The sequence below is a fragment of the Fulvivirga sediminis genome, assembly GCF_016757215.1.
Classification (GTDB): domain Bacteria; phylum Bacteroidota; class Bacteroidia; order Cytophagales; family Cyclobacteriaceae; genus Fulvivirga; species Fulvivirga sediminis.
In genome coordinates, this window is sequence record NZ_JAESIY010000013.1 from 1 (window position 1) to 57,671 (window position 57,671).

Annotated in this window: 52 protein-coding genes (1 of these 52 running past the window's edge); 26 read left to right on the forward strand and 26 right to left on the reverse strand. The window is 38.4% G+C overall.

The window, feature by feature from the left end:
* Positions 1 to 147 precede the first annotated feature (147 nt).
* The 3 genes from JL102_RS19890 to JL102_RS19900 form a co-directional block, all read right to left on the reverse strand.
* Positions 148 to 495, reverse strand: a complete 348-nt coding sequence (locus tag JL102_RS19890; protein ID WP_202246220.1) for a hypothetical protein — start codon at positions 493 to 495, stop codon at positions 148 to 150.
* A gap of 242 nt (positions 496 to 737) precedes the next feature.
* Complete coding sequence (locus JL102_RS19895; protein ID WP_202246221.1) at positions 738 to 1,196, reverse strand: hypothetical protein; 459 nt, start codon at positions 1,194 to 1,196, stop codon at positions 738 to 740.
* A 153-nt stretch (positions 1,197 to 1,349) separates the two neighbouring features.
* Positions 1,350 to 2,345 (reverse strand): leucine-rich repeat domain-containing protein, encoded by a 996-nt coding sequence (locus JL102_RS19900; RefSeq protein ID WP_202246222.1) that lies wholly within the window; start codon positions 2,343 to 2,345, stop codon positions 1,350 to 1,352.
* A 521-nt stretch (positions 2,346 to 2,866) separates the two neighbouring features.
* On the opposite strand from JL102_RS19900, the gene JL102_RS19905 reads away from it, so the two are divergent.
* From JL102_RS19905 to JL102_RS19935, 7 genes are all read left to right on the forward strand, one after another.
* Positions 2,867 to 3,730, forward strand: a complete 864-nt coding sequence (locus JL102_RS19905; RefSeq protein ID WP_202246223.1) for a hypothetical protein — start codon at positions 2,867 to 2,869, stop codon at positions 3,728 to 3,730.
* 228 nt (positions 3,731 to 3,958) lie between these two features.
* Positions 3,959 to 6,616, forward strand: coding sequence for a glycoside hydrolase family 44 protein (locus tag JL102_RS19910; protein ID WP_202246224.1), 2,658 nt, complete (start codon positions 3,959 to 3,961; stop codon positions 6,614 to 6,616).
* Positions 6,617 to 6,702: 86 nt separating this feature from the next.
* Positions 6,703 to 8,643 (forward strand): endo-1,4-beta-xylanase, encoded by a 1,941-nt coding sequence (locus JL102_RS19915; protein ID WP_202246225.1) that lies wholly within the window; start codon positions 6,703 to 6,705, stop codon positions 8,641 to 8,643.
* Between the two features lie 183 nt (positions 8,644 to 8,826).
* The gene (locus JL102_RS19920; RefSeq protein WP_202246226.1) at positions 8,827 to 9,417 is read left to right on the forward strand and encodes a TetR/AcrR family transcriptional regulator; all 591 of its coding nucleotides are present in this window, start codon (positions 8,827 to 8,829) and stop codon (positions 9,415 to 9,417) included.
* A gap of 26 nt (positions 9,418 to 9,443) precedes the next feature.
* Entirely contained in the window at positions 9,444 to 10,502 is a 1,059-nt protein-coding gene (locus JL102_RS19925; protein ID WP_202246227.1) for an efflux RND transporter periplasmic adaptor subunit, read from the forward strand.
* A 15-nt stretch (positions 10,503 to 10,517) separates the two neighbouring features.
* A complete protein-coding gene (locus JL102_RS19930; RefSeq protein ID WP_202246228.1) occupies positions 10,518 to 13,634 on the forward strand; it encodes an efflux RND transporter permease subunit in 3,117 nt (1,038 codons plus the stop codon).
* Between the two features lie 6 nt (positions 13,635 to 13,640).
* Entirely contained in the window at positions 13,641 to 14,966 is a 1,326-nt protein-coding gene (locus JL102_RS19935) for a TolC family protein (RefSeq protein ID WP_202246229.1), read from the forward strand.
* A 31-nt stretch (positions 14,967 to 14,997) separates the two neighbouring features.
* Here JL102_RS19935 and JL102_RS19940 read toward each other — a convergent pair whose 3' ends face one another.
* Positions 14,998 to 15,636, reverse strand: coding sequence for a chemotaxis protein CheB (locus tag JL102_RS19940; RefSeq protein ID WP_202246230.1), 639 nt, complete (start codon positions 15,634 to 15,636; stop codon positions 14,998 to 15,000).
* Positions 15,637 to 15,838: 202 nt separating this feature from the next.
* On the opposite strand from JL102_RS19940, the gene JL102_RS19945 reads away from it, so the two are divergent.
* Positions 15,839 to 17,788, forward strand: coding sequence for a sialate O-acetylesterase (locus JL102_RS19945; protein ID WP_202246231.1), 1,950 nt, complete (start codon positions 15,839 to 15,841; stop codon positions 17,786 to 17,788).
* An 89-nt stretch (positions 17,789 to 17,877) separates the two neighbouring features.
* On the opposite strand, the gene JL102_RS19950 is transcribed toward JL102_RS19945, so the two are convergent.
* Together JL102_RS19950 and JL102_RS19955 are read right to left on the reverse strand one after the other, a co-directional pair.
* Positions 17,878 to 19,887 carry a DUF3857 domain-containing protein gene (locus JL102_RS19950; RefSeq protein ID WP_202246232.1) on the reverse strand — a complete coding sequence of 670 codons (2,010 nt, stop codon included), beginning with the start codon at positions 19,885 to 19,887 and terminating at the stop codon, positions 17,878 to 17,880.
* On the reverse strand, positions 19,887 to 21,725 hold the full coding sequence (locus JL102_RS19955) for a transglutaminase-like domain-containing protein (RefSeq protein WP_202246233.1): 1,839 nt from the start codon (positions 21,723 to 21,725) through the stop codon (positions 19,887 to 19,889). Before JL102_RS19955 ends, JL102_RS19950 begins: the two co-directional genes overlap by 1 nt.
* A gap of 270 nt (positions 21,726 to 21,995) precedes the next feature.
* On the opposite strand from JL102_RS19955, the gene JL102_RS19960 reads away from it, so the two are divergent.
* From JL102_RS19960 to JL102_RS19975, 4 genes are all read left to right on the forward strand, one after another.
* Positions 21,996 to 23,306: a hypothetical protein gene (locus tag JL102_RS19960; protein ID WP_202246234.1), complete on the forward strand. Its 1,311-nt coding sequence runs from the start codon at positions 21,996 to 21,998 to the stop codon at positions 23,304 to 23,306.
* 90 nt (positions 23,307 to 23,396) lie between these two features.
* Positions 23,397 to 24,647 (forward strand): metallophosphoesterase, encoded by a 1,251-nt coding sequence (locus tag JL102_RS19965; RefSeq protein ID WP_202246235.1) that lies wholly within the window; start codon positions 23,397 to 23,399, stop codon positions 24,645 to 24,647.
* Between the two features lie 73 nt (positions 24,648 to 24,720).
* The gene (locus JL102_RS19970) at positions 24,721 to 25,068 is read left to right on the forward strand and encodes a hypothetical protein (protein ID WP_202246236.1); all 348 of its coding nucleotides are present in this window, start codon (positions 24,721 to 24,723) and stop codon (positions 25,066 to 25,068) included.
* A gap of 7 nt (positions 25,069 to 25,075) precedes the next feature.
* On the forward strand, positions 25,076 to 25,543 hold the full coding sequence (locus tag JL102_RS19975; RefSeq protein ID WP_202246237.1) for a DinB family protein: 468 nt from the start codon (positions 25,076 to 25,078) through the stop codon (positions 25,541 to 25,543).
* On the opposite strand, the gene JL102_RS24165 is transcribed toward JL102_RS19975, so the two are convergent.
* The 3 genes from JL102_RS24165 to JL102_RS19990 all read right to left on the reverse strand — a co-directional run bounded on the left by JL102_RS24165 (position 25,518) and on the right by JL102_RS19990 (position 29,142).
* Complete coding sequence (locus JL102_RS24165; protein ID WP_202246238.1) at positions 25,518 to 25,694, reverse strand: cysteine peptidase family C39 domain-containing protein; 177 nt, start codon at positions 25,692 to 25,694, stop codon at positions 25,518 to 25,520. The two genes, JL102_RS19975 and JL102_RS24165, sit on opposite strands and share 26 nt — an antisense overlap.
* A gap of 50 nt (positions 25,695 to 25,744) precedes the next feature.
* Positions 25,745 to 28,120, reverse strand: coding sequence for an outer membrane beta-barrel family protein (locus tag JL102_RS19985; protein WP_202246239.1), 2,376 nt, complete (start codon positions 28,118 to 28,120; stop codon positions 25,745 to 25,747).
* A 644-nt stretch (positions 28,121 to 28,764) separates the two neighbouring features.
* On the reverse strand, positions 28,765 to 29,142 hold the full coding sequence (locus JL102_RS19990; protein ID WP_202246240.1) for a winged helix-turn-helix transcriptional regulator: 378 nt from the start codon (positions 29,140 to 29,142) through the stop codon (positions 28,765 to 28,767).
* A 106-nt stretch (positions 29,143 to 29,248) separates the two neighbouring features.
* Here JL102_RS19990 and JL102_RS19995 point away from each other — a divergent pair, with 106 nt between their 5' ends.
* The 3 genes from JL102_RS19995 to JL102_RS20005 all read left to right on the forward strand — a co-directional run bounded on the left by JL102_RS19995 (position 29,249) and on the right by JL102_RS20005 (position 30,560).
* Positions 29,249 to 29,806, forward strand: a complete 558-nt coding sequence (locus tag JL102_RS19995; protein WP_202246241.1) for an NAD(P)H-dependent oxidoreductase — start codon at positions 29,249 to 29,251, stop codon at positions 29,804 to 29,806.
* A gap of 188 nt (positions 29,807 to 29,994) precedes the next feature.
* Positions 29,995 to 30,207 (forward strand): hypothetical protein, encoded by a 213-nt coding sequence (locus JL102_RS20000; RefSeq protein ID WP_202246242.1) that lies wholly within the window; start codon positions 29,995 to 29,997, stop codon positions 30,205 to 30,207.
* A gap of 122 nt (positions 30,208 to 30,329) precedes the next feature.
* Positions 30,330 to 30,560, forward strand: a complete 231-nt coding sequence (locus JL102_RS20005) for a hypothetical protein (RefSeq protein ID WP_202246243.1) — start codon at positions 30,330 to 30,332, stop codon at positions 30,558 to 30,560.
* A 70-nt stretch (positions 30,561 to 30,630) separates the two neighbouring features.
* Here the strand turns inward: JL102_RS20005 and JL102_RS20010 are convergent, their stop codons facing one another.
* From JL102_RS20010 to JL102_RS20025, 4 genes are all read right to left on the reverse strand, one after another.
* Positions 30,631 to 32,187 (reverse strand): RNA-directed DNA polymerase, encoded by a 1,557-nt coding sequence (locus JL102_RS20010; RefSeq protein ID WP_202246244.1) that lies wholly within the window; start codon positions 32,185 to 32,187, stop codon positions 30,631 to 30,633.
* 118 nt (positions 32,188 to 32,305) lie between these two features.
* On the reverse strand, positions 32,306 to 32,869 hold the full coding sequence (locus JL102_RS20015) for a pentapeptide repeat-containing protein (protein ID WP_202246245.1): 564 nt from the start codon (positions 32,867 to 32,869) through the stop codon (positions 32,306 to 32,308).
* A 29-nt stretch (positions 32,870 to 32,898) separates the two neighbouring features.
* Positions 32,899 to 33,810, reverse strand: coding sequence for an AraC family transcriptional regulator (locus JL102_RS24050; protein ID WP_202246246.1), 912 nt, complete (start codon positions 33,808 to 33,810; stop codon positions 32,899 to 32,901).
* 68 nt (positions 33,811 to 33,878) lie between these two features.
* Positions 33,879 to 36,248 (reverse strand): ABC transporter permease, encoded by a 2,370-nt coding sequence (locus JL102_RS20025; protein WP_202246247.1) that lies wholly within the window; start codon positions 36,246 to 36,248, stop codon positions 33,879 to 33,881.
* A gap of 688 nt (positions 36,249 to 36,936) precedes the next feature.
* Between JL102_RS20025 and JL102_RS20030 the strand changes: the two genes are divergently transcribed.
* From JL102_RS20030 to JL102_RS20055, 6 genes are all read left to right on the forward strand, one after another.
* Positions 36,937 to 37,668: a DUF4198 domain-containing protein gene (locus JL102_RS20030; protein ID WP_202246248.1), complete on the forward strand. Its 732-nt coding sequence runs from the start codon at positions 36,937 to 36,939 to the stop codon at positions 37,666 to 37,668.
* A 6-nt stretch (positions 37,669 to 37,674) separates the two neighbouring features.
* Positions 37,675 to 38,004 carry a hypothetical protein gene (locus JL102_RS20035; RefSeq protein WP_202246249.1) on the forward strand — a complete coding sequence of 110 codons (330 nt, stop codon included), beginning with the start codon at positions 37,675 to 37,677 and terminating at the stop codon, positions 38,002 to 38,004.
* Positions 38,005 to 38,316 (forward strand): hypothetical protein, encoded by a 312-nt coding sequence (locus JL102_RS20040; RefSeq protein WP_202246250.1) that lies wholly within the window; start codon positions 38,005 to 38,007, stop codon positions 38,314 to 38,316.
* Positions 38,313 to 39,956, forward strand: coding sequence for a PepSY-associated TM helix domain-containing protein (locus JL102_RS20045; RefSeq protein WP_202246251.1), 1,644 nt, complete (start codon positions 38,313 to 38,315; stop codon positions 39,954 to 39,956). The genes JL102_RS20040 and JL102_RS20045 overlap by 4 nt, the downstream gene beginning before the upstream one ends.
* Positions 39,957 to 39,985: 29 nt before the next feature.
* Complete coding sequence (locus tag JL102_RS20050) at positions 39,986 to 40,543, forward strand: hypothetical protein (RefSeq protein ID WP_202246252.1); 558 nt, start codon at positions 39,986 to 39,988, stop codon at positions 40,541 to 40,543.
* Between the two features lie 333 nt (positions 40,544 to 40,876).
* Positions 40,877 to 41,626 carry a glucose 1-dehydrogenase gene (locus tag JL102_RS20055; RefSeq protein WP_202246253.1) on the forward strand — a complete coding sequence of 250 codons (750 nt, stop codon included), beginning with the start codon at positions 40,877 to 40,879 and terminating at the stop codon, positions 41,624 to 41,626.
* A gap of 74 nt (positions 41,627 to 41,700) precedes the next feature.
* Here JL102_RS20055 and JL102_RS20060 read toward each other — a convergent pair whose 3' ends face one another.
* The 10 genes from JL102_RS20060 to JL102_RS20105 form a co-directional block, all read right to left on the reverse strand.
* Positions 41,701 to 42,795 (reverse strand): ATP-binding response regulator, encoded by a 1,095-nt coding sequence (locus JL102_RS20060; RefSeq protein WP_202246254.1) that lies wholly within the window; start codon positions 42,793 to 42,795, stop codon positions 41,701 to 41,703.
* A gap of 324 nt (positions 42,796 to 43,119) precedes the next feature.
* Positions 43,120 to 44,145 (reverse strand): potassium channel family protein, encoded by a 1,026-nt coding sequence (locus tag JL102_RS20065; protein WP_202246255.1) that lies wholly within the window; start codon positions 44,143 to 44,145, stop codon positions 43,120 to 43,122.
* A 17-nt stretch (positions 44,146 to 44,162) separates the two neighbouring features.
* Positions 44,163 to 44,528, reverse strand: a complete 366-nt coding sequence (locus JL102_RS20070; RefSeq protein ID WP_202246256.1) for an S-adenosylmethionine decarboxylase — start codon at positions 44,526 to 44,528, stop codon at positions 44,163 to 44,165.
* 8 nt (positions 44,529 to 44,536) lie between these two features.
* Positions 44,537 to 46,102, reverse strand: coding sequence for a polyamine aminopropyltransferase (locus JL102_RS20075; RefSeq protein WP_237390680.1), 1,566 nt, complete (start codon positions 46,100 to 46,102; stop codon positions 44,537 to 44,539).
* A gap of 22 nt (positions 46,103 to 46,124) precedes the next feature.
* Positions 46,125 to 46,994 (reverse strand): DUF350 domain-containing protein, encoded by an 870-nt coding sequence (locus JL102_RS20080; protein ID WP_202246257.1) that lies wholly within the window; start codon positions 46,992 to 46,994, stop codon positions 46,125 to 46,127.
* 30 nt (positions 46,995 to 47,024) lie between these two features.
* Positions 47,025 to 47,843: a hypothetical protein gene (locus tag JL102_RS20085; protein WP_202246258.1), complete on the reverse strand. Its 819-nt coding sequence runs from the start codon at positions 47,841 to 47,843 to the stop codon at positions 47,025 to 47,027.
* A 51-nt stretch (positions 47,844 to 47,894) separates the two neighbouring features.
* Entirely contained in the window at positions 47,895 to 48,449 is a 555-nt protein-coding gene (locus JL102_RS20090) for a DUF4178 domain-containing protein (RefSeq protein ID WP_202246259.1), read from the reverse strand.
* Positions 48,450 to 48,464: 15 nt separating this feature from the next.
* Positions 48,465 to 49,172 carry a PspA/IM30 family protein gene (locus JL102_RS20095; protein WP_202246260.1) on the reverse strand — a complete coding sequence of 236 codons (708 nt, stop codon included), beginning with the start codon at positions 49,170 to 49,172 and terminating at the stop codon, positions 48,465 to 48,467.
* Positions 49,173 to 49,183: 11 nt separating this feature from the next.
* A complete protein-coding gene (locus JL102_RS20100) occupies positions 49,184 to 49,579 on the reverse strand; it encodes a YbjN domain-containing protein (RefSeq protein WP_202246261.1) in 396 nt (131 codons plus the stop codon).
* 147 nt (positions 49,580 to 49,726) lie between these two features.
* Positions 49,727 to 50,962 carry a M48 family metallopeptidase gene (locus tag JL102_RS20105; RefSeq protein WP_202246262.1) on the reverse strand — a complete coding sequence of 412 codons (1,236 nt, stop codon included), beginning with the start codon at positions 50,960 to 50,962 and terminating at the stop codon, positions 49,727 to 49,729.
* Between the two features lie 187 nt (positions 50,963 to 51,149).
* Between JL102_RS20105 and JL102_RS23875 the strand changes: the two genes are divergently transcribed.
* The 4 genes from JL102_RS23875 to JL102_RS20120 all read left to right on the forward strand — a co-directional run bounded on the left by JL102_RS23875 (position 51,150) and on the right by JL102_RS20120 (position 54,819).
* Positions 51,150 to 51,278, forward strand: a complete 129-nt coding sequence (locus JL102_RS23875) for a hypothetical protein (protein ID WP_262896884.1) — start codon at positions 51,150 to 51,152, stop codon at positions 51,276 to 51,278.
* 108 nt (positions 51,279 to 51,386) lie between these two features.
* On the forward strand, positions 51,387 to 52,070 hold the full coding sequence (locus tag JL102_RS20110) for a succinate dehydrogenase cytochrome b subunit (protein ID WP_202246263.1): 684 nt from the start codon (positions 51,387 to 51,389) through the stop codon (positions 52,068 to 52,070).
* 25 nt (positions 52,071 to 52,095) lie between these two features.
* Positions 52,096 to 54,030 carry a fumarate reductase/succinate dehydrogenase flavoprotein subunit gene (locus JL102_RS20115; RefSeq protein ID WP_202246264.1) on the forward strand — a complete coding sequence of 645 codons (1,935 nt, stop codon included), beginning with the start codon at positions 52,096 to 52,098 and terminating at the stop codon, positions 54,028 to 54,030.
* 39 nt (positions 54,031 to 54,069) lie between these two features.
* Entirely contained in the window at positions 54,070 to 54,819 is a 750-nt protein-coding gene (locus tag JL102_RS20120) for a succinate dehydrogenase/fumarate reductase iron-sulfur subunit (protein WP_202246265.1), read from the forward strand.
* Between the two features lie 59 nt (positions 54,820 to 54,878).
* On the opposite strand, the gene JL102_RS20125 is transcribed toward JL102_RS20120, so the two are convergent.
* The 3 genes from JL102_RS20125 to JL102_RS20135 all read right to left on the reverse strand — a co-directional run bounded on the left by JL102_RS20125 (position 54,879) and on the right by JL102_RS20135 (position 57,362).
* Positions 54,879 to 56,087: an MFS transporter gene (locus tag JL102_RS20125; protein ID WP_202246266.1), complete on the reverse strand. Its 1,209-nt coding sequence runs from the start codon at positions 56,085 to 56,087 to the stop codon at positions 54,879 to 54,881.
* Between the two features lie 210 nt (positions 56,088 to 56,297).
* Positions 56,298 to 57,086, reverse strand: a complete 789-nt coding sequence (locus JL102_RS20130) for an XRE family transcriptional regulator (RefSeq protein WP_202246267.1) — start codon at positions 57,084 to 57,086, stop codon at positions 56,298 to 56,300.
* Between the two features lie 3 nt (positions 57,087 to 57,089).
* Positions 57,090 to 57,362, reverse strand: a complete 273-nt coding sequence (locus JL102_RS20135; protein ID WP_202246268.1) for a hypothetical protein — start codon at positions 57,360 to 57,362, stop codon at positions 57,090 to 57,092.
* A gap of 147 nt (positions 57,363 to 57,509) precedes the next feature.
* Between JL102_RS20135 and JL102_RS20140 the strand changes: the two genes are divergently transcribed.
* Positions 57,510 to 57,671 carry the 5' portion of a protein-L-isoaspartate(D-aspartate) O-methyltransferase gene (locus JL102_RS20140; protein ID WP_202246269.1) on the forward strand. The gene runs 489 nt beyond the window's last position, so only the first 162 of its 651 coding nucleotides appear in the window; its start codon is at positions 57,510 to 57,512; the stop codon falls past the right edge of the window.

Sequence of the window (57,671 nt, forward strand, 5' to 3'; positions counted from 1 at the left end):
GTAAATTTAAGTTTCTTTTTTGAACTTAAACTGTTGACCTAATTTTTGGGGTATGATCATTCAAAGTTCCAGTTTTCATCTCTTGGTTCTGTTGTAGCGTACATGAGTGTCTCATCTAAATCCAAAATAACTAGGATTCTTTGGTCATCAGTGCCAATCATGTCCACAATATCTACATTGTTTAGCTGTTGGGGTACGAGCAATTCCTTTGCAATTTGGGCATCTATTCAGTTCAAGTTCATTTAAATGCTGATCATAAATCCTATTAGCTACTGTTTCTAAAAAGGAAGAATAGCCATCTCTTAAGAGTTCAAGTACATTAGGGTCTGTTGATGTGTTGCATCTATACAGTTCGCCAAATCGACTATCTCTATCCTTATGAGGTAAAAATTTAGTTTGAGCTATGTGATGTTCACTCGCCTTCTTTTCTAAATCTGTCCAGTAGTTATGACAGTACCTTGATATATATTCTATTATGTCAGGGTTACGATCCATTGCTGATAACGCTAAGATATGGAGCTGAAGCCTCCGAGCATAATTTATAGCGTTAAAAGTAGCTTATCTGCCGGTGCCATCAAAGTATCAAATACATACTGAGCCATGAAGATTAAAAACTCCCACGAGCAGGAGTGAGTAAAAGCACTTCAGTTTCCTGGCGGCAGACAAGTGGGATGTTGAGCAGGCACTTTGCAGACGACTAAGTAAGGCCATGCGTCCATATCGTTTGTTATGTGGCTTTATATCATTATCCAGCCAGCTTTAAGAAAAGTTAGTTTGGCGTCTTTCAGAAAGTCGTCAAAGGTTCCGTCATTCTGCCAGTTCGGGTTCTCAAGTTCAAACAAATAAACCTGAGGGTTCGCTAGTTTGACGTTCATAAGTGTTCTGTCGTAATGGATAAACCTGAATCGTTTCACGGTTGGGTTATTAGACAGAAAATCTAGCTCTTCAAGATCTCCAATTTTGAGTTCAGTTAACCCGAAAAGGGAAGGGTATAAAAACCCCTGTTCAAAGATTTGTTGACAGTTCGAATTCTGATCAAGAAATATTATCGACCCAGTTCCAAAGTTAATTCGATTGTTCGTGGTTGTTATGGTTCCGTCAAATCTTGGATACTCTTGCTTCTTGTATTCTTTCCTAAAAAGTTCTTGGGCCCAATAGTCTTCCTGTTCTCCCTGAGTTTCGAAAGGAGGCTTCAAACTTGAAGTTGGTTGGACCTGTTGACTACAACTGAAAATACAAAAAACTAGAAGGGGTAGAAGAAATGGTTTCATAGTGCACTCGTGCCACATAACGGTTTGGCTATGCGCAGTGTCCCGAAGGGCATTGCGTATAGGTGTTGTTGTACCACGTTATAATTTAATATTCCACTTCCATTGTTCAATTCCATTACTCGTTAGTTGAGCAGTTGTTTCGTCATCAGTCCAATGCATAACATTTGAATATTTTATGGATTTGGAGTTCAATAGAATTTTAACTGTTTGATCAACTATACTTCGTCTGTCTGCCGCCTTGGAGTTTTCAGCAAATGAAATTATCAATGCCTTTAAATTTTCTATTCTTCCAACGTTTGAAATGTCTTTAAGTCTTAAATTATTATGTATTTGAACCTTTTTTAGCTTGGTCAAATTTGACAATTCAGGAATTATCTCCATTTTCGACATTCCTTCAAATTCTATTTCCTCAAGACTTTCAAGAGAGTTCAAGAAGTCGAAATTTGGTATTTGACGAACACGACTAAGTTCGATTGACTTTAAGTTACTCAAGTTGGAAATCGAATCAAGGTTTTTATAACTACCAAATAGTAGCCTGAGTTGCTCCAAGTTTTCCAAATCAGATAAGAAGTCTAAGTTGTCCAATTTTACCCCTCTATACGTTAGTTTGATTAGCTTCTGTAGATATTTGGTGTTTTCAAGTCCCTTTTTCATTCCATCAACGTAAAGTGATTCCAGATCGCTAAACTCACGAATGAAGGACAGGTCAACAGCTGAAGATTTTGTTTCTTCAATACCAAAATGTTTCAGCTCGGTATTTGAAAGCAATGGAGAGTAATCTTTTGTATTAAATGAGGCAATTGTAAAATTTCTAATGTTTGGTATTTCCTTGTAGAAGGATAAATCTTGTTGGTCGTACCAAAGAACGCGAAGACCTATATCTGGGTATTTTTTAAAGAAATCATTTAAAGTTTCCCAAGTCTGCTTTGAAGGGTTCTTAAATTCATATAACTGAAGAGAATGAATATTTTCCTCAGCGATAATTTTAGGAATATCAGTCTTTTTGAGGTCGGAATAAATATTGATGTTTCCGCTAAAATTCCGCCATTTTTCTTTTTTGCTAAAAATTCCCATTAATTATTCAGTGTTTTTCAATGTGGTACAACATCCGAGTATATGCAATACACAATACTCCATTAAAATTAATTAAGTAATTGATTATCAGAATCATACCCACTTACAAGTACTTATAAACGTTTATAAATGCTTAATATCGTATAATTTCCAATCCGTTAACTTAGTAATTTCAACAAAAAATATCCCATACATCAATATAAATAATCTCAAACCTCTTCATCCCTAAGTAAGAGATCAGTGGGCTTACGTAAGGGATGTCAAGAAAAAGGTCTCTGAAGATGAGGAAGGTGCCCATGATAAGCTAGTCATGAGATGGTGTATCGTATTGAAAAGGCACGGTTCCCAATCGTGTAACTACGGCCAAGTGACTGAGAAGGGCTATTGACAATGCTACAAACCAATTTTCGACTTATTTTATTACAATTCAATCGAAATTATTTTAAATTATGAAGATTTTGCAAATGACTATATTGTGTTTGCTCTTTTTAATTTTTTAATTCCATAAAATATCACCATTCATGAAGAGATTTTTTAAAAAGCCCCTTTTTATGGCTCTATTTTTCGCCTTGTTTATATGTTGTAATGACAATGATGAGCCCACCCCTGCTTCTGACGACAAGCCTACTCTTACCCCCACGGAACCTGAAAGCATTGATTCATCGTGCGATTTAAAGGTAGTGTACCGTGATTCTAAGAATAGCAACAGAATAAGTACTTCATATGTCAATGATGGTTACGGGTCTGACACTGTGGAGTACCGGGAATACGCCGATAGTTCATTGGTTTACTACATGACCTTTGAATACAATAGCCAAACTCAGGTAACCCTAGCCAAAAGGTTTGATATGAATGGTGTATTGGGAAGTGAACAATCTACTGAATATTGGCCAACAGGTAAGAAGAAGATGACAAAAGTGGTTCGTAAAAAACTCGAAACCTTATATGATAAGACTAATACTACCCAAGAATCATATTTTGATGAAAATGGGAAAATTATAGAGTACAAAAATTTAAATAATTCAGGCTCTCTCATGAACCATGTAGTCTACACCAACACATATGACGAAGGAAAATTAGTTAAAGCAATCCGTGATGACCTATTCTACAATTACGATGCTATTGTAGAATACTCATACAATTCTGATGGATTAATTGATGAAATGGTAACAAAAAACATGAGTGAAGAAGTGACTGCCAGGACCAAGTATGAATACGGAGAGGGTATTAACGAGGTTAAAAGATACAGTAGCGACGGTACAGTATTAATAGGGTCTGAAAAGTTCTTTCGTGATGAAAACGACAAGATATTAAAAACCCAATCGCTCGAGGCTGATGGCTCCATAAGAAACGAGCACCATTATTCTTATAAATGCTCTAATTAAACCCATTCTTTTTAAGAGAAGGTGAAAAAAATCAAAAGCCTCTTTCAACTATGTGCGCATACTGTTCATTTCCCTGTACACAGGTGCCATCTTTCTTTAATTATCATTTTAATAGTGCGTAATTTTCATTAATTTAAGTAACCACAGATTGCTACCAGAGAACGTCTACTTGTAGAATCTTCTGGAAGCAATCTGTGACTATTTGTTAAACCTAAACCTACTAAATCAATGAAAAACCTATTATTGATGCTGTCAGCATTATGTCTGACGGGCACATTGGCTATTGCACAGCTAAATGTAAACTACACCATTTCACCCCAGGCGGACCGAAAGCCCATAAGTCCACTTATTTATGGTTCTAACTGGGAGGAAACAGCCAACCCAAGCACCGATGAAAATTACACATTTGTGCGCATGGGCGGCAACCGTGCTACTGGCTATAACTGGGAAAACAATGCCTCTAACGCAGGTGAAGATTACTTTCATGTAAATGACAATTTCTGGCCCTGGTATTTAGACATCACTGACTCAGAAGAACCCGGCATAGTAGTAACTACCATTGCAGACCAAGCCAAAGCCAATGGCGCTGAAGCGCTCATCACTTTACAGATGGCAGGATATGTTTCTGCAGATAAAGATGGTGAAGTAGAAACTACAGCGCCCAGCCCACGCTGGTACGAGGGGGTATTCGAGAAAGGCTCTGCCTTCAGCCTTACCCCAGACAAAACAGACGACAAAGTATATATCGATGAATTTGTTAACTTCTTAACTGATAAATATGGATCTGGAGGCCTAAAGTATTCTCTGGACAATGAACCTGATCTATGGAACTCTACCCACCCTTACATCTACCCTACTCAACCTACCATTGCAGACTTGATTGATCGCTCAACCGCATTGGCCACGGCAGTTAAAAATGTAGATCCTCAGGCAGAAATTTTCGGGCTGGTTTCATATGGATTTAACGGCTACCTTTCTTTCCAAAATGCTCCTGACTGGCCAGCTTTAGAGGATGATTACTCTTGGTTTATAGATTATTATTTAGAGGCAATGAATGATGCTAGCACCGCCGCCAATCAGCGACTAGTAGACGTAATAGACCTGCATTGGTACCCAGAAGCAACTGGAGACCAGCGAATTATTAACCCTTCCGCTAATTCTACTGCTGATAAATTAGCCCGATTACAAGCTCCTCGTGCTTTTTGGGACCCTGACTACACAGAAAACAGCTGGATATTCCAATACTTTGACAGCTTCATGCCTCTTATTCCTACTGTTCAAAACTCTATTGACACCTACTATCCCGGCACTAAGCTTTCATTCAACGAGTTTCAATTCGGTGGCTATGAAGATATTACAGGCACCATAGCCCTTACCGATGTATTAGGCATATTTGGTAAGTATGATGTTTATGCTGCTACTCATTGGTCTGACCCTGGTAGCTTCGGAGCTTTAGCATACAAACTATACAATAACTATGATGGAAATGATGCCACCTTCGGAGAAACCTATGTTGATGCTGCTATGGATGACAAAATCAATAGCTCTATATATGCTTCTGTAAGTGGAGAATCTGATGAAGAACTTCATGTTATCGTATTAAATAAAAGCATGACGTCTTCTATCAGTGGTTCTTTTGATATTTCTGGCAGCTCGGTTAACTATACTACTGCCACTATTTATGGAGTAGAAGAAGGTACTGCCGCTATTATTCAAAAAACCGACTTAAATGTTTCTGGCAATGAGTTCAGCTATTCACTACCTCCTCTTTCTGTATACCACTTCATCTTAACCAGCGATGGCAGCTCCGTACCAGTAGCCAGCGTAAGTGTAAGCCCAGAGACTGCCACCATAGGCATAGGCGGCAGTGTTGAACTTACCGCTGAAGTATCACCTGCAGACGCTTCCAATAAATCTGTTACCTGGAGCTCTACTGATGAATCTATAGCTGCCGTAAATAGTGCAGGACTTGTTTCAGCAGTGGCCGAAGGCAGTGCATACATAATCGCCACCACCGTAGATGGCAATTTTCAGGATAGCAGTTATGTCACCGTTACTAATGAAACCATACCTGTTACAGGAGTTAGCATTACTATCGCTTCCACAAGTATAGAAGTAGGCGGTAGCACACAAGCGACCGCCACCGTATCACCAGCTGATGCCACAGATACTTCTGTAACCTGGAGCTCTTCAGATGAAAGCATTGCCACAGTAAGCCCCAACGGACTTATCACTGGCATAGCAGAAGGAAGCGCCATTATTACCGTTACTACCACAGACGGTGGCTTTACTGATCAGGAAGCCATTTCAGTTACCGAAGGGTCTTCTGATTTCTGTACAGATCCCACTTCTATTTCACTACCTTTCTCTAAAGATGGAACAGGAGAATTTTGCTTTGTCACTACCGAACCTGCAGCCTACATCAATTCATGGGGACTGGAATTATTAGAGATCAACGGAGTAGACTACACCAATGTTTGGTCTAACAGCCTGCCTTCTGCTCAAAATGGAGAGTGGTCCATTCATTATATAGGAAACTTCTCCTGGTCTCATTTCGAAATAGTAGGCTCTGCCCAAAGCATTGCAGCGAGAACAAATAACGACAAGCGTTTAACTCCAATAGATGAGACTGATCAGATAGAGATTTTTCCTAACCCTATTAAGGATCAGCATATGTGGTTGAAATTCAAAGACCAATCCAATAACAGTATTGTCATATCTTTATATAATTCGGCTGGCATTCAGGTGTACCAAAAAGAGCTATCCACCCAACATGCTGACGAGCAAATGTATAAAATAACCGTGGGTAACTTACCTGTGGGCCTCTACACAATAAACATAGAAACAGACCAAAACCTCTATGTTAAAAAGCTTTTAATAGAATAATTAAAACCCCATTAGGAGTGCCGTCCTAGGCACTCCTTTTTTATATCTCTCATTAGAATGATTGTTTAACCTAAATGAACCCTCTCATGAAAACGCACCATTATGTTAAAATGGTTACTCTACTGCTACTTTCCTTTTTCTATTACAATACCTATGGTCAGCTGGCAAAAAACCAAAGCAAATTTCTGGGCAGCACACACACCCAAGGAGAGACTCCCTTAAACTTTGATCATTACTGGAATCAGCTCACACCTGCCAATGCAGGAAAATGGGCCTCTTGCGAGCAAAATAGAGATGATTTTAATTACTGGCTATGGATGGACAGGGCCTATGATCATGCTCGTGAGTTTGATTTAGCATTTAAAGAACATACACTGGTATGGGGGCATTCTTCAGGTGAACCTGCCTGGATGCAAAGTTTACCCCAAAACGAACAGATGGAAGAGGTATTAGAGTGGTTTGAAGCCCTTTCTGGACGCTACCCGGACCTTGAGTTAATTGATGTGGTAAATGAACCGCTACATGATCCGCCCTCATATGCACCCGCCCTGGGTGGCGCAGGCTCCACCGGATGGGACTGGGTAATATGGTCCTTCGAGCAAGCCCGGATTTACTTTCCTAACGCCCAGCTGATACTTAATGAATATAACGTATTAAATTACACTAACACCTGTGACGATTTTCTTGAAATTGTAGAGCTCTTGCAAGACCGTAACCTCATCGATGGCATAGGTCTACAAGCGCATAGCTTGGAAAATATAAACTTCTCAACTATACAAAGAAATATGGAATTAATGGCCTCTACCGGCCTGGATATATACATTTCTGAGCTAGACCTAAGAGGTAATGATGCCACTCAGCTGGCTTTATATCAACAGTTATTCCCTTACTTCTGGGAGCACCCTTCGGTAAAAGGAATTACCCTTTGGGGTTATTTAGAAGGCGATATGTGGAGAAATGAAGCCTACTTACTTGCTGCCGATGGTGTTACCGAAAGGCCTGCCTTACAATGGCTAAAAGACTATTTTGATTATGATGATGACACCCCTGGCCCCTATGTGATCAACACTTATGCAGAAGGTGGCGGATCGATCAACCTATCTCCACAGCAAAGTAGCTATGCCAGTGGCACCAGTGTAACAGTAACAGCCGTTCCTGAACCCGGATATATATTTAGCAACTGGGGAGGAGACGCATTTGGTTCCACCAACCCTACTACTATTTCCGTAATCTCTAATAGATCCATCACTGCTTACTTTGCCTTTGAAGGGGCTCCTGACACCGTTTCGCTAGACTTATCAGTGACAGGTAATGGCTCCATCACTCAAACACCGGAAGGTAGCAGATTTGTAAAAGGCACAGAAATAACCTTAACTGCTGTGCCTGGTGCTGGCTATGTTTTCCAAAGCTGGAGCGGTGATATAACAAGCACAACAAATACCATCAATTTTACCCTTGGAGAAAACACTGCTGTCACAGCCACTTTTACCGAAGAAGGAACTAACCCCACTAGTTGCGATAATCCTTCACCCATTTCTACTCCATTTATGCAAGAGGGTGTAGGTGAATTTTGCTTTGTCACTTCAGATCCGATCGGCTCTATTAACTCTTGGAACCTTGAGCTCTTGGAGATCAACGGAGAAGACTATACCAATACCTGGTCCAATAGGCTGCCCCCTGCCCAAAATGGAAATTGGTATATTCATTATATAGGAAAATTCTCCTGGTCTCATTTCGAAGCCACAGCTCCCTCTCAGTCAAATGCCAGGGTAGCAAAAAATATTGAACAGATCAGTGCATGGCTATACCCTAACCCTGTGAAGGATGAATTACACATTAGCTTATCGCAGAGTGAAGGCCAAACTAATTACATCAGGCTATACAATCAAAAAGGCATCCTTATCAAGGAGTCCCTTACAAAAGAGAATCACATAACGCTATATACCAACAACTTACAATCAGGAATTTATCTACTAACCATTCAAAATAACTCGGATTTTATAAGAAAAAAACTCATCAAAGAATAAACATTTCAAATAAAACCACCTTCTTAAATAAGGTGGTTTTTCTCACTAATTAGTAACTGGCAGACATGTCAGTTATTTTTTTTAACAATTTTAAAATTAGACATTATTTCATTTTTTGTTTAAAATTAAAACAAATACACTAAATTTGTCTAAAGATAGACGTTAACACAATTTTTGTTGAAAATGAATTCAAAAGAAGAGTTTGTAAAGTCGCAGATAATTGCTTCATCCAGAGAGGTATTCAAAAAACTAGGTTATGCTAAAGTAACCATGGATGATATCGCCAAAGCATCAGGAAAAGGCAGAAGCACATTGTACTATTACTACAAAAACAAGCGGGATGTATTTGAGGCTTTTGTTAAAGAAGAATATAATGAAATCATTGAAAAAGCCCAGCAAAAGGTGAGTAAAGAGAGAACCATCAATGAAAATCTTTTTGACTACAACCAGTTAAAACTATCCTTTTTAGCCAAAAAAACGGCAGAATACAAACATCTGTTATCGGACCTTAAAGAAAACGAAGACATTCTTACCAAGGTATTCCTCCAGATTCGTAATGCTGATATTAAACTGGTAGAAAACTGCCTAACCTGGGCCATGGAAAAGAATGAAATACAGCAAATTTCAAAAACCGACCAGGAGTTTTTAGCCCTAGCCATTATTACGGCTACCGGCAGCTTAGAAAAGGAAATGTTTTTATATGATTCCATCAAAGACGATATGTTTGATCGGCTACACTGGATCAGTGATCTGTTGATTAAAGGACTACAATAACACAGAATTTATAATTGATTAATAATATGAGCAATTTACGTACAAATTTTTACTACTGTCTGCTGCTGGCAACCTTTGCCCTCACAAGCTGTGACAAGAAGGAGGAGAGCAAAAAGGCAGATCCAATTATAGTAAAAACGCTAACTGTAGGAGAACAGGGAACTTTCACTCCCCATGAGCTTAGTTATAGCGGTGCTATTTCTGCCAACAAAAGTGTAAACATCACCTTTCAGGTGCCAGGCACTATCGAAGAGATTACGGTAAGCATGGGTGATTTTATTCATAAAAATGACCTCATTGCAAGAATCGAGTCTACCACCTACCAGAATCAATATGAAGCCAGAAAAGCTCAGGCAGAACTAGCCAAAGAGAATTTTGAGCGCATAAACGAAGTCTACAAAAAAGGCAGTATTGCAGAAATAAAAATGATCGAAGCCCGGTCTAATTACAAACAAGCCGAATCTGCCGCTACCGCAGCCTATCAAAATGTAAAACATACTAAGGTATATGCACCATTCAGTGGCTATGTAGGAGCTAAAATAATGGAGGCCGGTGATCTGGCTAGCCCAGGCATGCCTGTAATACAGCTGCTGGATATTGATATGGTAAAAGCTATGGTAACACTACCTGATCAGGAAGTAAACCAATACCACAGCGGAGACAGCGCCCGCGTAACTATTGATGCGCTAGGTGATCAATCTTTTACCGGAATTATATCTGAAGTTTCTGTACAATCTGACAGAGCCAACCCTGTATATACTGCACAAATAAAAATTCAAAACAAAGATCATAATATAAAACCAGGTATGGCTTGTGAAGTGAATCTTTTCAAAAACGACAATAACAAGTCAGAAAAAAAGACCTTAGTAATTCCTATATCAAGCGTTTCTGTTACTGATGATAATAAGAACTTTGTGTACATCATAAACACTAAAGACAGTACCGCTCATCGTAAATATGTTACCACCGGAGAGCTGTATGATAACGGCATAGCCATTAAAGAGGGCTTGCAACCAGGAGACCAGCTCGTTACATCGGGCTACCACAAGCTCACTGATAAAACTCCTGTAAAAGTCATTCAATAATTTTTTAGCCTAGTCATGAAAAATAAGCACACATTAATAGAGTGGGCCATGAAGCATAAGGCTTTTCCTTTGGCTCTGGCCTTCACCTTTGTAGCCATAGGTATTTTAGGCCTCTTCAAAATGCCGCGAAACGAATTTCCGGAGTTCACCATAAGACAAGGCCTGGTGATAGGCTACTTCCCCGGCGCCAGCTCAGCACAAGTGGAAGAGCAGCTCACCAGTAAAGTAGAACAATACCTATTCGGCTATAACGAAGTAGATAAAACAAAAACCTACTCCTACTCTCGTGATGGTGTCATGTACATCTACGTAGAGGTAGCTAATCGCATAGACGCTAACGGCACCGAGCAGTTTTGGAATAAGCTTAAAAATGGTCTTTTTGTCTTTCAACAACGGAGCCTGCCCTCAGGAGTACGAGGAGTAATAGTAAACAGTGATTTTGGTAATACCGCCGCCATGATTCTGGCTGTAGAATCAGAAACAAGGCCTTACAAAGACCTGGAAAAGCATGTAGAAGATATTGAAGACAACCTCAGACAAATTGAGGACATGGCCAAAATCAGCCATTCCGGAGGTTTAACAGAACAAGTTTCTATCTATGTAGACCAAAACAAACTGGCTACGTATCGTATCAGTCCGGCTACACTTATGCAAAGCCTGCAAACACAAGGCGCTATAAATGCCGGTGGTTCACTGGAAGGGCAAGACTTTAACAGGCCGATACATCTAAACACTTTTCTGAAAGATGAAACGGACATAGCTCAGCAGATCATCAGAACCGATCAGAATGGCAATGCTATAAGAGTAAAAGATGTAGCTCAGGTAAAAAGAGAGTACGAAGAACCTGACTCCTACATTTACGCTGATGGAACCAAAGCCATGATCATTACCCTGGAAATGGCTCCCGGTAATAACATTGTGCAATTCGGAAAAGAAATAGATGAGCACCTGGAAGCCTTAGAGCAAAACCTCCCTGAAGACATCAAAATCAACAAAATAGCGAACCAGCCAGAAGTAGTTCACCACTCTATTTCGCACTTTATGAAAGAGTTTGGCTATGCACTGATCGGCGTTATTTTGGTATCTCTTCTTCTGCTTCCTTTCAGGGTAGCATCAGTAGCTGCGGCCACTATACCTATCACCATATCATGTACTTTGGCGATTATGTACTTGCTGGGCATGGAGCTTAACACTGTAACCCTAGCGGCACTTATAGTAGTACTGGGTATAGTTGTAGATGACCCTATTGTGGTTATAGATAATCATGTAGAAAAGCTGGATGAAGGCCATTCTGTTTGGAAATCAGCCCTTAACAGTGCTATAGAGCTATTTCCTTCCGTATTTACAGCTACTTTAGCTATATCAGCAACCTTTTTACCGCTGATATTCTTCCTTTCAGGTGTGGCTGGCGACTTTTTGAGTACCTTCCCTTTCACCATAATGATTGCGCTCTTCCTTTCGCTGTCAGTCTCTGTGTTGTTAGTGCCCTTTATCAATACCGTTTTTATTAAAAGAGGTCTCCACAATGACGAAAAAAAGAAAAAGAACAAAAAGTCTATGCTAGACAAGCTACAAGACGTGTTCGACAAGTCAGTAGAAAAAGCAATGAACCATTACAGGTTAACCGGTGTGTTGGGCATTTTATCCATTGTAGTAGGCATCTTTCTTTTCTCGCTACTAAGTCAGGAGCTATTCCCAATTATTGAAAGAAACCAGTTTGCCGTAGAGATTTCATTAGCTAAAGGTAAAAACCTGGCTGAAACCGAAAAAGTGGTAAAGAAATTTGAGAAGATCCTGGAAAAAGATGAGCGAATTCTGAACTACACCAGCTTTATTGGCAGCAGCTCACCCAGGTTTCATATGGTTTATGCCCCTAAGCTTCCTGCAGAAAATTTCGCTCAGATGCTGATTACTACCACCTCTGACGATGCTACAGAAGAGGTATTAAGAGAGTACGACAAAAAGTATTCTGAAATGTTTCCTGATGCATATTTGAGAATGAAGCAGCTGAATATGGTGAACAAGCCTGCCCCGGTAGAAGTGCGCCTGTTTGGTGATGATATTCCTGAAATGAAAAAGTATGCCGACCAGATCATAGACCTGGCGCGTGCCACACCTGAGACCATTTGGAGCCGCAGCAATTACGGTGAAATGCAAAAATCCATTAAAATAGACATAAAAGAAGATGAAGCTGCAAAAGCAGGACTTACCAAAGAAATAATAGCCAACACCATAGCCATGAATTTGGAAGGCATTTCTGCTACTCAAATCTGGGATGAAGATTACCCTGTTGAGGTAAAAATAAAGTCTACTAATAAAAAGCAGCAGAAACCTTCTGAGTTGGAAGCACTCACCATCATATCTCCAGAAACCGGAAGCATAGTTCCTTTAAGACAGGTAGCAAATGTAGAGCCCAGCTGGAATCAGGAACAGATTGTGAGAAGAAACGGTATGCGCTGCCTTACTGTAAGAGTAGATATTGAAAAAGGAGCAGTTGCCAATGAGGTGTTAAACCTTCTTAAACCTAAAATTAAAGCGCTCAACATTCCTAAAAGTATAAGGGTAGATTACGGTGGTGAGTTTGAAATGCAACAAGAAAACTTACTTCCTATGGGTATATCACTGCTAATCAGTGTGCTGGTTATATTCCTGATATTAGTATGGCACTTTAAATCCACCAAACATGCCTTCTTAAGCTTTATGACTATGCCTTTGAGCATTTTCGGAGCAGCATTAGGCTTGGTGCTGATGCAGTATCCGTTTGGCTTCACCTCCTTTTTAGGACTGCTAGCCTTGTGCGGTATAGTGGTAAGAAACGGCATTATCCTTATAGATTTTGCTGATGAACTGAGAAAAGAAAGTGGATACAGTGTAAAGAAAGCAGCCATTGCTGCTGCACAGCGCAGGATGAGACCAATATTCCTTACCTCTTCTGCCGCGGCCGTAGGGGTTATCCCTATGATCGCCAGCCGCTCCAGCCTGTGGGGCCCACTTGGTACGGTAATAGCCTTCGGACTGATGCTCTCTATGGTGCTAACACTTTTTGTGCTCCCTGTTTTATACTGGCTATTCTTCAAAAAAGAAGATGAGCACAACGATGAAGAATCAGGTGTACAATTATCAAAATCTTAAACAGCCATGAATAATAATAAAATATATAAAGGCTTTTTTCTTCTGATGTTGCTTGGGCTAGCCCCATATTGGAGCCAGGTACGCGCTCAACACAACACTGTTACATTAGAAGAAGCCAAAAAATCAGCTTTACAATATAGCAATGACATAAAAAACGGGAAGCTGAGCATAGAACAGGCTGAAGCCATTAAAAGCCAGGCCTTATCCAACTACTTTCCCACCGTTCAGGCTCTGGGAGTGGGAATATATGGCTTCGATGATTTCGTGGAGCCGATACCTCCATTGCTTAATGAGGGAATAGATAATGGCTATATGGTATCTGCCGTAGCCTCTGAAGTTATATATGCCGGAGGCAAAGTACGCACTGGCAACGAGCTGGCAGCAGTGCAAATTGAGGCTAGCAAAATAAGAGCAGAGCAGTCAGTAGACTCAGTAATATTACTCACAGAGCAAAAATACTGGCAACTGGTTCAGCTTCAAGAGCAGCAAAAAGTGATAGCAGCCAGCAAAGTATACTTAAATGAACTGATAAAACAGCAACAAGACCTGCTAGATGCCGGACTAATACCCAGCAACCAGCTCTTGCGGGTAAAAGTAAACCGCAGCAGGCTTTTACTTCAAGAGAGCAAGGTGAATAACATGAGAAAGCTAGCCTTACTTGATTTCGCCTTGTACACTGGCATTTCTTATGACACTACTTTGGTAGCTCAAGACAGCCTCCATGCTGTAGCTGCTCCGAACGCTACTTACAACGCTCCTGCGCTAAACCTGGAAAACAACAGTAATTATCAGCTGGTAGAAAAATCAATAAAAGCAGCGCAGCTACAAACCAAAATGGCCAAGGCAGATAGGTTACCCCAATTAGCTGTAGGCATAAGCACTACCAGGCTGGGCGTTTTTGATGTTAATCTAAGCACAGGATTCGAAACCGTTGGTTTTGGAGTTTTAAGTATTCCTATTTCTAACTGGTGGGGCAGCGCCAAACACCGTATTAGAGAGCGCGAAATTCAAGAAAAAATTGCGGCTAATAATTTCAGAGACATTCAAGATAAGATTACTGTAGGCATTATGCAGAGCTGGTATAATTTGCAAGACGCCTATAAACAAATAGAGTTTGCTCAGGAAAACCTTAGCTATGCTGACGAAAACCTGAAAGTGCAGCGAGATAATTACACTAGTGGATTAAACAATCTTACCGATTTGCTCGATGCACAAAAAACCCAGCAGCAAGCCAAAACGGAACTTGTGAATGCTTACGCTCAATATGAAATAAATGAAATAATCTATTTGCATAGAACCGACCAAATAGATACAGTACTAATGGACGAGTAATTGTAGTTACTCAGTAATACAAGGGCGATATTTACTTCGCCTTTGTATTATGTTCACTGTTCAAATCAAGCTTGATTATTCTTCTCTTATCTTTATTTTCACTACCTACCACAATACGCTGAATGAGCTTAGGCATTTTTTCCGGCGCCAACACATAGTCCGGATGGTCATAGATAATACTCTTTAAAGGCATACTTTCGAAAATTGCGGTACCTGGATCTTGCACCAATACTACCCCCCCATTCTTTTCTATCTCTGTGCATCCTTTCGCTCCATCACTACCGGTACCAGACATCACTATTCCCACCATCTTATCCTTTACCTCTTGGGAGAGTGCCTTAAAACTTTCGTTTACCGTAAAATTCATTATCTCTTCATCCTGCCGCTTGATTAATTTTAATTTACCCTTTTCTAAAGTCACAGAATGAGAGGGCGGACATATGTAGATTTTATTGCCCATAAAATTCATCCCATCCTCAATTTCCACTAATTCTACCGGTGTGATTCGCGAAAGAATTTTAACCAAAAGGCTTTTATGAGATCTTAAAGCATGCTGTATTACGATATATGACTCATCATAAGTAGTGTGCAAATTAGAAAAGAATGCCTTTAAAGACTCTAGCCCACCTGCTGAGGCGCCAAGAGTCACTACATAATTATAATTATTCATATCCGTTTATTTTATGAGTAATCAATAACACTGAATAATTCAGCATTCTACACTATAATTTACATCAATTATTGATCCGTAAAAGCTGTTCATAACATATTCCGATAGTATTTGAATGTAAAAAGGAAATGGAATAGATTAGCAATATATGCAATTAGAAGATCATCTTCCAGACAATTTTTTGCTCATATCAAAACGTAAAATGAAACTGTTACTGAAAATTATACCCTTACTTTTTGTTGTTTCTTCCATTCATATTTCTCAAGCACAAATCTCTGCTTCCAAAGTATTTACAGACCATATGGTACTGCAAAGAAAAGCGGACATTCCTGTTTGGGGCAATGCAAAAGCGGGAACAAAAATCACGGTAGAACTCAACCAGCAAAAGCAGTCTGCCTACGCTAATGCTGATGGCCAATGGCAGATAGACCTGCCCGCCTTACCAGCCGGCGGGCCGTATATATTGAATATTTATGAAAACGAGTCCACCTCTCCTACTGTAAGCTTTAAAGATGTGCTTATTGGAGACGTGTGGCTGGCTTCAGGCCAATCTAATATGGAATGGCAGGTACAGCAGGCTATGAATGCCGATGAAGAAATCAAAAATGCTGATTATCCGCAAATTCGCTTTTTGAAAGTAGAGCATGCTAAAGAAATGGAACCGCAAGCTGAGATAAAAAATGGGAAATGGAAAGCTATAGATCCCGCCAGCGTTAAAGACTTCTCTGCCGTTGCTTATTATTTTAGTAGAAAGATCTATACGGATATCAATGTGCCTTTGGGTATTATCCAATCAACTTGGGGCGGCACGCCTGTAGAAGCCTGGACCAGCCGTGAGCAACTGCTCTCTTCTTCGGTCATCAGAGACCGGGTAACGGCTAATGACACCATCACCACTGATCATATAGAAAAAGATAGCCTTGATCTTATAAAATTCTGGGAGTTAGTTTACAACCCCCATAACGGCACCGAGAAGAGCATTCCTAAAAGAAATTATAATGATTCTGACTGGCCTACAGTAGCCATGCCTATCACTATTAAAAACTGGGATGTACCACCTTATGAAGGAATGGTTTGGTTGAGAAAGAACATAGACCTGCCTAAATCCATGACCGAGAAAGACCTCACTATCAACCTGGGGCACCCTGAACTCAACTACTCCTTGTATTTTAATGGCACTGAAATTTGCAAAAACGTATGGAATGCTGAGCCGAAACACTCTTATACCATTCCTGAAAAAGCGGTAAGAAAAGGAAAAAACACTATAGCTGTACGCATAGCTTATTTATGGGGTGGCGGTGGCTTCAACCCTCCTGCTGAGGAAATGTACATCACTGATAACAAATCTAACATAAGCCTTAACGGCGAATGGAAATACAAAAAGGATTTGGAGCCTACTATTCCCACTATCATGAACTACCACCGCTATTCTTCATACTTATATAATGGCATGATTAACCCGGTTATTCCTTATGCCATAAAAGGGTTTATCTGGTATCAGGGGGAGGATAATGTAAAAGAGGCCACAGATTATGACAAGCTTTTTCCTTTGCTTATCAACGATTGGCGCATAAGGTGGCAACAAGGCTATTTACCTTTCATCTATGTGCAGCTGGCTAACTACATGAACCGTAAGCAAGAGCCATCAGAAAGTGACTGGGCGGTGCTTAGAGAAGCTCAGACCAAAACCTTAACACAGCCAAACACAGGAATGGCTTGTATTATTGATATTGGAGAGGCGGAAACCATCCACCCGCTCAACAAGCAGGAAGTAGGCAGAAGGTTGGCGCTACTGGCCGAAAACATGGTGTATGGTAAGCAGGTACAAGCTTATGGGCCCATGTTCAAAAACTACTCTCTTGAAGAGGGAAAAGTGATCATTGAATTCACAGAAACCGCTGACGGCCTGTCCATTAGTAAAAATTCCGATAAGCTAAAGGGATTTGCCATAGCAGGAAAAGATCGGCAGTGGCACTGGGCTGAAGCTGAGATCAAAGAAAATCAGGTGATTGTGTATTCACCTCAGGTAAGCGAGCCGAAAGCAGTGAGATATAACTGGGCAGATAACCCGGAAGGAAACCTTATCAACTCCAGCGGCTTGCCAACAGTTCCTTTTAGAACTGATAACTGGCCTACTGTAAATCAAAAATAGGCCTTTTTATAAATGAGAAGCGGTATCTTTTTCTATGCTAAACCAGAAAAGATACCGCTTTTTTATTTTCACACACCTTCACAACCAAGCTACTTCACTCCTACCAGCTGAGCCTGTTTTTCAAAAGCAATCTGCTGATTAAAGCGCTTCACTATTTCATCATAATACTCCTTCACTTTAGGGTACTCCTCGGGTTGGTATATAGATTTTTTAAACATATAACTGGCATTGACCTTCACTACCTCACCTTCATTTACATAATTTACATCTATATAAACTAATTCATTATTTAATTTATAATTTTCCGGAAGTGCCATCACGGCATACCCTTCAGGCACTCCTATAAGTGCTTCATACTTCCTTAAACTGGCATAAACCATGTCTATAGGGTAAGTTCTATTTTTCTGATGCAATTGATTTTCCTGAATAGGAAACTTCAGAAACGGGCTCAATATTATTTTAGCATTAATAGCTCCAAGCTCTGATGTTGCATTAAAGGATATTCCATAAGGTTTATCATTCTTACCATAATTAAAAGAAGCCATTGATTTTACACTTTTAAAGCCGTCTTTCAAGAATGCATTCGTTAGCTTTTCTTCGTTATCTTCATAGTTATATTTATACTCAAAGGCCTCATAGTCTGTAGTCTGAACCGTGACAAAATAATTTGCCTCTAGCTCATTGAGATTCAGGTCTGTATTGAGCCTAACCGTTAAATAACTAGGCATATCATTTTCAAGGTTTACCCATGCAGGCATTTCTTTAAGCACCAGTCCTCTGCCATTAATACACCATATAGGCAACCTATGGAAAGGCACAAAATTCTGAACCGCGTCGGCTAAGAAAGATTTACCGTCAGCATATACCATCACCACCACGTAGTTGAAAAAATGATCAAAAGGATAATCAGCAGAAATTTTACCATGACTACGGGTGCTTAATATTACCGGATAAGCCTCTAAACCAGCCTCTTCCAATAGTGACAGCAGAAATAAATTGATCTCACCAGAAGAACCCAGCCTTTTATCTACCAAGTCCTTAGCACTTTGGTGTGCATATTTGGTGAAGATTTTATTAAACGTAAATTGATTTCTTACGAACTCAATTAATGTAGCCGCCTTCGCTGTTTCACCCAGCCCACCCAGGCTCATTTCTTCGAGCAACTTTTTTGCTTGCTTTTGGCTACTCTTTATGTATTTTCCGAAATGCTCATTTTTATAAAGGCCTTCACTAAGCTCAGGCCAGGTGGTCATAATTTCGCGCTCCCCTCCCTGCGGACTATGAAATTTTGCCAGCTGAAAATCAATTTTCATAATGTAATCATCCATAGACGTGATGAAGCCTTCATTTTTAAAAGCAGGAACATCTTCCATAGCATAGGTATGTACGTAGTCAAAGAATTCAAAACCACTGCCAATATTTTGTCCGTATGACTTAGACACGCTTCCATACTTCCTTTTGATCTTACTTACTTCAGAGTGATGATAATCGAAATTTCTTATACCTTGTGCTATGTAGATATATTCGTAAAAAGGCACCATTTTCGCAGTATAGCAGCTATATACAGTAGGAATCACATCTTGAAACTGCCAATCTGGTAAGTTAAAATGAAAAGGTGTTTCAAGCTCATATTGATACTCTATCACCGTTCCTACTTTCACATCTGGAAAGGCAAATTTCTTCACATTCCACCTCTCATTTATCTTTTCTTCGTAGATGCTTTTAGGGTTTAAGCTCTTCTTTACTATTTCGCCATTTTCCTTATTATAAGTATAAGCTTCAATATTTCTAACTATCTCTGTTTTACCATACCCATCTTTATAAAATGGAATTCTTACAGTAGCATAATCTACCCCCGAACTCTTCAATACCTTGATTCTTTTAGAGCGAACAAACTTGATATTATAGGTTTCATCAAGAAATTCAGAAACACCTATATCAAACAAAATCACTGCTTCCGCATTAGGATCTTTATCATAAATGCTCATATCCATTTCCGGATCACCAACTTCTGTAAATTCTCTTGAAAACGTATGTTCCTGAGCCCACAAGCAAGCTGGAAGCAGAGCAGTTAAAAAAATCACAAATAATATTCTCATTACAGTGCAGTTAAAATAGTGGATGAGCCCTTTTTAAAGGTCTTAATGGTATGTATAAAATGGTAAAATTCTTTGTATTCAGACAATGGATAATTGGCCATATATAACTCGAACCTCCTCACATAAATCACCTTATTATCTTCATGAAAGCACGATAACTCAAACCTCCCAAACTTGGATTCCACCTCAAAGCTTGCTGGCAACGCCAAAGAATATTTTTTCAGATCATCGATCTCATAAATAATTGAATCAACATTATTAATGGGGTAATTAATTCTTAAAGGCGACTTTCTTTCTCCCGGCTCTTCCAGATTCATATTTAAAACCTGAGGGCTAAGGACTTTCATACCTGCCACATGATGAAACTGATCACGCACCTTAAAATCCAGATTTACAGGCAGATGATCACTATCTCTGCCTACAGAATCAAAATGCCATTCCATCAGCTCTGATTTAGGAATATCCAGATACTGACTAAAATAGTCGTGCAGATCACCGCTATTATAATTTTCTTTCATGTAAAGGTAATCTTCAAATAAAGGTCCTTTTAATGCTCTCTTCAGATGTAGTTTTCCGTTACCTTGTGAATTTATCGTATAATGATACTTATCCACGGTGAGGCAGTCCTCCCTCTTTAAGGCTGGAGTTTTCACAAACTGGCTATTAACCCCATTCACCATAAACGCATGGCGGTTCTGTGTAAAAGTACCCAAATAGTTAAAAGCATTAATTTTAGAGGTATTTTCCAACCAAATGGTATCTCCCTCCAAAGGCACCATTAAAATAACATGGTTAAACTGCTGACTGGGAAAGTCCTGATTTACCCTGCGCTGATTTTCTCCTGCTGCAACCAAAGTATAATATGAGGGTATGTTTACATAAGACAGCATGGCCTTCATATAATTAGTAAGAGCCTTACAGTCACCATACTTATTTTCGCAAACATAGGTAGCCGAATAAGGCTTCATACCTCCAAAATCTATGTCCACATTAATATATCGAGTATTATCTTGCAGGTAGTGATATAACGTTCTCACTACCTCCCTTTTATCCTCCACCTCTGCCACGAGCTGATCTATGGTATTTTTTTCAATGGAAGTCAATTCATCAAGCCCCACATTTAACTGATCTATCCATTGCCCAAAGTCACTCCAGCTTCTTAAGGCGCCCTTCACTCCATAATCAAACTGGGCAGGCACCACCGCTACCACAGGAATAAGTTCCTCTACAGGAGAACCAAAACTCTCTCGCCCCTCTATTCCTGGCAGGTCTTCTATTTTCCAATAGTCTACACGCTCATCTTCAGCAATACTAAATTCATGCTTAAGCCTATCATCATAATCCATATAAACCTCATAATCAACAGGATGACGAATAGCAAGCATAGCACTTTCTACTGACAAATTAGGCTTTACATAGGGAGACCAGTAGGCTACATACATATAATCCTTTTCCGAGTACTCATAACTATACTTGATCCTGTAAGGGAATTCATGCCATATCAGATCAAACTCCATGACCATATCATCGGCATGAAAGGCATCAGAAGAAAAATTATTATGAATAATAAGATCTTTGTTCTTTAATTTTCGAATAGTATTTCCATACAAATCCTGAATCTCAGCAGTGAGCAATTTGGTATTTCCTTTTACATAAGGTATGCTTATTTTGCCTTCATGGGCGTAGTGACTATTATTTATCTGATATAGACAACTCTCACGCACCTCTAATGTACTATTACGCTTTACATAAACTTCGGTATTACGCTGTACCAATACCGCTTGCCCTTCGCTATTGCACCAGCAAAAAATTAAAACTAATGCTATAATAATTTTCATAAAACCAAACTAAAAATACCACAATGCTAATTATCAAATATTAATAATTATATCAACAAAAATATTAATAATCATTAAAGCGTCATTATTAAGCTCCTGAAGCAATCTTTTAACAAACCGTTAACCCGGCTTCTTTGGCTACCATAAAAGGCGTGATTAATTTCGGCACCAAGTACCACGTGGATAGATCAATCTCAAACCCGAATGTTTACGGCTACTCAGGAAAAGGCCTATTCTAAGTAGACAAAACATTTAATTAAACTAAACCAAATGAAAACACTGAAACGTACATCGTTATTCGGCAAGGCCATTATTGCCTTATATTTTACCTTATTTATGAGCTGTAAAGATCATATCATAGAAGAAATGACAGATGAAAAAGCTGCCGCAGAACAAGCTGCAGCCAGCAACACACAAGCCAGAACTTCAGCTGATGCCCTGGTAAAAAGATGGGCTCCCATTCATTATATGGATGTAGACGTGACCGGTACCTATGCCGAAAATGGCACGTCTGACTACATCACAGCCATTAATTATGATGGCGACTGGAATGCCGAAAACAACTGGGATAACTTATCTACCTACAGCAATGACCTTTATGCACATGTGTATTATTCAGTAGTAGAAACCTCCACCCACTGGTATATCATTTATGCTTTTTTCCACCCCAGAGATTGGACTGACATTGCCTTGCTCTATTACTTAGACCAGCATGAAAATGACTTAGAAGGAGTGCTTATGATGATAGAAAAGGACGGCAGCACTTACGGAGCCTTACGCGGAGCTGTTACGGTAAGCCATTCTGATTTCTTTTCTTTCACACCTTCCGGCAGCCCATTAACTAACGGGCATGAAAGTATAGATGGCTCCTTGCTGCTTGCTAGCTATAATGGAGAGATGCACCCCGTTACAGCTCAGGAAGCTAAAGGCCACGGGCTAAAAGCATGGCCTCAATACGATATCAATGGTGATGGTATTATTTATTATCCTTCTATGAATGATTTAGCCGAAAAACCTGCCGATGAATATGATAACCATGTAGAGTATAAGCTAGTCAATATATTTGAACCTAATGGCCTTTGGGCTCAGCGCAATAATACGGCCTTATTTTACAATTCTGGAGGAGGGTTTAAAGGCAACAACTTTAAAGATGGTGGAGCCAATGCGCCCTGGGCCTGGAATGATGGTAACGATGGCATTATTGAAGGAGGAGAAATGGCCACTGATCCAGCTAAGCTCTTTGACAACTACTTTGATGGCATTAACAACATTTCTCACTTATACATCAGTAACTTTTATAACCCTAATGGCGGTGGAGTAGCCACCCTATATGAAAACTGTAACTACAATGGCTATGCTGTAAGTTTGCCTGTAGGTGATTATACCCTGAGCGAACTAGAAAGTAGAGGCATCTCTAATGACGATGTATCTTCGTTAAGGGTAGAAAGTGGGTATAAAGCCATTTTATATTGGGATAACAACTTCTCTGGAAGCTCTTTAACCAAAACCACTAATGACGGATGCCTGGGCAACCAAGGATGGAATGACGAACTGAGCTCTATAAGAGTAATGCGCAATTAAATTTTTCAATTAATAAAAAAGTATGGAGTTTCATAAAACTTACCTTTACAAAAGATGTAGAAAAGTTTTATGAAACTCCCTTATTTTAACATGAACAGATCAAATGTATTCACACTCATTTTTATAGCAATAGCTGGATGCCTTTGCATTTATTGCTCTTCTCCCAAAAAGGAACTATCGAATGCAAAACTATTAAGAAGCCCTTATTTGCAATGTGCCTTTAAAGATAGCCTTACCATACTATGGAGAACAGACAGTGGGGAAGTTTGCCATGTAGAATACAGATCTTCAAAGCAAGAACAGTGGAAAAAAACCACCGGTACCACCCGCACTACAAACACTGAAGTAATTGAAAATGAAGTAGTAATACACGGACTCGTACCTAATAAGAAATATGAATATAAAATTTTCACGAACCAAAAGGAGCTACTGCAAAATGAAAGCTTATGGTTCCGCTCTCCTTTAACCAAAAAAGATACAGCTTTCACCTTTTTTGCAGTGGGCGATATAGGTGAACCTGTAGATAAAGGTGGCACGCCCGATGTGCTGGCTAAAGCCTTGGAGCCTCATGTGGATTCATTAGATTTTGGCCTGTTATTAGGCGATATCGTTTATCCTGACGGCTCCAGCCAACGTTATGACAAAAACCTTTTTCAATATTTCACTAAAGTGTTTCCTTACGTGCCTACTTACGCCTTGCTGGGCAACCACGATTGGCAGCTACCTGATGACTTCACTAAAGAATGGAAACTCCCTCACAACGAGCATTATTACAGCTTTGAATATGGAAAAACCCATTTCATAGGCCTCGATTCTAAGGTTGGAGACTTTTATGATTATGAAAAACAAGTAGAATGGCTTAAAAATGATTTAAAAAACCGAGCGAAAGACACCGAATGGACCATTGTTTTTCTACATCACAACGGCAAATCGTGCACTTATAAAAAAGATTATGATCATGTGGTAGCTCTATATCCCGTTTTTGAAGAAGCAAAGGTAGACCTGGTCTTGAACGGCCATGCCCATACCTACGAACGCCTTAACCCTATGAACAGCCAAGGCGACCCCATACAGGAATATATTGGCAAAACAGAAGCTTATCATAACCCGAAGGGTTTTATAAGCATTACTGTGGGTAGCGGAGGCAAACTAAGAGGCATAGGCTCTGACCCTAAACCCTTTACACCAGATCCCGAGCACTGCCGACACCCGAATCTGGTAGCTAAAGCCAATCATCTATGGGCTTATCTACAGCTGAGCATAGAAGGCCGCACTTTAAAGGCTAAGGCCATTGGCTCCGAAAAAGGTGATATTGTAGATGAGTTTACTATTGAAAAATAAGGCTTTTAAAATAATGTAATTGGATAATGACATCAGACCGTTTAATTTGGCATACTAAAAGAATAAACCCTCTATGCAAACGGCGATTTTCACGTTACTAGGCACCATTTTAGGTGGTCTGATATCCTATTTCCTGCAAAGGCAAAAGTTCTCTCATGACTTAAAGATAAGGCGCGAAGCGGATAAGACCGATTTTATGGCCGAAACCACCGCCCGACATTTCCTAAGCCACAAATCATACACAGATCGTTCATTTGATACTTTAAAAAAACGATTAGGTGGTTTTGATGACGACGAGCTGAGAAAAATCCTGGTTCGTGCCGGAGCCATAAGAGACATACGCCATGACGGCACAGAATGGTGGCGCCTACTCTCCAGAATGGATGAGTATATAGAGAAAAAGAAGGCAGAAAAGGAATAGAAATAAAATGAACCCTACCGAACTCATAGTTCTTAATCTCACTGAGATAAGAAGAAAAAGCATACAGATATGGAAGAGTCTTCCTGACAGTTATTATAACTGGCGACCTGACGTAAATGCGATGAGTGCTATTGAAATGATCAGACACGTTTTAGAAGCAGATTATGGATGGAATATTATCATCAATCAAGGAGATATGACCAACTACAAAACTCCATGGGAAAACAGGCCATTTATTAGTGTGGAGGATGAAGTTAAATTTGCAGAACCTTATAGAGAAAATTTATTAAATAGTGTTCGTAAATTTTCAGAAACCGAATTAAATGAATCTCAAATTATTCACCCGGGAAATGGTGAAAATAAAATACTCGGAAAATACTTATTGCGAATTGGTTATCACGAATCTGTACACGCAGGACAGTTTTTATCCTATTTAAGAGCCATGAACATCAACCGGCCACCAATATGGGACTAGACAAGGAAGTATTGGCGGCTATCTTTTCCTCTATAATTTTGAGATTTATATTTGTTAACCCAAAAGCACAGTAACACTCAGTTATCATCTTAATACAGGCTAGCCCACAGTCCGATGAGTCGTGCTGCATAGCCAAATTCACGTATCTCATTAGTACAATCAAAATTTACTTTGTGGATAATTAATATCACTGCAATTTCATTAAAGCCTATTCCTCTCTTCTTCGTTACTTAAACGCTTCTGCGTGTTTTTCAATTTTCTATTGCCAAACCTATAACTAGCAGAAAATTTCAAACGTCTATTGTCATAATAATTGTTGTACTTTTGACTCAAGCCATTAACCACACTGTTTATAGTCCTTCTGTCTGTCTTGAAAATATCTGTTACCACCAGTGCCAGTTGTAAATCTTTATTTAAGCACAAGGATTTAAAAGCAATATCAGCAGCATAACTTTCAGTAATTTTATCAATGCCGCTCACACCTGGAGCAGAATACCAAAAATTCAATTCTCCTAGTAAAGTGTGATTAGCATTTAAATAAAAGGAATTATCTAACTCTAGATAAAAATTAAACCCTTCCTGCTCGGCCCTAGTATTTGCCAAGTCTGACTTTATTTTGGTGTAGTTCAAATCATATTGCCAGTAAGTTTCAATCCATTTAAACCCGAACGTATGAGATTGCGACCAGCCAATACTGTATTCCTGCAAAAAATTTCTCATTACAGTAGCCTGAATATTGTTATCACTATTGGCCAATGTTATCTGATCGCTGCCGTCATCAGTTAATGATATATAAAGTGCGGTACTGAGGTTGTCTTTATACAAGTGAGACAGTTCAAAATTATCAACAAAAGAAGGTTGAAGAAAAGGATTGCCTTCCGTGTAAGAATAAGGGTTTGAATACCAGCGAAAAGGATTTAATTTAGAATAACCAGGCCTACTTATGCGCTTGCCATAGTCAAAGGAAAATGAGTGCACATCGTTAGCATTAAAAGTAACATATGCTGTAGGGAAAAGCTTATAGTAATTATTTTCATTTACCTTGCTAAGGGTTAATGAATTTCCTTCCGTCTGAGTAAATTCTATGCGCAGTCCGAGTTTAAAATCCCATTTATTAATAGATTTACTGGCACTAGTATAAAGGGCCTCTGTATTTTCATTATATTCAAAGATGTTAGATTGAGCCTCATCTTCAACCATCACATGCCTAATCATTTTATAAGCACTTAAATCACTCCTGTTTTTAATAAACGATAGCTTGCCTCCAAACCCTAAAGCAGCAAAACCAGTAGGCCACTCCACATCAACCCTGGAGGTAAATGACTCCAAATCCAAATGAGAAACGTTCTGAAAAGTTTCAGAATTGATCGGATCAGCATTTTCTATTAAGGTACGGGTAGTGAAAGTTCTATTTAGATCTGTACTATAGACCAGATAATCTAAATCAATGGCTACTTTACGACCGGAGGAATCTAAATTAGCTATGAAATGACCATTAAAATCATGATAATAATTATCATTATCAGAATAAGCCTTTGTTTGTAATAAGGAATCAATAGTTTGATCAGAAGCTAATACCTTAGTTTCAGTATTCTCCCCATCATCTGGTCTACTTACTGCTCCCATGTATTGAACCCCGAAAGTAATATGGTTGCTCAGATCATAATCTGCTCCCGCTCTACCAGAAATCTGCTTTCTATAGTATCGTATATCAGTTTCCGTATTCCAATTTTGATCAGGAAACATTATTTCGTTATCCTCATCTGCATGAATAGAACCATCTGAACCTTCAATATTAAAAAATGTGGCCCACTTATTTTTTTGATAAGTAAGGTCACCTCCAAGATTAAACGTAGAATAGGTAGACTTTTGATAAGTAGACCTGACCAGACCACTGAAATAGTCTATTTTAGCCTTTTTGAGCACAATATTAATAAGACCACTGTTACCTTCTGCCTCATACTTAGCCGGAGGATTAGTAATTACCTCAATTTTTGTAATATTATCTGAGGTTAAAGTATGGAGATAGTTAGAAAGATCTTCACCTGTTAGAGGAGACATGCGGCCGTTAACCAAGACTCTCACCCCTTTTCTTCCAATTATTTCTACTTCATCTTGCTGTATACGAACGCCTGGAGTTTTCTTTAAAACATCAATAGCATCTCCACCCACTGAGGCTATACTATTTCGCACCTCAAAAACCAGTCTATCTACTTCTTTGTGAATAGAAGGCCTCTTGGCCAGTATTTCAATCCCCTCTAATTGCGTCTTCTCTTCAGAAAGCACTATGGTTCCTAAATTGGCAGATTTGGCTGGAGCAATCTTTTTATGCCAGGTTATGTAGCCCACAAAGCTTATTGTGAGATCAAAACTATCGGCATTTTTCAACTTTAATATGAAATCCCCCTTTTCATCAGTAACAGTACCAACTATTAAGGCACTATCCGCTTGCTGTGCAATCACATTGGCAAAAGCAACGGGTTTATTCAGAGAATCCACTACATTTCCGTAATACGTTTGAGCACATATCTGATGAGACAAAAAAACAGAAAGAATAAAAACTAGCAGGTGTCTCATAAATTTATGATTACAAAATTCCTGAACTAAGTGTATCTATACTCATCCAATGCCTATATCTTAAAATTGAATATTATTTACCTTATCTGGAGCAAAAGCGCATCTAGGATCAGGGTAATCCCAATTTTCTTTACCATAGGCCTTAATAATATCAACCCAGCACTTGTTAACATCTGTATGACAGGATTCAAAATTATTGCACCTTTTACACAAACTAGAGTCTGACATGAAAGATCTCCAATAATAAAATCCTCATTCCAATATAACTGCTCACAAATGGTGATCTGGCCATCTGGCATGATGAATAAAATGCCGGACCCACATCATTTGATTCATATTTTCATACGAGAATAGTGAATAATTATGATAATTAAAATAGGTTAAACTTATTTTTTATTAAAAAAAGATAATAAAATCATAGCTCTACGGAACCCATTTTTCACTGAATATGATAATCCTAATTCAGGGTTATCAATAATTTAGTAGAAGGCTGACATACTGAAATAAATGGACGTAAAACGCGAAAACTATATCAGAAGATTAGAAGCATGAACACTCACCACAGTTTTTCCTTTACCTGTGTCATCTACATCCTTAAATTAAAACCCTTTTAAACTGTAGAATCACAAAAAAAATTATACCCATTATACACGGTTGGTTACGAACTCACCCTTTTCAGCCACAACCTTGTTGCCCCAAGCGGTAATAGCCTCCAATACAGGCGCAAAGCTTTTACCAAAATCCGTTAGACTATAAACAACTTTGATCGGAGGTTTCTGACCATATACCTTCCTCGATACCAAACCATCCTTTTCTAGTTGCTTTAGCTGCAAGCTTAATGTCATTTCTGTTATAGAAGGAATTTCTTTACGCAATTCGCTGTACCTCTTCGAACCATCCTTTAAATGGTATAGAATCACAGCTTTCCACTTCCCTCCTACTAAATCCATTGTAAGACTTACTGTACAAGGGTAAACTTTCCCCTTAAGCTCTACAAAATCACCAACACATTCTTCTTTCATAGTCATTTTTTCAGCACCTATCCATTTTGATAGTTATTGCAATATACATAAACTAAAACTAGGTTAGCAACTAAAATAATTATAGTATAAAACAGATCTTAAAAACATGGCATTAATCATATTGGCGCACCCTAATTACGATCAGTCGTTGGCGAACAAAACCATTATAAATGAGCTACAAAAAAGCGATTTAGATATTGAAATCAGGAACCTGAAAGACTTATATCCTGATTATAAAATAGAAGCTCATGCAGAACAGCAGGCACTATTGAGACATGAAAATATCATTTTTCAATATCCTTTTTACTGGTATAGTATGCCGGCCATTTTGAAGCACTGGTTTGATGTAGTTTTTGAGCATCAATTTGCTTATGGATCTCAGGGAGATAAGTTAAAAGGAAAAAACTTCATACCCAGCTTTACTGTCGGTTCATCAGAAAGTAGCTATACGGCACTGGGCTTTCAGCATTTCCGAGTGCATGAGTTCTGCAAACCTTTAGAACAAACGGCTTATCACTCCCAAATGAACTATATTGACCCTATCTATTTCCATGGTACATCGGTGGCCGCTGGCTATAAGGAAGAAGATATTAAAAGCAAGGCAAAACAACACTCAAAAAAATTAATAAAACTATTAGAATCAGGAGAAAAACAGGTAGCATAATTTATTCACATAATACACCTCTCTCAGAGTGGCACCATAGCAGCGAAATCATTGACACGGTTAGACCGAAACAGCCAAGCCCAATAAAACAATCGCTTGGCTGAAGGCAAATGACTGCTGAGGCTACCCCTCATAGGACTGAAGTTTGCAGCAAAATTTACTGTAAAAATACTTTAAAGTAAAAACTAATGAGTCAAGTCGAATCAAACACCTCATCTGTAAAAAATGCTGCAAAAGGATTCTTTCATTCCTTTCGAGAATTAACCACTTGGAAGCCAGGGGATAATTTCTTAACTAAAACAGGGAAAGTGCTCCTACATATTGTGGGTATTTTCCTTCTCATTGCCCTAAGCCCTGTTCTTTTATTTTCTCTTATTGTAGCCTTTTTAATAGCATTATGATCAAGAGATTTCTCCATTATAGCTTTTTGGTGCCACTTATAATCTTTCTGAGTCATCAGTTGCTCGAGGGCATTTTTAAAATTAGCGTCCCCTTCATTGATTATTACGTGGATCCATTTTGCATGAGTGCACTCGCCCTACACCTACTGGCGGCAGAGCGATATTGGTTTTTCGATCAATATATGCATAGCATTGACATCATTATTACCACTGTTTTTTTAGCAATCGTATCCGAGGTATTATTTCCATATCTGTCTGATCGATTCGTAGCAGACGTTTTAGATGTATTAGCTATTATTCTTGGTTCTTTATGGTATGTAATTACCAGACCGCATTCTCATATGCCCGAATAAGGCACAAGTGGACACTTGCGCCAGGTTTTATAAACTTTGGAACAGTTTGGGGGCTATGATTATAGATGCTCTATTCATTCCTCGGTATATCAAAGGTTTTTATTGCAGCATTAGAATCGAAAAACGTTATGCCAGCTACACTGAGTGATTCATATCCAGGCCGTTTGGCTGCTGCTATCCATTTCTTAACTTCTACAGCCTCATAATACAGCAACCAATCTGTGGGGCCTTCTAGCTCAATCAAATCCTTGATCTCTTCTAATTGATCAGATGTTAACCCGTCATCTGCAATATAGCCATGATTATTAAGGTCCAGCAACATAAGTATAGAAAAATTATCTGCTGAATCGATTAGTTTTTCAACAAATGAACTTGACAGTTCAAGCTTAAACTGTTTATAGATCCACAAAGCCCATAGCGTTTCATAATGATGATTGAAATCACTATGATATTCTAAAAGCCTCCTTAATGTTGTTTCTAGCTTATCTGTTGATACAAATCTTCTATAAGTTTCAAAGATTCGGGAAGCAATTTCCAAAATTGATGGTTCAATCAAAATAGACTTTAAAAGTAGTGATTCAAATACAAGCCACCTTTTTTCATCAATTTCCGTAGAGCGTTTCTCAAAGGTTCTAAGTGCATAACTAAATATTGTACCAGACTTTTCAGGATTTTGCTTAGCCAATCCAAATAAAACACTAAAATACTGCTTTATATTACTTGTATTCAATTTGGTAAATGAAACATCATGAATTTCCTTAATCCACTGATTTTGAAAAGCAAAAGGAAATTTTTGAACCTTTAGCTTACTCTCATTAATTGATAATTGCAAATCAGCAAGTACTTGCTGCAAATACTTTAGTACCTTTTGAGCCATTTCCTCCGTCTCTAAATAGATATTGTAATCATCAAAATATCGGAATGCTTTTACCTTTGGAAATTCACTCTCTAATAAATCATCTAAATAAACTGCGATGATTTCCGATAAAATATGAGAAGTATCTGGCCCTATTGGAATTCCCACCGACTGATTATCTTGAGCGTACCGAGTATAGTTATCAAGTTTATCACCAAAATCATAAATTGGAAAATCTGGTTCGGTTGTCTTGCTTTTTTTTAGCCTCCACAGCTGTTTGGCTCTATCTTTTCCAAGGAGTGCCCACACGAATGAATGAGAGTATATTGAAGGATAGAACTTGGATATATCCAATTGGAGTTCATAGAGCATGTCAAAACTGTCTATGATAATCTTTTCTTTTGAATTATCAAGCCGATCATAGTTTGTTTTAATTGCTCTATTACTCTTACTTAAAACATATTGCCCTGCTTTTTCATTTTCAATAACTTGACTGTGAGAAAATCTACTCTTTGAATAATGCCTCTTAAGAATACTCCAATTTCTAGTTTCGCAAAGATGTCTCGAAAGTTGAATGTAGTTAGAGGGGTGCGGTAAACTCAAGAGTCTTCGTGAATATTGACCTTTTGGAATTGAAAATTCAATGCATTTATTTGTTTCAAAGTTTAGACCAGTAATTCTCTCATAATTCTCTCCAAATGATACTGATGTAAAACATGGGGGAAGCTCTTTAAATAGATAACCATATGAAAGTAGACGTTTAATATCCATTTATTAGTAATTAGTACTTGCTATGCTTATCAAAGCATGCAAGCATCCAGAAAGCCATATTAAAATTCGCATAAACTTAAGTTAATAAAATTAAATATTTAAAACATAAAAAACCTCATCACTTCACTACAATCCCATATTTAAATAGCAGTCCGGCTAGTTCTGATTGGGAGAATTGTGCTTTTTTCAGTCTGTTATTTTCGGGGTCTATCAAAAAATTGAAGGAGGTACTTAAGTCGGCCTTTTCCAGGTTAGTTCTGTCAAAGGTGGCTCCGGCGAAATCACATTCATAAAAAAGGCTTTCTGACAAGTCTGCTTCTACCAGGTCTACCTCGTGCATAGAGCAGCGTACCAGCCGGGTTTTCTTCAGCGACTTTTTATAAAAAGAGGAGAAATTTAAAATACAATCTTCAAAAGCCACTTCAAAAAGGAAGTCATTACACTCATCAAAGTGAGCACCTATAAGCTTGCAGTTTTTAAACCGCACTTCGCGCATGGCACTATCAGCAATTTTTATATTGCTCAGGTCGCAACCGTCAAATTCACAATCTACAAAGGTAATTCTACTCAGATCAGCTCCTGCAAATGAACACTGATGGAAACTACACTCTTCATATTCTATGGCTTCAAGGCCTGCAGTAAAATCTTCCTTATTAAAACTCTCCTCTTGAATGGTATTCATTTATATCTATTACTTATTGTTTATTATGCTTAACTCACAAAAACACATAACTCCAGCAAGCATTTTCGCTCCGGGTGCTCCTGCCAATTACTATGATAAATTTCAAAACACGGTCTTTCTGCCACCTGATATTCATTGGCATTAAGCCACATAAACATGCTGGTCCAGACTTTTTCCAATTCATCTACTACCAGCTCCACCTTAGCTGCCACGCATTTTCCGCCTTCAAAATCCATTTTGAGCACCTCTCCTTCCTGTTCTATTTCCTCATTCAAAGTAATAGCCGCACTAAACCGGGCATTTTCTTCAGGGGTAATTTTCAAACTATCATGATATATCAGCATCAGTTTAGTGCTGGGAAAATCTAGCACATTTCGTTTATCTGCCCATGATAAAAGCTTGCTAAAACTATCGCCTATATTATTACAATCACCAATATGACTAACATAAGCCAATAGCTCTTTTTCTCTATCCAGCAGCCGTATGTCGGCCGCATTAATAAACCACTTCAATTGTTCTTCCATACGGTAAAGGTAAGCTTCAAAAGAAAGGGGCTCTTGTCCGATCTTGCTATGATCCATTTTGGCATATCTATCCGGACTGGCCTCTCTAAATTGTGAGGGACTTACGCCATAATGCTTTTTAAAAGCCTTAGAAAAGGCAGCATTATCAGCAAAGCCCACCTCATATGCAATACCTGTAATAGAAGTATGAGAACGCATGAGTAGAGCGGCAGCTTTCTCCATTCGGCGTCGCTTTACATAGGCCAAAAAAGGCTCCTGGGTGAGCGCTTTGAAAATACGGTGGAAATGAAAAGGAGAATAGCATACCTGGGCGGCCATCTCATCAAGCGTAAGTGTTTCTGATAAATGATCATCAATAAACTGGAGGGCTTTTGCAAGGCGCGAAAGGTGCTGATTTATCTGATCATTCTGCTTCACGCCTTTAAATTAAAATTTAGTTTCAAGGGAGACAAATAGTGCTCCTTGAAACTAAATTTCTGATTATTCTACTCACTCCTCAACGACTTCACAGGATTAGACCGGGCGGCTCCCCAGGCCTGGTTAGCCACAATAATAACGGCAAAAGAAAGGGCTATAAAGCCTGTAAGCGGAAATACCCACCAGTCTATATTGGTACGAATAGGGTATCGATCTAAGTAAGAATTGAGAAGCCACCAAGCCAGCGGAGCTGAAATTATAAATGAAATAATTACCAATCTGCTAAATTCACTGGAAATAAGCGCTACCAAACTACCTACCGAGGCCCCCAGTACTTTTCTTATGCCTATTTCTTTGGTGCGCTGTTCTGCGGTAAAACTAGCCAGACCGAACAGTCCTAAACCAGTAATAATAATGGCCAGGGTAGCGAATATACCCGCTAACCTACTGGTAAGGTTGATAGTGGTGAATTTCTTAGCAAAATCTTCATCTACAAACCTATACTCAAACGGATAGGCAGGATTATATTTCTCAAACACACCCTGCACCTGGGCTAATGAGGCCTTTAAGTCATCTGTTTTGTTTAGCCTTACTGTAACCAGATTATCACTCCAATTGCGATCTATAACAATAAACATTGGCTTGATCGGGTCATATGGAGACCCCATAAGGGTATTATCCACCACTCCTATCAGGGTACGTTTCTCACCCCAAAGGTCAAGCTGTGTGCCGATAGGATCTTCCAACCCCATAATGTCCAATGCGGCTTTATTAATGACTATTGCTGAAGAATCACTTTTAAAATCTTCCGAAAAATCCCGTCCTTCAAGCACTTTTATGCCCATGGTTTTGGTATAATCATAATCCGCTGCAATGGTGGTAAAAATCACCCTTAACTCTTCTGGTTTTCCAGGCCAGCTCAAAAAGTTATTAGATGTAATAGAAGTGATGGAGCTATTGGATTTGGTTACAGACTCTACCACCCCAGAGTTTAGCAGCTCCAATTTCAAAGGTCTATAATTTTTGATCATTCCATTATTCATAGGAATAGTCAGTAAATTTTCCTGATTATAACCTAAATCACGACTCTGCACTAACTGTATCTGTTTATAAATTACAGCGGTGCCTATGATCAGTAAAATGGCAAAACCAAACTGCAGTGTGACCAATACTTTCCTAGGTGTACTACCATTTTTACCCACCTTCACTTTACCTTTTAGCACTTTTACAGGCTGAAAAGAAGAAAGATAAAACGCAGGATAGCTCCCAGCCACTATGCCTACCAATAAAATGAACGCTATGGCAGCTGTCCAAAACTCACCTGAGAGATAATCTATAAAAAGCTCTTTTTCTACCAATTGGTTATATAAAGGAAGAATCAGCTGAGCCAGCAATATGGCCAGCACAAAGGAGATAAGAGTAATAAATATAGATTCACCTATAAACTGAAGTACTAATTCCATTTTTCCGGAACCAACACTTTTTCTTACGCCCACTTCCTTAGCTCTGCGTTCAGATCTTGCCGTAGCCAGGTTCATAAAGTTAATACAGGCTATAAGCAATATAAATACAGCTATAATGGTAAAGAGCTTCACATAATCGTTCATACCTCCCTTAGCCACACCATTTTCAAAATTAGAATTGAGTCGCCAGTCAGCCATAGGATGTAAAAATAATGATCTCGGCATATCCTCCTGTCCATTTTCTGTTAGCAAAGGAGCTACAGCTTCATTAGCCGTTAGCTCATGGTCTGCATCGTCCAGCTCCAAGAAAACCTGAAAAGAGTAATTCCCCCAGTTGTCTTCATTTTCTTCCACCCATGGCTCAATGATCCGCTTAAACTTCCATGGGTATAGATATTCAAATTCAAAGGAAGAGTTATCGGGGATGTCTTTAAGTATTCCGGTAACTTTTAATTCATGTTCATCATCAATACGCACGAGCTTGCCCATAGGCTCCTCATCTCCAAATAATGACTGAGCCAAAGACTCTGTTATTACTATAGAATAAGGCTCATCCAGCACGGTAGAGGCATCTCCTTGTAATAATGGATATTCAAACATTTCCAAAAACTCTTCACTCACGGCATGTCCATCTTTATTAAAGCGGGTATCTTTCCAGCTTAGCAAATGAGTAGCTCCCCAGCTAGTAACGGCAGAATTAACAATATTAGCCTGCCGATCTTTAACAGCCTCATAAGTGGGCAATGGTATAGACCTCCAACTATTGATCTTACCATCAAATTCAGCATGAACCCAAACCTGGTATAGCCTGTCATGCTTAGGAATAAACTTATCGAAAGAAGTTTCATGTTTTACCCACAGTAAAATAAGGACACTGCAGGCAATACCAATAGCCAGACCTGTAATGTTGATAAATGAATAAACACGATTTTTTAAGAGGTTGCGAATAGTGACTAGTAAGTAGTTTTTGAGCATCGTAGTTGATTTTTAAGGTTTACTCAAGGTTTCAGAAATGGTGACGCCATTATGAAAACCCATGATCAGCCAAAAGACCAGCCTCAAAATAAAAGGTTGCACAAAGCCCCACATACCTTATATTTTATATGAATTTCGGCAGAAAACCCAATATAACATATATTAAACCTAAAAAATTAGCTCATCAGAGAAAAAGTGAGATTTATATTTTCTCCAATCACTTATCTAGTCCAGCTGTCAGCATCAAGCAGACTTAAAAGGATATTTCAATCCAAATCATGAAAACTCCGCTATTCTACCCTAGTACGAGCTTGATAATTTTATGATCAAACTCAAAGAGAAAATTAAACAGATGTTTACTACTTAAAATTAGTCTAAATAGTTGCTCTTATCTTAGATCTAACATACATTTGCCTCTGTTTAGAATGAGTTTAAATAAAAATAATATTTCGGTAAATTGAGGCTTTGCCTTGAAACTTACATTCACCATCAACCAACTGATAATTGTTAAACTGTGCTTAGTGCTTTAAAATTTCAACGAACCGATTGAAGGCATTTATTTACGAAGAAGGAGCGGAAATCACATCTGCTGCGGAGGTATTCGGAATCTTTGACCTTAAATCTTAATTCATCTTTAGCAACTTTCACAACCTGCAATTAACTTCATAGGTTATTTTACTATTTTAATATGAAAGCATACAACCTAATACTTTTATTCTTACTCCTCACCTCCAAAGCCACCTTCGCCCATTATTTATGGATAGAAACCAGCGAAACGGGCAAAAAAGGCGAAGAACAGACTATAAAAGTTCATTATGGAGAATACACTTATGGTGTAGTGGAAGATCCTAATGGAGAAAACTTTGCGGCAGTTAAAGATTTTGAGCTGTGGGTAATAGCTCCTTCAGGAAAAAAACAGCCTATAAAAACCACTATAAAAAAAAATGCCTTTGTGGGTTCTTTTACTCCTAAGGAAAATGGCGTTTATACGGTAGCGCTAAACAATAAAGAAATTGATGTAATAGATTATACTCAATATGATTTTGGCATTTTCAGAACACACTATCACTCTACAGCCAAGGTAATTGTGGGCAGCGAAGTAAAAAGCTCGGCCACTACCAATGACTCTGGCCTGACCATAGTAAATGCCAGCACCGAAAAAGCTAAAGCAAACGCAGAAGTATCACTGCAGGTTTTATATAAAGGCGAACCTGTTAGCGAACAAGAAGTAGACATTTACATTGCAGACTTATGGAGCAAAAAACTTACTACTAACGAAAAAGGAATAGTAACCTTTAAGCTTCCCTGGGCCACCAAATACACTGTAGAAACCACTAGAAAAGAAGAAACTCCTGGCACTTACAAGGGCAAAGACTATGAGTTTATCTGGCATTGTGCCACTTATTGTATTCCTTTATAAGTGAATATGATTACGCTAAGCATAATATTAACTTTCATTGGTTTTTGGTGCTTCTACCAAAACTCTAACCGCGCAGAACTATCAAAACCAAACGGCTTTGAAAAATGGTTGCGCGGCCATAAGGAACAAAGCTATATTTCCGGATTATTTGCCTTAGTATTAGGTTTTGTATTCTGCCTTTTCTCCTTTGGAGTAACTTCTGGCATATTCACTTACATACTTACGCTCACGGTAATAGCCAGCTTAAGCATTATTCTTGGCCCTTTGGGGTATGTAAACCGCTGGACCATCAGCATTTTTTTAGTTACAGCATTAATTTTTGAAACTGCCTTCTAAATGCCTGCCAACAAAAAATATCTCAACCCTTCATTCCACCAAAGGTTCGCTAAAATCACTGCGGGTTTCATTGGCGGTTTTTTAATCACCAGCCTTCTATTTCTGATATTCGCCTTACTTACAGACCATGTGGCTATTTTAATCACCTTGAAATTTGCCGGTTTTATAGTATGGTGCACACTCATGATTCTCCCCTTTCTTTTTGAAAATGGCTGGAAAGCATGGGCCTTTTATTTCATCGCCTTACTCGTGCTAGGAGCTACCTTCTATTTTTTAAAGTCAACATCACCTGAATTATTATCTGCCTTATGAGTAATCGTATATATAACGTATTGTTTCATACTCATACCATAAGCGGACTGGTAATTAGCGTAGCACTCTTTGTTATTTTCTTTGCTGGCTCCATCAGCTTTTTCAGAGATGATATTGTGAACTGGGAGAGACAACAGCCCATTGTTAATAACACACAAATGGATGTGGACTTTGATACTATGATGGATTCCATCGCCGCGTCTACACCACTTTATGGCAGAGATATAACCCTTAGCCAAATTCATCAGGAAAGAAGGGTGATGGTATCAATTACACCATCAAAAGATACCACCGCAGAAGAAGCCGCCCAAGCCAGAGCCTTCTTCTATCAAGATCCTGCCACACAAAAAAGCTATAGCTACTTTCAAGATATTACACTGGGAGAGTTTATCTACCGACTACATTTCTTTGCACAGATTCCATACCCTTATGGCTATACTCTCGCTGGAATAGTGGCTTTCTTTTTCCTTTTTGCCATTGTTACCGGAGTAATCGTTCATTGGAAAAAAATCATCAGCAATTTCTACCTGTTCAGACCCAGGGCCAAGCTCAAGACTGTATGGACAGATGCGCACACCGCTTTAGGGTTAATAGGCCTCCCTTTTCAATTTATATATGCCGTTACCGGAGCCACACTTATTATAGGTTCCACTATCATGCTCAGCACTGCTACCTCCTTTTTCTATGATGGAAATAGTCAGGCTATGTATAAAGACTTATCTACAGATGTAGCGGCATTACCATTCACCAACAACCCCATGACTTTCAAAGGATCATTTAATAATATGATCGCTGAGGCAGAAAGCCAATGGGAAGATGTATATGCCAACAAGGTAGTAATTCAGAACTACGGAGATGCGAACATGCAGGTGGCCGTAGATGTGAAGCCTATCAATAAAAAGCAATTTTCAGGATTGGGACAAGTAGCGTTCAAAGCCAGTAATGGCCAAATCGTTTTTAAAAGAACCCCTTACGGCGAAACACCTTACATAGCCAGCGTACAGGATTTTCTGATAAAACTACATTATGGCAATTTTGGAGGCTACGCCCTCAAAGTCATCTATTTCTTCTTTGGCATAATCACCTGCTTTGTTATTATCTCCGGAGTATTGATATGGGTAGAAGCTCGTGATAAAAAGAGTAATACAGTTTTTAAAAGAAAAGCGAATAAATGGGTAGCTAGTATTTTTCTGGCCATCTCACTAAGCATGTATCCGGTCACGGTGATTAGCTTTTTGGCCATTAAACTATTTAAAAATGTAAATGATCCTGCCCCGCATTTATTTATTTATAAAGTATACTTTCTGAGCTGGCTAGTATTATCTGTTTTATTCTCCATTAAAAAGAATAACTATTTCACTAACAAATGGTGCCTGATCTCTGGTAGTATTTTAGGTTTTATGGTACCGATAGCCAACGGCATAGTTACGGGAGATTGGCTTTGGACTACCTTTAATGAGCAGCAAATACAAATATTTGTGGTAGATGCCTTTTGGTTGATCACTTCAATAGTTACCCTTATCATCTGCTTCAAATTGAAGCCAGGAAAAAATAAAACGGCCACCGCAACCGAAAGTACCACGAAAAAAGATAAGCCTAAAAAACAGTTTAAGTCAAAAGTGAAAGCGAAAGCTGTTTAATTTTCAGATCAAGCCTTTATTTTGCCATTATGAGATTAGATGAAGAGCATACTTTTAAGGCAAAGCATAGTAATATTAAACTGGTTGCTACTCATTTGGATGAACCCCATCCCGGACACATGATATGGAAATTTCATTTCTATATTAATAATGATTTAGTTCAAAACCCATGTTTAAATTATAAGTGGGGTGGTTTATATCCTGATTTAGACCATTTCGAAATGGAATCAGAAAATGGAAGGTTTATTTACTTACCAGTAGAAAAAACACTTCTCTATGATGTGATAAAAAATCAATTCATAGCATTAGAAGATAAAGTGGACTCTAAAAACAACCTATTTGTGATGAATAAATTTTCAGAAGGACGCTTAATCATTATCCACCAACGCGGCTTTCAAGTTATTCAATTGCAGAACATGCACACTTTAAATGTCCTTTTCCCAAATGGCGTCTATCACTTACAAGAGGGATACTACATTGATGATATTTTGGTTATTAAATATAAAGACTTAACTGATTATAAGGAATACACCAAAAGGTATGACTTCAATAAAATGGCCTTTGAGGAATCATATGGTGTACAATAAAGGTTCTCAGCTTGTACTAGACATATAAATTAAGAATAAGCTCTCCCCTCATGTTAAAATGCCTGCATGAGGAGTTGTACATACCTCACAATACATCTTCCTCTGTACATATAAACACCTTATTTATAGAAATATGAAGCAATCTTTTCATAAATAGATTCCTAAAAACTACAACGCCTTACTTTAATACCACCAAAACAAACCCAACAAACTGATTAACAATATTTTGAGTGAATATTCAAATAAACCTCTCATGATTAATAAACCTATAATTTTCCATTTTTAAGCTATCTATTATTCCCCCACCTTGGGCTTTTATCACAACTCATTAATATGAACAGATTAGACGGAAAAGTAGCTTTAATTACTGGGGGAAACAGTGGCATTGGTCTTGCAACGGCCAGAGTATTTGTACAGCATGGAGCCAAAGTCGCTATCACCGGTCGGCGAGAAAAAGCTTTAGATGAAGCCATGAAGCTCATTGGAGGTAATGCCATTTCTATATTAGCGGATGCTTCAAAAATATCAGACAACAAAAAAGCCATTGAACAGACTGTAGAAGCCTTCGGAAACATCGACATCCTCTTCCTAAATGCAGGAATAGCCAAGTTTGTACCTATAAGCAGTATATCAGAAGAGCATTTTGATGAGCACTTTAATACCAATGTAAAAGGACCTTTTTTTACTATAAAAGAAGCTCTCCCTTATATGAATAATGGCAGCACTATTATAACTAATACTTCAGTAGCAGGAAGAAAGGGGTATGTAGGTACAAGTGTCTATGCCGCTAGTAAGGCAGCCTTGCGCTCTTTGAGCAGAGTACTGGCTAATGAACTAGCAGAAAAGAACATCCGAACTATGAGTATCGCCCCCGGCCCTGTTACCACAGATATATTTAGTAAAATGAAACTCAGCAACGAAGAGTTTGATATAATGGAGCGGCAATTTATAAATCAGGTACCTCTTGGACGCTTCGGATCTTGCGATGAAATAGCAGAAACCGTTCTCTTTATGGCCTCTGATGCTGCCTCTTATATTAATGGTATAGAGCTTAACGTAGATGGAGGTATGAGCCAAATATAAAAAACACATCCAAATCCGGCTACAAGCCGGATTTGGATGGTTCATTGAGCGATTAATAGAGAGACTATAAGAAATTAACTATATTGAGGTAGCAATAACTGGATAGTAGTACCTTCTTTCAACTCACTGGTAATCCGCATTTCGCCTCCTATTTCATCTAATAATTCTTTAACAATATATAAACCTATACCTACGGTCTTATAATCAGTATCTGCACTATAAAAAACATCAAAAACCTTAGGAATGACCGTTTTTTCTATACCTATACCATTATCTTCAATTTCAAGAATAAGATACTCACTCTGTCTTACAGCAGTAAGTTTCATACGATTCAACTTCTTAGATGAATCCTTAAAGAGCATACTATTTCTGAAAATATGCCTCAATATCACCTTAAGCACCTTTACATCTCCCTTCCAAGTTAGTTCTTCAGAAATATTATTTACCAGCACCACATCAAAAAATCGGCTCTCAAGAAGCTCGAACCATACATTTGTAGTCAGTAATCTGAGGTTAATTACATTGCTTTCGACTTCAGCAAGCTTCAACTCGGCCATTTCTTTAATGCAATGACTCACATAACGCATTTGCTGAGTTTGCGACTTAATTTCTCTATAATGAAAATTTCTATACTTAGTGCAAAGAGACTCCTTCTGCATTAAGTTGGTCATTCCATCGATAGATTTAATTTTATCGTTCAGGTATTTCGTGAATTTTAAGGCAAATGAATTATTATCCACCTTGGGCTTAGAGATAGCCTCAGCAGTAAGATTTTTCACTCCACTGCTCACCCAGCTCTTATGCTTTTTTAGTGCTTGCTTTACCACATCTGGCAAAAGATCAAGATCTTTTTTAAGAACGTAGTTATCTACTCCCAGTGAAAGTAGTGACTTAGCTGTATCTTCTGGCAGTGTACCTGTGACCACCAAAAACGGAACACTCTTTCTTTCTTTTTGACAAATCTGCAATGCATCCATGCTGCTAAAACTTGCCATAGCATGGTCTGAAATAATCAAATTAGGATTTGATTCATGAAGGGCGTCCAGGAACTCATCCCTAGTATCGACACAGTGTAACGAACAAGGAATGTGATTCTTTTTCAGAATCCGTTCCATTAAATAGAAGTCATCCTTAGAGTCTTCTATTACGAGAATATTTATAGTTTCCATGACCCATTGTAGTTAGTAGTAGCGTATAAATACAAAACTATTTCTTTATTAAAATAATTTCCATAGGTACATACACGTATTTAATGCAACTATAAATTATTTTAATTAAAATTAAGAATAAATAGAGTCATAATAAGCTGATTACCAACGCATTGAGAATTGAAGCCAAAAAAAAAGACCATGGATAAAAGCCTGATTTTGGAGTTCAGGCTAGCGAAATTAAATTATGATTTTTGTCAGGATTCCTATTCATCAACCACAAACAGCTCTTGATCAATGCCTTAACTATAAAAGACGAAATTGAAGTAATATAAATGCTTTCTATCACTCCCCTTCCTTCACCCCGAAAATAGTCTCGAGTTTAGGCTTAGTGTTACCATCTGAAATAAGAATTAGATAATCTCCTGCGCTAATCATCTGGCCTTTACTAGGGTTTTTAATAATTTTCCCATGGCTGACCATACCAATGGCTACCGCATTAAACTTCTCTTTGAGTTCATGAAAGGCATCCATATACTCTGCACCAGCCAGCTTATTATCTTTCAAAATTCTATATTGTTGAATGTCAGAATCAAAGCCTGAAATACTAGTAGTAATAAGATCTTCTGTATAAGAAGCCACAAATGGCTCAAAAATATAGCTAGCCACCAGGCGAGAGGCTACTTCACTCTGTGAAATTACGTAGCGAATTCCCGCATTTACAAAAGTATCTTTGAGTTCTGGATTAATACAGGTAACTACGATATTGCTATTAGGATAGGCCTTCTTCAAGTTAAGTACAAATACCAGAGTTTTAGTATCTTCCTCAAAGTTCACATATACGCCTTTGGATTTTTTAATATTGACCTTGTCGTAAGCTTCCATATTATAATAATCAGCAAAAAGACAGAAACAATTATCTCCCGGAAACACATCTTTTATAAGGTCCACATCTGCTTTTGAGTTAACCACAAAGGCAACTTTATGACCAGAATTAAATATTTGTTCTGCCACTTGCCTCCCAAAGGAGTTCCAGCCAATTATAATATAATGTCCGTCAAAGTCTGTACCCCAGAAACCATATTTTTTCTTTTCCATATACTGATTAAATTTACTGGTGATCTCGCCTATTACATAACCTAATACGCCTATACTTCCTATTATTACAATCAATCCCACTACCTTCCCGATAGGCGTAACAGGATAAAAATCTCCATACCCTACCGTAGTAAGCGTAACTATGGCATACCAAAATGCATCTGAAATACTCTTAATATTAGCATCTGGAGACTGCTTCTCCACCACTCCGATCAGGCAAATAACACCGATGTAGGCGAGTGACGCTAAAATATAGTATTTCCATTTTTTCATGTATTTTTATTTTTTTATCATGAGTCTCCGGGACTACTCTCAGTCATTTCTGGTGTTTCCCATTTGATTTCGAAATCCATAAGCCCAACTTGCTCTCTAAACAGGTTCGTCTTATCCTTATTACAGCCACTGAGTTCTATATAACACCATCCGTTTTGAGGAAAAGTATGAATAGCCAAGTGTGATTCAGCCAAAAGCCAAATAGCTGTGTAGCCCTGAACTGGGAAAAAATATTCAGAAAAATTTAGCACATGAAATTCGGTGCTGCTCAGCAACTTATCAAAAGTTTCTTTTAAATATTCAGGCTCTATGGTTTTTATCCATAACCGAAGGCTATAGATATGCGCCGTTACTGACTTATGCTGTGGTGTAATGTGCTCCATATCTTCCATTAGTATAAATCCCAGTTCCCTTTTAAGTAATATTTATAAAGCACCGGATCATGTATTCGATTAACCTTCACTGGGCCTTTATTATCTCCCACATAAATATCTTTTCCAAAAGAAGTAATAAGCTGCATGGCTTCATGGTCTATCCATTGAGTATCTACAGAAAACTGAAGCTTTTGCAAGGTGTTCTTCAGATCCTGATAAGGACTAGCCTTTTGACCTAAGCTCCAGCCCCACTCTCCCATTGTAACTACCTGGTTGTGTAATGGCACTGTAGTGAACCCGGCCTCTTTCATGGTTTTCCCTATGCATAAGAATGCTTTAGTGGCAAAATAAGGGCTACCTGCCTGAGTTACAATAACCCCCTGAGGTCTTAGCAGCTTATAGCAACTTTTATAAAACTCATAACTATACAGCCTGCCTAGCTCCACTGTACGAGGATCTGGTAAGTCAATAAAAATAGCATCGTAAAACGAAGTATCATTCTGTATAAACTGATAGCCATCTGTATTAATGATATTTACCTTCTCATTATTAAGAGAATTATGATTAAGCTCTGTGAGTATAGGGTTATTTTGCCCCAAGGCAGTCATAGCAGGATCTAAATCTACCAAAGTGATATTTTTAACACTAGGATATTTCAATATCTCCCTGGCAGCACAGCCATCACCACCACCTAATATTAATATATTTTCAGGATGTGGGTGCAAGGTGAGTGCCGGGTGCACCAATGGCTCATGATACATCACTTCATCTCTGGTAGAAAGCTGCTGATTTCCATTTAGATAAAGCCAGTAATCATCCTTCCATTGAGTCATGACTATTCGCTGATAGGCGGTCTGTTTAGTATATACCACCTTATCCTTGTACTTAGACTGCTCACCATACAAAATGACAGGTTTAGTTACTAGGAGCCCAGCCACCAGAATAACTAATATAGCTGAAGCAGAAGGCAGTAATAGTTTCTTATCTGAATCGCTCATCACTTTTCTTAGAGAAATAATCAACGCGATAGCTACCAGTAAGTTAACCAGCCCTAAAACAAATGGGGTGTACATGAGCCCCAACACCGGCAAGCCTATAAAAGCAAAGAATACACCTCCTAAGAGACTACCGTAATAGTCATTTTCCAATATCCCTGAAATATTATACTTCAGCTCTTCAAACTCATTATTAATACGTACTACTAGGGGTACTTCCATACCTATAAGCATACCTATACCTATGGAAAGAACGTATATTAAAGTCTCATAAGATGTACTCCAAGCGGACATGGTATACACAGATAATGGAGCAAAAGAAACCAGCAGAGATAAGGCAAATTCTACAATTAGAAACCATTTTAGCAAGTGCTGATTAAACACTTTACTGATTCGGCTACCCACTCCCATTGAGAAGAGCATCAGAGAGATAATCATAACCCACTGAAAAATAGAATCTCCTAAAAAATAGGTAGCCAGTGTAGAAAGTATGTATTCTGCCACTACACCTGAAAAGCCTGTAGCAAAAATGGCTGCTTTTAACAGCGTTGACCTACGGCCAAGTATATTTTTTATCCGTCCCTTCAATATTTACAATCCCTCTTTTCCTCTACAAACACCAAGTGATAAGCACAGAGCCGCCTATGTAAGCAAAAGCTTCTATTATGGCTGCACCTATATTGGGCTTCTCCTGATTCACGATTTCATCGGTTAGATTTTCACCCGGCAGCAAAATTTTATCGGTAATGTATCTCATCACTGGCAATAAAATAAGACCAGCCACCACTTCTAGCCCTGCCTCAGAGAGGGTGGCATCCCAGCTTTCAAACTCACCCATCAGGCCAAATTTGATAAGGTTACCCATAGCTACCAATGCACCGGCAAAACCAATACCCACTGCCACATTATCTTTTTCTATATGCTCATGAATATCATAAGGAGTGATAAGATTATATACCCAACCTGTAAGCAACAGGGCCAGCTGACCTAAAAACCAGAAAGCAAGCGCCGAAATGATACCCGCAGAGATACTGCTACTTTCTCCAGTAACGGCCCCGAAGATAATAAGACCAGAAGCAATAGAAACAGCAGCTTCTACTATGCCTGTGCCTTCATTCTGATCTTCAATAATCTCTTTTCTTACTGAAAAACGGCTTAATAAAACCTTATCTGTTATAATAATGGAAATATTTAGCAATACTATCGCCAGTGCTCCATAAATAGAAATCACTATTACATCATTCCATAGCCCTTGAGATGGCCCTACTATAGCACTACCTATAGCTATTAACAGCCCCACAAAGTAGCCCACGTGTGATAAGCTAAAAGCCAGGTTATCTTTTTTAACCAGCTCCTCTTTTACATTTATGGAACGATGCAATAACTGATAGACAAACTTGCCTATTAAGAAAAAAATGAAAGCCAGAGCTATGTATATAACGGCCTCATATACTACAAATGAAAATTCAGAGAGACTCATAAATTATTAATATTTTCAATATGGAGTGTATTATTTACCAAATCCGCCACTTCTAGACCTAAACGATGATCCGGATGATGACCTTGAAGAACTGCGAGATGTTCTGCTATAGCTGCTTCCTGATGAATATTTTCTAGAGCTAGAAGCAGAAGTAGATCTCGATACTCGGTTCCTCACCTTATCCTTAAAAGTAGGTGGTTTAGATGCCCAGGTGGTATTTCTTCCTGAGCTGGAAGAGGTATAATTCTTTGTTCCATAGATGGTTCTGCCTGAAGGGCCATAATATGACCTGCCCCTTCCATAATAACCTCCATAGTAATCATCCCAATAAGATCTTCTTACAGGGTAACTCATCATATTAAACATAGAGCTAAGAAAGGCGTATTTACCATAAAACTCCCAGAAGGAAGATCCATTTCTATTCACCCAATGTCCATATTTCTGATTACCAACATAGTTAGTATACCCCGCAGGAGCAGCTTGCTTATGAACCACACCATCTTTTTTAGAGGCGATCTCCATTCCCATGTCATTCAGATGCTGCTTAAAAAAACCAGCAGACACAGGGTACCACTCCGTTTCTCTTGCCTGTACAGTGTCTGGCTTCTCTACCACTACTCTGTACTTATGTTTATAGCTATCTCCAGAGTCACCAGCATCCATATCATATAAAATAATAGAGAAATTCTGTTCGTCAGAAAGAGATTTTATTAACTCATCTACAGGAGACTTTTCCCAGTTTTCCATCTGTCCTGAGTCTCTGTAATCATTACCGCTGCTACTACAAGCTTTTATAACTACAAAGCCTATAATTACCACAATAATGAGTTTTACAAATCCATTGTTCATTTTTTTCTTTTTAGTATTAGTGGGGCCATTTTCATGATCAGCCACTCTCGTTCATGTATCTCCTGAAGGTAATATATTAGAGATTTCAAATTCTTTTATATATTTCCCTGCTGAAGCTTCAAACTCTTTTTCGCCCCATTGCTCTACAGTAAGTATATATTCCCCGTTTGAATCTTCATAATCCCAAGACACAAACTCTTCCCAATCGTCACTTCTTCCTATATCATGAAAATATCCGGGAGATTCTTCTTCCAGATAGTAAGTTCTGCCATCATAAGTTAATTCAGAAGGAGGCTTTTGCTCAGACATCAGTTTATCTACCACTTCTGAACCAAGCGCCCTCACTTTGATTTTTGATGAAACAGACAGTTCGAGCTCATCATCTTCTTCTAAAGATAAAAAGAGGGACTTTTCTCCATTGCTGATCTTATACTCTCGGCTGAAATAATTATCACCCCAATCGTATTCATAAATATTATTGACCTCCCAGGTAGAGAGATCATAATCAAACACAAACCCTACATCTAAGTCCTGCACCCTGATATCTGTACTATCATAGTGCGGCTCTTTATCTTTTTTTCCGAAGAGGTTATCAAACAAGCCCATTTGCTAATTATTTAATTACTGTTCTTTGTTTTTCATCTTAGCCTTTAGCGCTTCTAATGAAGAAGATGCCTTGAATGACTTCTCATCCAGAGCAGAGTCTATCTCATCATCAAGGCTTTTGCTTTCATTAGCTATTTCGCCATAGGCTTCTGCCATAGCCTCTTGCTGAGCTACTTTCTCTTTCATTTTTTCCAGCATACTTACCGTGCTAGAACTGTCTATACCAGACATCTGCTTATTAATTTTTTGAGTAGCCTGACTCACGCGAGAACGAGCTTTTAGTGTTCGCAACTCATTTTCATATCTGGTTATTGAAGATTTTAACTTTTTCACATTAGCATCCAGCTGTGAAATATTGGTTTCAAAACGCTGCACCTCTTCTTCACTCCTTATAGCACTCTCAGTGGCTTCCTCTTTTCTTGTAAGTGCTTCAGTGGCTAACCTGTCAGCCTCCGCTGGATCTAAATCTCCTTTTTCAGCTCTTTGTAAAAGCATAATAGCCTTCTGCTCATAAGATTGTGCCGTAGCCTTATGGTCATTAAGATCCCTTTTGCTTCTTATTGCCATCGCTTTCACTTCGGCCAAAGCCTGCAAACTCTTATCTAGATCCAGCTTTAGATCCCTTATACCCTGCTCAGTCAATTTGATAGGGTCTTCTAATTTATCTATTGCCGCGTTAGTTTCGGCTTTACCGATAGTAAATAACCTGCTAAATATTCCCATTCTTCTTACTTTTAATTTTTTGAAAATTCTATAATATCAGCTGCATACTCACTTAGCAATAACTCCAATGAGTTTAGCGTTCCTTCTAACTCGTTAAGATCAAGATTCTCCAGCTGCAAAGTATCTCTATAAAGTACTTTAGTCCCAGACTCATCTAGCACAAAGGCTCCATGTATTATCTCTCTGTTCTTTTTAAGTAATTTCTCAAAAAGCTCTAATGACTTGTTTTTCACTTCGAAAAGTACCCCTTCAATAATCAAAATAGGATCTTCACAGTCTATGATAAGATTAGCTATGCCTGAGCCATCTTTCTCCACTACAAACAACTCATCCTGAGTGTCTTCATGAAGCAGGGTAAACTCAAGCTCCAATAAAAACGATTTTACTTTTTCAAAATTTGCACTCATCTTTAACTAATATTTTAAAATAACAAGTTTATATATTTATTGACAAACCACATAAATTTTAAGACAAATTCGGGCCATTGGTAATATTTGAACTTAAGCAGAACTACCTACTGATCAGCAGCACTATGCTCATCAACTATCATAATATCACCTTTTACTAATAGCAGCCAACCTTGCTAGCAGTGGTGGATGGGAGTAATTTACAAAAACATAGGCCGGATGCGGATATAAATTACTCAAATTATCAACCGAAAGCTTCTTTAATGCGGTACTTAACGAATCTCCATTATACGTATCTCGTGCAAAGGCATCAGCTTCATACTCATTTTTTCGACTAAAAATATTCATAGCTATCCCCAACAAGGTGCTAATAGGAGAATAGAGTAATCCAAAAGCCAATAAATTTAAATGCACACCCATTTGCTCCGCACCAAGAGCTAGAGATAAGTTTTCATTATAAATCATCTTAGACATTAAGAATAACATTACTCCTATCTGTAGGATAGAAATAGCAAAGCCATACAAAATATGCTTTTTCTTAAAATGCCCCACCTCATGCGCCAAAATAGCCACCAACTCCTCATTAGTATGATTATTTATTAAAGTATCATACAGCACTATCTTCTTTTTTTTGCCCAACCCAGAGAAGAAAGCATTCGCCTTATTAGACCTCTTAGAGCCATCTATTACATAAATACTATCTAAAGGAAAGTCTATCTTCTCACTATAAGTCTGTATAGCACTTTTGAGTTCTCCATCTTCCAGAGGGGTGAGTTTATTAAAGAGAGGTAAAATCAGTGATGTATAGAACATGTTCACAAATAATATAAACACAGAAGCGACAAGCCAAAAATACAACCAGAAATTCTCTCCAATATTCAATATAAGGTACAGCAATGCACCTATTAATACGCATCCCAGTACGGCAGAAAGTACATATCCTTTTAATTTATCAAGCACAAATGTCTTGGGAGTAGTTTTATTAAATCCAAAACGCTCTTCTATCACAAAAGTACTATACCATTGAAATGGTAGATTAACAACATCTGACACTACATATAGAACACCAAAATATGCTAATGAAAGCCATACTTCATTATCAAAATATGGTCTAAGTAGCTGATCCAGATAGCCAAAACCACCAAGTGAAAGCATTAAAAAAGAGATAATAAAACTGAAAGAAGACGTAATAAAGGAAAATTTACCCGATACCTTCTGATACTCCTGCGACTTCCTGTATTTACTTTCATCATAAAAAGAAGCTATTTCTTCAGGTAAATCCACCCTTTTAGACTTATGGTTGAGGTAGTCTAATAGCTGATCTACCATAAAATCTATAGTAATAATGCCTAAAATAATATAAAGAATAATATCTGGTGCCATTCTAAAGATCTATATAGTTAAGCCCAAATATAGTAAAGTTGAGGGAGAAGCCATTTTCTCATTTTGAAACACCATCCCAATCAGAGAAAATAAAAAATTACACCCAAAATATAATAAACTGAAATACAACACCTTATAAAGTGTGGTATACAAATTGGTGCTGCAGAATACAAATTAGCAAGTCTAAATGAATAAACGCACAAACATATTTGAGAAAATAAAAATGATTATCAAACATCCTTACTTCATACCCGTGGTGGTTTTTATTCTCGGAGTTATCACTATAACCGTAGAAATCTTACTTCTGATAGCTTAAGTCTATTTAGAATGTTTTAAAATAGCTCACCATGATTGTTTGATTAGTTTTTGGCTTGTACCTTTGAGAACGTCAAAATGTTACAACTTAAACTATCAAATTATACAAATGAGTTGGTTCACGAACGCTATTTCTAGCTCCTTGGGAAGAAAACTTCTCATGGCTTTAACGGGATTATTCCTTATCGTATTTTTAGTGGTTCACTTAATTGGTAATTTCCAATTATTACACCACGATGGTGGCGAGGCATTTAATATCTATGCCAAATTTATGACCTCCAATCCTCTTATCAAAACTACATCCTACTTACTTTACGCCACCTTCATTATCCACATAGTATGGGGTATCGGCTTGGTTATGAGTAATAAAAAGGCCAGGCCTGTGGGATATAATGTAACTAAAGGTTCTACAAATAGTACCTGGAGCTCTAGAAACATGGGCTTACTAGGCACTATTATTTTCATCTTTTTGGTAATACACCTTAAAAACTTTTGGTATGAAATGCACTGGGGAGGTATACCCACTGTAGCGTATGCAGGAGAGTCTTACAATGACCTCTACACCGTAACAGCCACTGCATTTTCCGAATGGTGGATTGTAGCTATCTACACTGTTTCTATGATTGCTCTCATGTTTCACCTATATCATGGGTTTAGCAGTGCTTTTCAAACTTTAGGGCTTAATCACCCTAAATACAATCCTTTAATTAAAGGTGTGGGATATGGATTTGCCATTATTGTGCCGGCTCTTTTTGCCGTTATACCCATTATTATGTTTTATCAAAGTATTTAAAACAGAACTCTTAAAAGCTTGATAGATGAAATTAGATTCTAAAATACCAGAAGGCCCTATCGCCGAGAAATGGTCAAAGCATAAATTCAATATAAAATTAGTAAACCCAGCCAACAAGCGTAAGTATGACATTATCGTAGTTGGTACAGGTTTAGCAGGAGCTTCAGCTGCTGCATCTTTTGGTGAACTAGGTTATAATGTGAAGGCTTTTTGCTTTCAGGATAGTCCCAGAAGAGCGCACAGTATTGCTGCTCAGGGGGGTATAAATGCTGCCAAAAACTATCAGAACGATGGCGACAGCGTTTTCAGACTATTCTACGATACCGTTAAAGGTGGTGACTACAGATCAAGAGAAGCTAACGTTTACAGACTTTCTGAAGTAAGTGTAGATATTATAGATCAGTGTGTGGCTCAAGGGGTTCCTTTTGCCAGAGAATACGGTGGTTTATTAGCTAACAGATCTTTTGGTGGAGCACAGGTTTCCAGAACCTTCTACGCCAGGGGCCAAACCGGACAGCAGCTATTGCTAGGAGCATACAGTGCACTAAGCAGACAAGTAGCTAACGGTAAAGTAAAAATGTATGCTCGCGAAGAAATGCTTGACCTGGTAATGGTAGACGGCAAAGCGAGAGGTATTGTAACCAGAAACCTGGTTACTGGTAAAATAGAATCTCACAGCGCCCATGCCGTAGTTCTGGCTACCGGTGGTTATGGTAACGTATTTTACCTTTCTACTAATGCTATGGGCTCTAACGCTACCGCAGCATGGAGAGCACACAAAAAAGGAGCTTATTTCGCTAATCCTTGTTTCACGCAGATCCACCCTACTTGTATACCTGTTTCAGGAGATCATCAATCAAAACTAACTTTGATGTCTGAATCTCTAAGAAATGATGGCCGTGTATGGGTTCCTAAAGAAGTTTCTGATGCAGAAAAAATCAGAAAAGGAGAGTTAAAACCAACTGATCTTCCTGAAGAAAAAAGAGATTATTATCTGGAAAGAAGATATCCTGCATTTGGTAACTTGGTTCCTCGTGATGTTGCTTCTCGTAACGCTAAAAATATGTGTGACGAAGGCAAAGGAGTTTCAAAATCTGGATTAGCAGTGTACCTTGACTTTGCCGATGCCATTAAAAGAGATGGCCGAAGTGCAATAGAAGGCAAATACGGCAACTTATTCGACATGTATCAGCAGATCACTGGCGAAAATCCTTACGAAACACCTATGATGATTTATCCTGCCGTACACTACACAATGGGTGGACTTTGGGTAGACTATAACTTAATGACAACCGTCGATGGTTTATACTCTTTAGGAGAATCCAATTTCTCTGATCATGGGGCTAACCGACTAGGGGCCAGCGCATTAATGCAAGGTCTGGCTGATGGTTATTTCGTAATCCCTTACACTATTGGTGATTATTTAGCTAAAATGCCTTATGATAAAGTTTCTACTGATCATGAAGCCTTTAAGCAAGCTGAAGCCGATGTAAAAAGTAAGATAGAAAAACTACTTTCTATAAAAGGAGAAAAAACCGTAGATGACTTCCACAAAGCTCTTGGACACATTATGTGGGAATACTGTGGTATGTCTAGAAACGAAGAAGGCTTGAAAAAGGCCAAAGGAGAAATACAGAAATTAAGAGAGGAATTCTGGCAAAATGTTAATGTGATTGGTTCAAACGATGAGTTAAACATCAGTCTTGAAAAAGCTAACAGAGTGGCTGACTTCCTTGAATTGGGTGAATTAATGGTTGATGACGCACTGTACAGATCTGAATCTTGTGGTGGTCACTTCCGTGAAGAGTCACAAACCGAAGAAGGTGAAGCAAAGAGGAAAGACGACGAGTTTTCTTTTGTTTCGGCTTGGGAATACAACGGTCCTGAAGCACCTGCTACCTTGCATAAGGAAGATTTGGTTTTTGAAAATGTTAAATTGACCCAAAGAAGCTATAAATAAGTACAGGGATAATACCCATTTACTTTTAAAAGTTTTATTATGAAAATCACATTAAAAGTCTGGAGACAAAAAAACGATAAAGATAAAGGCTCATTAGTCACTTATCAGTTAGATGATATTTCTGAGGACATGTCTTTTCTTGAAATGTTTGATGTCTTGAATAATCAACTTGAAAGAAAAGGAGAAGCTCCTATTGCCTTTGATCATGATTGTAGAGAAGGTATCTGTGGTGCTTGTAGCATGTATATAAATGGTAAGCCACACGGCCCCAAACAAACTACTACCTGTCAGCTTCACATGAGAAGCTTTAAAGATGGTGACACCATAGTAGTAGAACCTTGGAGAGCAAAAGCCTTCCCGGTAATCAAAGATTTAGTAGTAGATAGATCAGCTTTTGATAGAGTGATCTCTTCGGGTGGTTATGTATCGGTAAACACAGGTGGTATACCTGATGCAAACGAGATTCCTATACCTAAAAAAATTGCTGACGAAGCTTTTGATGCTGCTACCTGTATAGGTTGTGGCGCTTGCGTTGCCGCTTGTAAAAATGCTTCTGCTATGCTTTTTGTAAGCGCTAAAGTGTCTCAATTGGCTCTATTACCTCAAGGAAAAGTAGAAGGTAAAACCAGAGTAGAAAACATGGTAGCGCAGATGGACGAAGAAGGTTTTGGTGCTTGTACTAACACGGGTGCTTGCTCAGCTGAGTGCCCTAAAGGTATTAGTTTAGAAAACATAGCCAGACTTAATAGAGAATATTTTGGTGCTAAAGCTAAATCTGATAACCAGTAAGTTATAAATTATATTCAGTTAAAAATCCCTTGAATTGCTAATTCAAGGGATTTTTTGTTTTATGTCTCTACAGTCTCCGGCATATACTTATACACCAAAGCTGCCGCCACCAGAGCCGCAGCCCCAGTTACAATAAAGGGTAATTCAAAAAACTCATTCACTAGAAAACCAGTTATTAAAGGGCCTACAGCTATACCCAAAGCAAAGCCCATGGTTATTATGCTCATTTGCCTTCCCTCCCCTCCTTTGCTTGACAGGTCTGCAGCTAATGCAAATGCTGGGGCTGCAATTCCGGCGGCAGCCACTCCTTGCAGTAATCTTAAGATTATCATTTGATACATCTCCGTCACCTCTCCCATAAGAATAGTACTTATAGCCATTAGCACCAGCCCCATTAAAATGAAAGGCCTTCGTCCTCTTTTATCAGATAAATGCCCCAAAGGAACCTGAAAAAGCAAACGCCCCACCATAAGCATACTAAAAGCTACACTAAACCCAAATGCGGTAATATCCAATCGCTCATTAAACTGATTCTCTAATGTGGTAACCATAGAAAAACAGTTAGCCATAGTAAAAGTAGCCAGCGCAGCTGTGAGTATTCCCGGGGTATATAATGACCAATCAAAAACACCTGACTTTTTAGTTTTGATCACAGGCTCATCTACCTTCACCTCATTCACCCACAGAAAAACCATAATTACAGATACTAATATAAAAGCAGCTCCAGCTATAAATGCCGAATTAAAACCGTAGTGAACCTGTAAATAACCACCTATCACTGGCCCTATAGCAAAGCCTATCATCCGTGAAGTACTGTATACCCCCATAGCTCCTCCTCGAGATTCCTTTTTAGAAACCGCTGTAATTATAGAAAGTGATGCCGGTATCGTAATTGCAATTCCCACACCTTGCAAAACTCTCAAATACAATAGATGCATAAAGTTCTCTGCTACAGTAAACCCTAAAGTTCCTGCACACACTATCAGCATGCCTATAATAATAAGTGCTTTTCTCTTATTCAAGGCATCGCTTATTCCTCCCATTAGTGGTTGGCAAAAAGAGGTAACAAATCCATATATAGAAATAAGCAACCCCACTAGCACTGACACAGAAAGATCTATATGTTCAGTCGGAATCTTAGCCACATATACCGGAATCAAAATAAACAATATGCTATTTCCCATAGCATCAGCCAGGCGAGCAAAAGAGAGAGCCAATATAGTTTTATTAAGCCCTACTATGTCATTTATCGCTTTCTTGAAATTCAAATCTGCTGTATTTAATATTTAAAGTTTACTTAGTAAAGCATTTACAGGGAAATTGTTCCGATCAAAAGCACCTTCTTAACCTCCCATTACAGCAACAGCTAACACTCAAAAATTAGTAATCCATTTAGCAAACAATCAAAAGCCCCAAAAAAGAAAAACCTGAATATGATCTATATTCAGGTTGGTAGTTATAAAACTCATTTAATAAGTCTATTTCTTCTCTTCTTTTAATTTCACTATCTCCTTTTGCAATTCCAGTACAATAGAAGCTAGCTGCTCCGTAGATACATCCTTAGAATCATCAGCATCAGGAAATTGCACACTTATATAAGCCTTACTCGCCCATATTTCTAAAACTTCATCGCCTGAAATCTGATACGGAGCGTATTGCCGGTTATCTGACACTAAAAAAAGTTTACCTGTATCTTCCAAATAGTTAAATACACGCTTATATACTATCCCATCGTTTTGAGTTACCAAAATATAGGTTTTGCCGTTTTTTATATCTCTAATATCATCAATATATTGACCTATTATAATAGTACCTGGCAAAATAGGAAGCATTGAATCTCCTGTTATCTCAAAGGCTCTGTAAGTACCCGTAGATAATATAGGTAGGTTGAATTTCGGCAGTTCCTTAATATACTCCGGGTCTGCATAGCCGTTGAGATATCCGGCAGCAGCCTTTTGAGGCACCAGTTCTATATTTTCTTTTTGCTCCTCGTTAACTGTAATAGCTAGCACTTCTTTCCCTCTTTTGAATTTACTTACGATCAGTTCTTCATCAGAAAGCTTACTAACATCTTTATTAATGAGTATATCCACAGAAGTACCAAATAACTGAGCCATCTTGATAAGATTACTTATTCGGGGGTCTGCCCTCCCCTCTTCATAAGCTCCCAAAAGTGACCTTTTTATACCCAGCTGCTCTGAAAACTGCTCTTGGGTAACTCCCATTTTCTTTCTAAGATATTTGATATTATCGCTTATCAGGCTCATTAGTTAACTATTAAAAATCAATATAGAATCTCTATTCCTCTTCAGAGGTTCGGCTAAGTTATATAAATGGCTGTGATAATATGCATCCTTAGCATCAATATATCGCATTTCTTCTTCAATTGAACTTACCACCTCCTTCAAGGTTGATCCTGACTCCGCTAGCATGTAGCCATGCCAACGAGACTGATTTGAAGAGGATACTACAAACTTAATCTGGCACTTGCCAGACTTTAGTTTCTTACTGTACAGCTTGAGTTTATAATCTGAATTATTCATATTACTAATTTTATTAGTATTTGATTGCAATAATGCGACTATTATTCAAAATAGCAAATTATAATACTAAAAAAATTAGTTTTACTTAAAGATGACTATTCGGCTTCCTAAAATCTAAGGATTATTTTAACTTCACAAACTCAAAATATGGAAGACAGTTACAAACATAGGGGCATGCGCCGGTCACTGGTTAAAATTTTAAAAACCAAGGGAATTACCGATAGCGGTGTGCTTCAAGCAATTAGCAAAATACCAAGGCATTTTTTCTTTGACAACGCTCTGTTAGGTCATGCCTATCAGGATAAGGCC

Excerpts from the sequence above, each read along its gene's own strand:
- JL102_RS19890 (WP_202246220.1), bottom strand. The coding sequence starts at position 495 with ATGGATCGTAACCCTGACATAATAGAATATATATCAAGGTACTGTCAT.
- JL102_RS19900 (WP_202246222.1), bottom strand. The coding sequence starts at position 2,345 with ATGGGAATTTTTAGCAAAAAAGAAAAATGGCGGAATTTTAGCGGAAAC.
- JL102_RS19905 (WP_202246223.1), top strand. The coding sequence starts at position 2,867 with ATGAAGAGATTTTTTAAAAAGCCCCTTTTTATGGCTCTATTTTTCGCC.
- JL102_RS19910 (WP_202246224.1), top strand. The coding sequence starts at position 3,959 with ATGAAAAACCTATTATTGATGCTGTCAGCATTATGTCTGACGGGCACA.
- JL102_RS19915 (WP_202246225.1), top strand. The coding sequence starts at position 6,703 with ATGAAAACGCACCATTATGTTAAAATGGTTACTCTACTGCTACTTTCC.
- JL102_RS19920 (WP_202246226.1), top strand. The coding sequence starts at position 8,827 with ATGAATTCAAAAGAAGAGTTTGTAAAGTCGCAGATAATTGCTTCATCC.
- JL102_RS19925 (WP_202246227.1), top strand. The coding sequence starts at position 9,444 with ATGAGCAATTTACGTACAAATTTTTACTACTGTCTGCTGCTGGCAACC.
- JL102_RS19930 (WP_202246228.1), top strand. The coding sequence starts at position 10,518 with ATGAAAAATAAGCACACATTAATAGAGTGGGCCATGAAGCATAAGGCT.
- JL102_RS19935 (WP_202246229.1), top strand. The coding sequence starts at position 13,641 with ATGAATAATAATAAAATATATAAAGGCTTTTTTCTTCTGATGTTGCTT.
- JL102_RS19940 (WP_202246230.1), bottom strand. The coding sequence starts at position 15,636 with ATGAATAATTATAATTATGTAGTGACTCTTGGCGCCTCAGCAGGTGGG.
- JL102_RS19945 (WP_202246231.1), top strand. The coding sequence starts at position 15,839 with ATGAAACTGTTACTGAAAATTATACCCTTACTTTTTGTTGTTTCTTCC.
- JL102_RS19950 (WP_202246232.1), bottom strand. The coding sequence starts at position 19,887 with ATGAGAATATTATTTGTGATTTTTTTAACTGCTCTGCTTCCAGCTTGC.
- JL102_RS19955 (WP_202246233.1), bottom strand. The coding sequence starts at position 21,725 with ATGAAAATTATTATAGCATTAGTTTTAATTTTTTGCTGGTGCAATAGC.
- JL102_RS19960 (WP_202246234.1), top strand. The coding sequence starts at position 21,996 with ATGAAAACACTGAAACGTACATCGTTATTCGGCAAGGCCATTATTGCC.
- JL102_RS19965 (WP_202246235.1), top strand. The coding sequence starts at position 23,397 with ATGAACAGATCAAATGTATTCACACTCATTTTTATAGCAATAGCTGGA.
- JL102_RS19970 (WP_202246236.1), top strand. The coding sequence starts at position 24,721 with ATGCAAACGGCGATTTTCACGTTACTAGGCACCATTTTAGGTGGTCTG.
- JL102_RS19975 (WP_202246237.1), top strand. The coding sequence starts at position 25,076 with ATGAACCCTACCGAACTCATAGTTCTTAATCTCACTGAGATAAGAAGA.
- JL102_RS24165 (WP_202246238.1), bottom strand. The coding sequence starts at position 25,694 with ATGAGATACGTGAATTTGGCTATGCAGCACGACTCATCGGACTGTGGG.
- JL102_RS19985 (WP_202246239.1), bottom strand. The coding sequence starts at position 28,120 with ATGAGACACCTGCTAGTTTTTATTCTTTCTGTTTTTTTGTCTCATCAG.
- JL102_RS19990 (WP_202246240.1), bottom strand. The coding sequence starts at position 29,142 with ATGAAAGAAGAATGTGTTGGTGATTTTGTAGAGCTTAAGGGGAAAGTT.
- JL102_RS19995 (WP_202246241.1), top strand. The coding sequence starts at position 29,249 with ATGGCATTAATCATATTGGCGCACCCTAATTACGATCAGTCGTTGGCG.
- JL102_RS20000 (WP_202246242.1), top strand. The coding sequence starts at position 29,995 with ATGAGTCAAGTCGAATCAAACACCTCATCTGTAAAAAATGCTGCAAAA.
- JL102_RS20005 (WP_202246243.1), top strand. The coding sequence starts at position 30,330 with ATGAGTGCACTCGCCCTACACCTACTGGCGGCAGAGCGATATTGGTTT.
- JL102_RS20010 (WP_202246244.1), bottom strand. The coding sequence starts at position 32,187 with ATGGATATTAAACGTCTACTTTCATATGGTTATCTATTTAAAGAGCTT.
- JL102_RS20015 (WP_202246245.1), bottom strand. The coding sequence starts at position 32,869 with ATGAATACCATTCAAGAGGAGAGTTTTAATAAGGAAGATTTTACTGCA.
- JL102_RS20025 (WP_202246247.1), bottom strand. The coding sequence starts at position 36,248 with ATGCTCAAAAACTACTTACTAGTCACTATTCGCAACCTCTTAAAAAAT.
- JL102_RS20030 (WP_202246248.1), top strand. The coding sequence starts at position 36,937 with ATGAAAGCATACAACCTAATACTTTTATTCTTACTCCTCACCTCCAAA.
- JL102_RS20035 (WP_202246249.1), top strand. The coding sequence starts at position 37,675 with ATGATTACGCTAAGCATAATATTAACTTTCATTGGTTTTTGGTGCTTC.
- JL102_RS20040 (WP_202246250.1), top strand. The coding sequence starts at position 38,005 with ATGCCTGCCAACAAAAAATATCTCAACCCTTCATTCCACCAAAGGTTC.
- JL102_RS20045 (WP_202246251.1), top strand. The coding sequence starts at position 38,313 with ATGAGTAATCGTATATATAACGTATTGTTTCATACTCATACCATAAGC.
- JL102_RS20050 (WP_202246252.1), top strand. The coding sequence starts at position 39,986 with ATGAGATTAGATGAAGAGCATACTTTTAAGGCAAAGCATAGTAATATT.
- JL102_RS20055 (WP_202246253.1), top strand. The coding sequence starts at position 40,877 with ATGAACAGATTAGACGGAAAAGTAGCTTTAATTACTGGGGGAAACAGT.
- JL102_RS20060 (WP_202246254.1), bottom strand. The coding sequence starts at position 42,795 with ATGGAAACTATAAATATTCTCGTAATAGAAGACTCTAAGGATGACTTC.
- JL102_RS20065 (WP_202246255.1), bottom strand. The coding sequence starts at position 44,145 with ATGAAAAAATGGAAATACTATATTTTAGCGTCACTCGCCTACATCGGT.
- JL102_RS20070 (WP_202246256.1), bottom strand. The coding sequence starts at position 44,528 with ATGGAGCACATTACACCACAGCATAAGTCAGTAACGGCGCATATCTAT.
- JL102_RS20080 (WP_202246257.1), bottom strand. The coding sequence starts at position 46,994 with ATGAGTCTCTCTGAATTTTCATTTGTAGTATATGAGGCCGTTATATAC.
- JL102_RS20085 (WP_202246258.1), bottom strand. The coding sequence starts at position 47,843 with ATGAACAATGGATTTGTAAAACTCATTATTGTGGTAATTATAGGCTTT.
- JL102_RS20090 (WP_202246259.1), bottom strand. The coding sequence starts at position 48,449 with ATGGGCTTGTTTGATAACCTCTTCGGAAAAAAAGATAAAGAGCCGCAC.
- JL102_RS20095 (WP_202246260.1), bottom strand. The coding sequence starts at position 49,172 with ATGGGAATATTTAGCAGGTTATTTACTATCGGTAAAGCCGAAACTAAC.
- JL102_RS20100 (WP_202246261.1), bottom strand. The coding sequence starts at position 49,579 with ATGAGTGCAAATTTTGAAAAAGTAAAATCGTTTTTATTGGAGCTTGAG.
- JL102_RS20105 (WP_202246262.1), bottom strand. The coding sequence starts at position 50,962 with ATGGCACCAGATATTATTCTTTATATTATTTTAGGCATTATTACTATA.
- JL102_RS23875 (WP_262896884.1), top strand. The coding sequence starts at position 51,150 with ATGAATAAACGCACAAACATATTTGAGAAAATAAAAATGATTATCAAA.
- JL102_RS20110 (WP_202246263.1), top strand. The coding sequence starts at position 51,387 with ATGAGTTGGTTCACGAACGCTATTTCTAGCTCCTTGGGAAGAAAACTT.
- JL102_RS20115 (WP_202246264.1), top strand. The coding sequence starts at position 52,096 with ATGAAATTAGATTCTAAAATACCAGAAGGCCCTATCGCCGAGAAATGG.
- JL102_RS20120 (WP_202246265.1), top strand. The coding sequence starts at position 54,070 with ATGAAAATCACATTAAAAGTCTGGAGACAAAAAAACGATAAAGATAAA.
- JL102_RS20130 (WP_202246267.1), bottom strand. The coding sequence starts at position 57,086 with ATGAGCCTGATAAGCGATAATATCAAATATCTTAGAAAGAAAATGGGA.
- JL102_RS20135 (WP_202246268.1), bottom strand. The coding sequence starts at position 57,362 with ATGAATAATTCAGATTATAAACTCAAGCTGTACAGTAAGAAACTAAAG.